Source organism: Pseudomonas sp. IT-P176 (genome assembly GCF_949767245.1).
Taxonomy (GTDB): Bacteria; Pseudomonadota; Gammaproteobacteria; order Pseudomonadales; family Pseudomonadaceae; genus Aquipseudomonas.
Genome location: NZ_CATKPN010000068.1, coordinates 111,114 through 166,191 on the forward strand (window position 1 = coordinate 111,114; position 55,078 = coordinate 166,191).

Below are 55,078 nucleotides of genomic sequence, written 5' to 3' on the forward strand. Positions count from 1 at the left end.
GCCGTCAACCCGACGGTGCGTGACAGCGAGCTGGTTGCCCTGCGCCACCAGCGCGAACAAGGCCTGGCCATGCTCGACAAAGCGGCCCTGCGCCTGGAGGCGATCCGGGTGCTGGTGGCGGGTTAACCCCCCGCCTTGCACCGCGATCAAAAAGGCCCGCAGCGATGCGGGCCTTTTGCTTTTCTGTGGGATCTGCCGAAGGCTGTGGTGCTTAACCCGCAGACACCGCACCAACTCCAGGCTCAACCACCGTCCCCATCCCCTCCTTCATGCGCTTGGCATCGCGGACAAAACAGCGCGCTGCCAGGAACAGGAAGACCATGGTGAGCAACAGCGCGACCGGAATCAGGTACATCGCATCGTGCAGGCCGACGGCCTTGAAGGCTTCGGTCATCTGCTCGGCACCCGCCGCTTGCATCGCCGTATGGGCGAAGTGATCGGACAGCCCGCCGACCACCACGGGCCCCAGACCGCCCCCCAACAGATACAACCCGGCGAAGAACAGCGCCATGGCCGTCGCCCGCAAGCGCGGTTCAACCACGTCCTGGATCGCCGTGTATACGCAGGTATAGAAGTTGTAGGCAAACAACCAGCCCAGGCTGAACACCGCCACGAACACCCCGATTTCAATTCGCCCGGCATGCAGCGCCCACGCCGTACACAGGGTCGAGATAATCAGGCTGAAGCCCGCGAACAACAGCCGACCACTGGCCACCCGCTGATGAATCTTGTCGGCCACCCAGCCGCCCAGCGTCAAGCCAAACAACCCGGTAACCCCGACAATCACCCCGGTGGCCACGGCTGCATCCTGCAGCGGCAGCAGGAAATAACGCTGCAGCATCGGCACCAGGAACGAGTTGCAGGCATAGGTGGCGAAGTTGAAGCACAGGCCGGCCATCACCAGCCAGAGAAAGGTCGGAATCGCCAGGACCCGACGAATCGGCCGGTCGACCCGTTCCTGGGATATCTGCACGGTTTCCGCCGCACCGCGCTTGGGCTCTTTGATGAAGAACATGAAGACCGCCAGGATCAACCCCGGCACTGCCGCGATGAAAAAGGGTGCACGCCAGCTATCGAAGGCCTTGACCATGGCGCCGATGGTGAAGAACGCCAGCAACAGGCCCAGGGGCAGTCCGAGCATGAAAATGCCCATCGCCCGCGCCCGGCGATGGGCAGGAAACAGGTCGCCGATCAGCGAGTTGGCGGCTGGGGCGTAACTGGCCTCACCGATGCCCACGCCCATGCGCACGATCAGGAAACTCCAGAAACTGCCCACCAGCCCATTGACCGCCGTCAGCCCGCTCCACACCGCCAGCCCCCAGCCCATCAGCTTGCTGCGCGAACCGGTGTCGGCCATCCGCCCCAGTGGCAGTCCGGCAATCGCATAGACGATGGTGAATGCAGTTCCGATGATCCCCAGCTGAAAGTCGCTCAGGTGCCACTCCATGCGGATCGGCTCGATGATGATGGCCGGAATGGTGCGGTCGAAGAAGTTGAACAGATTGGCCAGGAACAGCAGGAACAGAATGCGCCAGGCATTCGCCGCTTGGGTCGAGTTCTGCATGGGTCCGTCTCTTTTTATTTATTGTTATGGGCGCGCTACTGCCAACCCGGAACCTGCAATCTAGTCAGGCGCCTGCGCGCTGTCTGTAATTATTCGTAAGGCTGATGTCGGCTTATCGAAGGCCGCGACTCGCATTCCCCAGCTATATTTCTAAACGCTATATAGCTAAGTTCAAAATAATAAGAGGCAATGCGCCATCACCACTTTCACTGCGCTGCCGGCTTCTATACTCCAGCCATTCGCCAGCGTTCATGGCGCCTGCGAGACGTTTCAACGACGGGGCATGCGATGGCCTGGCTAGGATGGCATTTCAGCAGCGAACTGCCCGCAAGCGGCGGCCAGGTCATACTCAACTGCAGCCACGACCCGGCGTTGGTGCTGCTGGCCTATCTGGTCGCCTGCGCAGCCAGTTTTGCCACTCTGGACATGGCGGAGCGGGTTGGCCATGCCGAAGATCCACGCTCGCAAAGGCGCTGGCGCTGGGTCGGAGCCGGCTGTCTGGCGGGTGGCATCTGGGCCATGCACTTCATCGGCATGCTGGCGTTCCAGGCGCCGATCACCATCCACTATGACCTGTCGATTACCCTGCTTTCGCTGCTGATTGCCTTTCTTGCCGCCTTCCTGGCCATGGACACCCTGAGCCATCCAGAGCCGCGTCCCTGGCAGTACGTCAGCGCCTCGATCGGTGTCGGAGTGGGGATTGCCGCCATGCATTACGTGGGCATGGCAGCCATGCGTTCCAGCGCCCAGATCTACTTCGCGCCAGGATTGTTCGTCGTATCGATCATCATCGCCATTCTCGCCAGCGCCGTCGCCTTGCTGCTCTCGCACTGCCTGCGCACTGGCAGCGGGGTGCTGCACCAACTGCTCAAGTACGCGACCAGCCTGTTGCTGGGGGGCGGCATTGTCAGCATGCACTTCACTGGCATGTGGGCCATGATGCTGGTGCTACCGGAGGGCGTGCCGGCCCCACTCGCGGTGCCCCACAACCCGCTGCAACTGGGTGTGACGATCACCGTGATCACCTTGCTGGTGATCGGCAGCAGCGTCAGCGCAGCACTGGCGGACCGCAAACTGCAACACAAGGAGCGTGACCTGTGCCGGGTCAATGCCCTGCTCTGCCAACTGGACCAAGCCCGGCAGTCGTTGCAGCAAGTGGCGCATTACGACCCCCTGACCAACCTGATCAACCGTCGCGGCTTCAACCAGATCTTTGCCGAGAAGCTTGCGGAGAAAACCGCACAGGGTGGCAAGCTGGCGATCATGTTCCTTGATATCGATCACTTCAAGCGCATCAACGATAGCCTTGGCCATGATGCCGGGGACAGCCTATTGAAGGTAATTGCCGGGCATATCAAAAGCTCGGTCCGCAGCCATGACGACGTGGTCGCACGGTTTGGCGGCGATGAGTTCTGCGTGCTGGTCAATCTTCTGGATCGCGAGGAGGCCCAGCAAGTGGCTGAGCGCATCATGCAGAAAATGAAAGCGCCGATCGAGCTGGCCGGACGGCGCATGGTCATGACCACGAGCATTGGCATCAGCGTGTTCCCCGACGATGGCCAGCACTGCGAGGAACTGCTCAAACACGCCGACCTGGCGCTGTACCAAGCCAAGGCCAATGGGCGTAACGGTGTGCATTTTTTCAACGAGCAGTTGAAAACCCGGGCAACGGTGGCCCTGCAACTCGAAGAAGAACTGCGCAACGCCCTGCGCGACGACAGCGGGCTGCTGCTGTATTACCAGCCGATCTACGACCTGCGGACCGGCCAGGTGACCAAGCTGGAGGCCCTGATCCGCTGGCAGCATCCGCTCCACGGCGTGCTGGCACCCGACCGTTTCATCGCCATTGCCGAGGCCAACGGGCTGATTGCCGAACTCGACAACTGGGTGCTGCGCAAAGCCTGTGCAGACCTCGGCGAACTGTCCCGACACGGCTGCGACTCGCTGAAAATCGCGGTCAACTGCTCCCCGCTCAACCTGGCGCGCACGGAGCTGGCCGACGAAATCGAGCAGGCCCTGCACTCGGCCGGGGTAGCGGCTGACAGGCTGGAGTTGGAGGTCACCGAGAACGCGTTGATGGGCAACATCACCAACACCCTGGTGCTGCTCAAGCAAATCCGTGCCCTTGGGGTTTCCCTGTCCATTGATGACTTCGGCACCGGCTACTCGTCCCTCGCCTACCTCAAGCGCCTGCCCTTGAACACGCTGAAAATCGACCGTTCATTCATCCAGGACATCCCGGATTCAACGCAAGACATGGAAATCGTCCAGGCCATTATTGTCATGGCCCATACCCTGCAGTTGCAGGTAGTCACCGAGGGCGTCGAAACCTTCGAGCAGTACCGCTTCCTCGAACGTTTTGGCTGCGATTTCATCCAGGGTTACCTGATGAGCTGCCCAGTGCCGCTGGCTGAGCTGCGGCCGATTCTCAATGAGCTCAACCAGCGTAATCCCTTACAGCCGGTCAGCACTTTGTCGCTGGTGCGCGATACAGATGAATCAAGGTTGCCGGGTCCTTTTCCAGGAAGCCCTGGCCACCGTGCAAGCGCATCAGCTGTGCGGCCAGGCCACTGATTGGCGTCGCCGAACCCTGCTCGCGAGAAAACTGCACGGCGCCATCCAGGTCCTTGAGCAGGGTCCGCACGTGCCACTTCACCGGTTCAAAGCGGCTTTCGGCCATCTGCGGAGCCAGTATCTGCAGCGGTTTGGAGTCGGCAAAACCGCCGCTCAAGGCGTCCGCCAACCGGCTTGCATCGACACCTGAACGCTCGGCCAGCGCCACCACTTCGGCAATCACCAGGGCATTGCAGGCCACGATCATCTGGTTGCAAGCCTTGGTCACCTGCCCCGCCCCCACCGCGCCCATGTGCGTGACTCGCTGGCCGAGGTTGAGCAGCACGGCGCGAACCCGCTCCAGATCAGCCGCTTCCCCTCCAACCATGATCGCCAGGCTCCCAGCCTCGGCACCGGGCACGCCACCGGACACCGGTGCATCGAGCCAGCCCATGGCGCAGTCGCTGGCCAGTTGCGCGGCCATGCCCCGGGTGGCGGTCGGTTCCAGGCTGGAGAAATCCACCAGCAACTGTCCAGCCTTCGCGCCACTGGCCACGCCCGCCGGACCAAACACCACCTCGCGCACCACCTCGGTATTGGCCAGGCACAACATCACCAGGTCGGCGTGATCACAGAGTTCGGCCGGGCTCGCCACCTGCCGGGCACCCGCCTCGACCAGGGCAGCGCACTTTTGCGGATGACGATTCCACACCGTCAGCGGATAACCCGCAGCCAGCAGGCGACGACACATCGGCAAGCCCATCAAGCCGATGCCGGCGAACGCAAGTGAAGGTAACGATGCCATTGATATGCCTCTGCGCGATAGAAAGTCTGCGAATAGTCGCTGATTCACCGAGACTTGGGAAAGCCGCGTGCGCCACCAGCCGGAATGGTCAAACAAAGGTCAGCAAGGTACATCCAGAAACAATTAAGCAGCCATTCGGCTGCTCAATAAACTGTTCCCATTACGCGAACGTCACCCTCGATCAGGCCTGGCTGTGGCCTTTCTCTACGGCAACGTGCCATCACGCTACTCCGCTACACACTTTACTCGGAGGAGCCTTCGCACCAAACGGGTGCGCTGCGTTAAACCGGCGCCCTTTCCTGGATCAGAATCCACGGTGAAACCACCACAGCCCACAGTTCTGGATCGCGCTCGAAAAGATCCAGCGCCCGCGTTTCAGACAGCTTCGCGAGCTGGTCGGCGGCCAGCCAGGCAGCCACTTTCTCGCCTTCGTCCTGCGCCACCGCCTCGGCAGCGGCGATCAAATCCAGGCCAGGATCGACCCACAATAGGGCGCCCTTGGCAAAGAACGGTTCCAGTTCCTTCCAGGTAATAGATGCAGTTTCACCAAGCAGCTTGGCATAGAGGGTGCTAGGTTCTTGAGTCATGGGTCCTGTCCGCAAATGAAATCGACGCAATCATAACGTTGGTGCTCTGGCAGAAAAACCCGGATTCAAATGCGTCATCGAACTAAAAGTACCGGAACGCCCAGGCAATGCTGCTGATTCAGCTATAAGCCGGCCAAAGCCATGGCGTTATTCTGTCTTTTTCTTTCAATAAAGCGACACCACCAGGTTTTGCCCCCAGCAGCCAGCTTTTCAAGCGAACAACCGGCGCTCTACACTGTACCGGTACAGTTGCCAGGGGCATTTCCGCGAGAGACTTAGGTCATCTACCGGTTCTGCGCCTCAGGCCGCCAGAACTATAAAAATTACAACAGTAAGAGTGGAGCACTATGAATAAGGCTACTAAGCAGATTTCCAAACTGTTTGCCGCTATGGTTCTGGCCGGGGTTGCCAGCCATTCGTTCGCAGCTGACACCATCAAGATCGGCATTGCCGGCCCTAAAACCGGCCCTGTAGCCCAATACGGCGACATGCAGTTCAGTGGCGCCAAAATGGCCATCGAACAAATCAACGCCAAAGGCGGCGTCAACGGCAAGAAACTCGAAGCCGTTGAATACGATGACGCCTGCGATCCAAAACAAGCCGTGGCCGTTGCCAACAAAGTCGTCAACGATGGCGTCAAGTTCGTGGTCGGTCACCTGTGCTCCAGCTCCACTCAACCGGCTTCGGACATCTACGAAGACGAAGGCGTGATCATGATCACCCCGGCTGCCACCAGCCCGGACATCACCGCCCGTGGTTACAAAATGGTCTTCCGTACCATCGGCCTGGACAGCGCCCAAGGCCCTGCCGCCGGTAACTACATTGCCGATCACGTCAAACCGAAAATCGTTGCCGTCCTGCACGACAAACAGCAATACGGTGAAGGCATCGCCACCGCCGTCAAGCAAACCCTCGAGAAGAAAGGCGTCAAGGTTGCCGTGTTCGAAGGCATCAACGCCGGCGACAAAGACTTCTCCTCGATGATCGCCAAGCTCAAGCAAGCCAACGTCGACTTCGTCTACTACGGCGGCTACCACCCGGAGCTGGGCCTGATCCTGCGTCAATCCCAGGAAAAAGGCCTGAAAGCCAAGTTCATGGGTCCGGAAGGCGTGGGTAACGACTCCATCTCGCAGATCGCCAAGGACGCTTCCGAAGGCCTGCTGGTAACCCTGCCGAAGTCCTTCGACCAGGACCCGGCCAACGTTGCCCTGGCTGATGCATTCAAGGCCAAGAAAGAAGACCCGAGCGGCCCGTTCGTGTTCCCGGCGTACTCGGCTGTTGAAGTCATCGCCGGCGGCATCACTGCAGCCAAGAGCGAAGACGCGGCCAAGGTGGCAGAAGCCATCCACGCCGGTACTTTCAAAACCCCGACTGGCGACCTGAGCTTCGACGCCAAGGGCGACCTGAAAGACTTCAAGTTCGTGGTCTACCAGTGGCACTTCGGTAAACCTAAAACCGAAGTTTCGCCTCAGTAAGGCCTTGCCTGACTGACTGCCAACAAAGCCCACGGCGTGCCGTGGGCTTTGTTTTACGAATGTATGGGCCGCGCCTGCGTGATCCGCAAGCCTCCCCACCTGAAAATCTCAAAACCGTCATCAGCGGTTCGCTGGCAAACCTCATGCCCGAAGAGGATGCAGATCCTCGGGGCTCGAGCGGGAAAATGACTCCACCAGTGAAATGCGTATCAGGTTTTTAGGAGCGTTGTAATGCCTGACCTCTATCACTTTTTCCAACAGCTGGTTAACGGTCTGACCGTTGGCAGCACGTATGCCCTGATCGCCATCGGCTATACGATGGTTTACGGCATCATTGGAATGATCAACTTCGCCCACGGCGAGGTCTACATGATCGGTTCCTACGTGGCGTTCATCGCCATCGCCGGGCTGGCCATGATGGGACTCGACAGCGTCCCGTTGTTGATGACCGCAGCCTTCATCGCGAGCATCGTCGTTACCAGTGCCTACGGCTACAGCATCGAACGGATCGCCTACCGCCCATTGCGTGGCAGTAACCGTCTGATTCCGCTGATCTCCGCCATCGGCATGTCGATTTTCCTGCAGAACACGGTTCTGCTGGCGCAAGACTCCAAGGACAAGTCCATTCCCAACCTGATCCCGGGCAACTTCTCCATTGGGCCAGGCGGTGCATCGGAAGTAATGATTTCCTACATGCAGATCGTGGTGTTCGTGGTGACGCTGGTGGCCATGCTTGGCCTGACGATGTTCATCTCCCGTTCGCGCCTGGGTCGTGCCTGCCGCGCCTGCGCCGAAGACATCAAGATGGCCAACCTGCTGGGTATCAACACCAACAACATCATTGCCCTGACCTTCATCATCGGTGCTGCACTGGCGGCGATCGCGGCCGTTCTGCTGAGCATGCAATACGGTGTGATCAACCCGAACGCCGGCTTCCTGGTCGGGCTCAAGGCCTTCACCGCCGCGGTACTGGGCGGCATCGGCAGTATTCCGGGCGCCATGCTTGGCGGTCTGGTGCTGGGTGTGGCTGAAGCATTCGGTGCTGACATCTTCGGCGACCAGTACAAGGACGTCGTGGCATTCGGCTTGTTGGTTCTGGTGCTGTTGTTCCGTCCGACCGGCATTCTGGGCCGTCCGGAGGTTGAGAAAGTATGACTAGGAATCTTAAATCGGCGCTGTTCAGCGCCTTGCTGGTGTGGGCCGTGGCCTACCCGGTACTGGGTCTGAAACTGACCATCGTCGGCATCAACCTGGAAGTCCACAACACCAGCCCGGCCATCCTGGCGACCATCGCCCTGTGTTCGGTCCTGATGTTTTTGCGGGTCCTGTTCAGCCACCAGATCAGCGCGGCGTGGAAATCCTCGCCAAACATGCCGCTGATCCCGGCCAAGGCCAGCAACTTCCTGACCCTGCCCACCACTCAGCGCTGGATCATCCTGGCCCTGATCGTCGGCGCCCTGGTCTGGCCGTTCTTCGGCTCGCGTGGGGCGGTGGATATCGCCACCCTGATCCTGATCTATGTGATGCTCGGCCTGGGCCTGAACATCGTGGTCGGCCTGGCTGGCCTGCTCGACCTGGGTTACGTCGGCTTCTACGCCGTCGGCGCCTACAGTTATGCGCTGCTGTCGCATTACTACGGCCTGAGCTTCTGGATCTGCCTGCCTATCGCCGGGTTGATGGCGGCCACTTTCGGCTTCCTGCTCGGCTTCCCGGTACTGCGCTTGCGCGGCGACTACCTGGCGATCGTGACCCTGGGTTTTGGCGAGATCATCCGCCTGTTCCTGCGTAACCTGACCGACCTCACCGGCGGCCCGAACGGCATCAGCAACATCGAGAAGCCTACGTTCTTCGGTCTGACTTTCGAACGTAAGGCCGCCGAAGGGCTGCAGACGTTCCACGAGTACTTCGGCCTGCCGTACAACTCGATCAACAAGGTGATCTTCCTCTACCTGGTTGCCCTGTTGCTGGCCCTCGGTGCGTTGTTCGTGATCAACCGCTTGCTGCGCATGCCGATCGGCCGTGCCTGGGAAGCCCTGCGTGAAGACGAAATCGCCTGCCGTGCCCTGGGTCTCAACCCCACGGTCATCAAGCTGTCGGCCTTCACCCTGGGTGCCAGCTTTGCCGGTTTTGCCGGGAGCTTCTTTGCTGCCCGTCAGGGCCTGGTCACACCGGAGTCCTTCACCTTCATCGAGTCGGCGATCATTCTCGCCATCGTCGTATTGGGTGGCATGGGCTCGCAACTGGGGGTGATTCTTGCCGCCGTGGTGATGATCCTGCTGCCGGAAATGATGCGTGAGTTCAGCGAGTACCGCATGTTGATGTTTGGCGCCTTGATGGTGCTGATGATGATCTGGCGTCCTCAAGGCCTGCTGCCCATGCAACGTCCTCACATGGAGCTGCGAAAATGAGCCGTGAGATCCTCAAAGTCGAAAATCTGAGCATGCGCTTCGGCGGCCTGCTGGCGGTCAACGGCGTGGCCCTGACCGTCAAGGAAAAACAGGTCGTGGCCCTGATCGGTCCCAACGGCGCTGGCAAGACCACCGTGTTCAACTGCCTCACCGGTTTCTACAAGCCGAGCGGCGGCAGCATCCTGCTGGACGGCGAGCCGATCGAAGGCCTGCCCGGCCACAAGATTGCCCTCAAAGGTGTGGTGCGTACGTTCCAGAACGTGCGGTTGTTCAAGGACATGACCGCGGTCGAGAACCTCTTGATCGCGCAACACCGTCACCTGAACACCAACTTCCTGGCCGGCCTGTTCAAGACCCCGTCGTTCCGCAAAAGCGAACGCGAGGCCATGGAGTTTGCCGAGTACTGGCTGGAGAAGGTCAACCTCAAGGAGTTCGCCAACCGTACCGCCGGCACCCTGGCCTACGGTCAGCAACGGCGCCTGGAAATCGCCCGCTGCATGATGACCCGTCCGCGGATCCTCATGCTCGACGAACCGGCCGCCGGCCTGAACCCCAAGGAAACCGAAGACCTCAAGGCGCTGATCAGCGTCCTGCGTGAAGAACACAACGTCACCGTGTTGCTGATCGAGCACGACATGAAACTGGTCATGAGCATTTCCGACCACATCGTCGTGATCAACCAGGGCACACCGCTGGCCGACGGCACGCCGGAACAGATCCGTGACAATCCTGAAGTGATCAAAGCCTACCTGGGGGAAGCGTAAATGCTGCAATTCGATAACGTTTCCACCTTCTACGGCAAGATCCAGGCCCTGCACAGCGTCAACGTGGAAATCCGCCAGGGCGAAATCGTCACCCTGATCGGTGCCAACGGCGCCGGCAAGTCGACCCTGCTGATGACCCTCTGCGGCTCGCCGCAGGCTCACAGTGGCAGCATCCGCTACCTGGGTGAAGAACTCGTGGGGCAGACCTCGGCGCAGATCATGCGCAAGAGCATTGCCGTGGTGCCGGAAGGTCGTCGGGTGTTTTCCCGCCTGACGGTGGAGGAGAACCTCGCCATGGGCGGATTCTTCACCGACAAGGGCGATTACCAGGAGCAAATGGACAAAGTCCTGGGGCTTTTCCCACGTCTGAAGGAACGCTTTGCCCAACGCGGCGGCACCATGTCTGGCGGCGAGCAGCAAATGCTCGCCATCGGCCGGGCGCTGATGAGCAAACCCAAGCTGCTGCTGCTCGACGAGCCGTCGCTGGGTCTGGCCCCGATCATCATCCAGCAGATCTTCGATATCATCGAACAACTGCGTAAGGACGGTGTGACGGTGTTCCTGGTGGAGCAGAACGCCAACCAGGCATTAAAGATCGCCGACCGCGCCTACGTTCTGGAGAACGGCCGGGTGGTCATGCAAGGCACTGGTGAAGCCCTGCTGACCGACCCCAAGGTGCGCGAAGCGTATCTGGGCGGCTAAGCCCTGGCAGTCAAGAGAAAACGGCCTTCGGGCCGTTTTTTTATGCGCCAGACAACTGATTACAGGCGGTCCAGCGCCTCCCCACTGCGCTTGAACCAACCGATCAGGTGATCGGCCAGGACCTGGGTACGCCTGGGCAAGCCACCTTGATACGGGTGCACCAGATACATCGGCATGCTGCGGGTCTGGTAGTCACGCAGCAGCCAGCGCAAACGGCCGTCAGCCAATTCCGCCTGCAACAGGTAGGACGGCAGGCGCGCAATCCCGGCGCCAGCCAAGGCGGCTTTTTTCAACAGGTTGTAGTGGTTGCTGGCGAACGGCCCGGATACCCGTACCCGCAGCAATTCGTGCTGCTGGTGATACAGCCATTCTTCGCGGCCGCTGTAGTGGCTGTTGAGCAGACAGCGGTGGTCGGCCAACGCTTGGGGGGCCTGGGGCTCACCGAACTGCTCGAGGTAGGCCGGGCTGGCACAGGTCATTTCGTGCCAGGCCAGCAGCGGCTTGGCCACCAGTCGCTCGTCATTGGCGACCTCGGAGCGGATCGCCAGGTCGAAGCCGTCGCGAGACAGGTCGCGGTAACTGTTGTTCAGCTCCAGCTCGATCTGCACCTGCGGGTACTGGCGAGAAAACTCCAGCAACAAGCCATCAAAAAACGTCTCCCCCAATGAAACTGGCACGGTGATCCGCACTGGGCCGACCATGTCGTCCTTCAGGCGCGCTAACGCCTGGCGTGCGCGCTCCACCTGCACCACCAGTGCCTGGGCCTGGGGCAGCAACGCCGCACCGGCCGCGGTCAGACTCAGCCGGCGCGTGGTGCGCTGCAGCAATACCACACTGAATCGCGCTTCCAACTGGCTGATGCGCTTGGACAGTTGGCCCTTGCTGCAGCCCAGGCGCTGCGCCGCCAACGTGAAACTACCGGCTTCGATCAGCACGGCGAATGCCGCCAGGTCATCCATTTCACTCATGGATTGTTTCCATTTGAAAACCAAAGGTTGCCTATTAGCACGCTTATCCGAGCAAAAAACCACTCTAGACTGAAACCTCGTTCACCCCTTGAGGAAACAGCACGATGAAAATTCTATTGATTGGCGCCAGCGGCACCGTGGGTTCGGCAGTCGACAAAGAGCTGTCGGCACGTCACGAGATCATTCGCATCGGCCGCAGCAGTGGCGATTTCCAGGTCGACATCAGCGACAGCGCCTCGATTCGCGAGCTGTTCGGCAAGACCGGAAAGTTCGATGCCCTGGTCTGCGCCGCTGGCAACGTGACCTTCGCGCCCCTGGCCGAGATGGACGCGCAAAGTTTCGCCCTGGGCCTGCAAGACAAGTTGATGGGCCAGGTCAATCTGCTGCTGATCGGCCGTGAGTTTGCCAACGATGGCGCTTCGTTCACCTTCACCAGCGGCGTCCTCAGCCACGACCCGATTCGCAGCGGCGCATCGGCGGCACTGGTCAACGGTGCACTGGACAGTTTCGTGCGGGCCGCCGCCATCGAACTACCCCGTGGCTTGCGCGTCAACTCGGTCAGCCCTACGGTGCTGGTAGAGGCCATGGGCAGCTATGCGCCCTACTTCCGCGGCTACAAACCGGTGGCCGGCGCCGATGTCGGGCTGGCCTATGCCAAGAGCGTGGAAGGTTTGCAGACCGGACAGACCTTCCACGTCGGTTGATCGTGACTGTTTCATTCCAGGAGGCTAGGTACCAGCTCCCTGGCAATGGCGCGCGATATCGAGACCCGGAACAGCGCACCCACCACTGAATGTACGGTGGCCGTGTTTACCGCCCGGCCATTGATCAACAGGGTCAATGGCTGTCCGATCGACTCCGCAGTGACCTTGCGCATGCGTTCAGCAGCCTGGGGGGTAAGTGTGACACTCAAATCCACGGTCTCGGTGCTGGATCTGTCGATGTCCTTTAACAACAGTTCCATCCTGGTGAAGTCCAGGGCCGATGAGAAACCGATCTCGGCAGCCTGACTGGAGGTGCATACCACCATTGCCAACAACACCGTCCAAACCTTGCAGTGCATGTGCACCCTCCTGATTCAATGGGAAAACCTGCTCGCAGGGTAGCCTATGCCCGGCGGCGTCCGCCCACAGGAACATCGCACACAATGTTGCAGAGGGCGCACCTGTATAGGCTCTGGCAACACTGGCCTTGTGATCGCTGGCCTGCCTGCGTAACGTGTCGGCACCTGCCTGGAGACCCAACGATGCGTGCTGCCCGTTCCCTGATGTTTGTCGCCCTGCTCCCGCTGTTTGCCGGTTGCCAGTTGCTCGAGAGTCCGCCCCAGGCGCCCTCCACCGCTGGCCTGACCCGCATGCAGGGCGAGCTCGGCATGGCCAACGGCAAGCTGGTGTTCAAGCCCTGCCAGGGCAACACCCTGTATGCCGTGCATGACGGCGCCAGCACCAGCGTCATGCAAGAGGCCGCCACACTGGCCGGGACCCAGCACCAGGTATTCGCCGATCTGCGTGGCCGGGTACCCTCGGCAAAAGTTACGGACGGCCAGGCGCAACTGGATGTCCAGCAACTCTATCGCCTGGAACGCTCGACGAGTGCCTGCAACAGTCCAGACTTCCAGAAACTGATCCTGCAGGCCGGCGGCAATACGCCCAACTGGAGCGTCAAGATCAGTGGCAAGGGCATGCTGGTCGAGCGCGCTGGACAACCGGCCCTGGTCCTGCCCTATCTGGAAGAACAATTGGGTGACGGGCGCTTTCACCTCAGCAGCGAAGCCAATAACCAACGCGTCGAACTGTGGATCGCTCCCCAACGCTGCGTCGACCCGAGCCGCCCCAGCGTCCAGTTCATGAGCGCCGAGTTGCGGGTTAACGATCAGGTACAACGTGGCTGCGCCTATTTTGGCGGCTCACGCAGCGACTGATGCGACGAGCTGTTGTTTTAGCCTCACTGGAAATCCCGGTTGAGGCTTATAATCTGCGGTTTGCAACGCCTTGGCGCATTGGTGCGCCCGCGAACCGGATACCGACATGTTACGAATCACCGAACTCAAGCTGCCAATCGACCATCCCGAAGAAGACCTGCGCCCTGCCATCGTGCAGCGCCTGGGCATCGCCAGTGATGACCTGCTCGATTTCACCTTGTTCAAGCGCAGCTACGATGCGCGCAAAAAGTCCTCCGAACTGTGCTTCATCTACACCATTGACCTGAGCCTGCGGGACGAGGCCAAGGTGCTGCAGGCGTTCGCCGATGACCGTAACGTCAATCCCGCCCCGGATGTCAGCTACAAGGTCGTGGGCCACGCCCCACAAGACCTGAGCGAGCGCCCGGTGGTAGTCGGTTTTGGTCCCTGCGGGATTTTCGCCGGGCTGTTGCTGGCCCAGATGGGCTTCAAGCCGATCATCCTCGAACGTGGCACCGAAGTCCGCCAGCGCACCAAGGACACCTGGGGCCTGTGGCGCAAAAGCGTGCTCAACCCCGAGTCGAACGTGCAGTTCGGCGAAGGCGGTGCCGGTACGTTTTCCGACGGCAAGCTGTACAGCCAGATCAAGGATCCCAAGCACCACGGCCGCAAAGTCCTGCACGAGTTCGTCAAGGCCGGCGCGCCGGATGAAATCCTCTACGTCAGCAAGCCGCACATCGGTACGTTCCGCCTGACGGGTGTCGTGGAAAACATGCGTGAGCAGATTCGTGCCCTGGGTGGCGAAGTGCGCTTCCAGCAACGGGTCACTGACGTGCTGATCGAAGACGGCCAACTGACCGGCGTCGAACTGGCCAGCGGCGAGCAGATCCACTCCCGCCACGTGATCCTGGCGCTGGGCCACAGTGCCCGCGACACCTTCCGCATGCTCCACGGCCGCGGCGTGTACATGGAGGCCAAGCCGTTCTCCGTGGGTTTTCGCATCGAGCACCCACAATCGCTGATCGACAGTGCGCGCCTGGGCAAGTACGCCGGTCACCCGAAACTCGGCGCCGCCGACTACAAACTGGTGCACCACGCCAAGAACGGTCGCTCGGTCTACAGCTTCTGCATGTGCCCAGGCGGTACGGTGGTAGCAGCTACCTCCGAGCCCAATCGTGTAGTCACCAACGGCATGAGCCAGTACTCGCGTAACGAGCGCAACGCCAACTCCGGGATTGTCGTGGGTATTACCCCGGAAGTGGACTACCCGGGTGGCCCGCTGGCTGGTATCGAGTTGCAGGAGCAACTGGAGTCCCACGCCTTTGTGCTCGGCGGCAGCAACTACGAGGCACCGGCGCAACTGGTCGGCGACTTCATTGCCGGCAAGCCGTCGACCGCGCTGGGCAGCGTCGAACCTTCCTACAAACCTGGGGTGGCCCTGGGTGACCTGGCGCTGGCATTGCCGGCCTTTGCCATCGAAGCCATCCGCGAAGCCCTGCCGGCATTCGAGAAGCAGATTCGCGGCTACTCGCTGCATGACGCGGTGCTGACCGGGATCGAAACCCGCACCTCGTCGCCCCTGCGCATCACCCGTAACGAGTCGATGCAGAGCCTGAACGTCAAGGGCCTGTTCCCGGCCGGTGAAGGCGCTGGCTACGCGGGTGGGATTCTCTCGGCGGGCGTCGATGGGATTCGCATTGCTGAAGCCGTGGCTCGGGATATCCTGGGCATCGAAGCTTAAACACCTGGTGGGAGCGGGATTACTCGCTCCCACCAAGTCGTTGTGTCAGATGTTTGCGCGCAACACACTGGCCGGCAGTGCCTCACCCCGCTCGACGCTGGCCGCAACGGCCGCGATCAAGCCACTCAACTCGTAACCCTGGGCCTTCAGCCAGTCCTGATCGTAGTAGGTGGTTGCATAACGCTCGCCGCCGTCACACAGAATGGCCACAATCGACCCACTCTCCCCCGCCGCGACCATCTGCTGGGCCGCCATCAACGCGCCAATCAGGTTAGTCCCACTGGAACCGCCGACGTTGCGACCCAAGCGTTGCGCCAGGTAATGCATGGCCGCCAGTGACAAGGCGTCCGGCACCTTGACCATCGCATCGATCACCTTCGGCAGGAACGACGCCTCGACCCGCGGCCGACCGATGCCTTCGATACGCGAACCACACTCCAGGCGCAGGCTCGCATCGCCACTCAGGTAATAGTCAAAGAACACCGAACGCTCGGCATCGGCACAGAGCACCCGGGTGGCGTGCTGCCGGTAACGCACGTAGCGCCCCAGGGTCGCGGTGGTGCCGCCGGTGCCGGGGCTGGAAATCAGCCAACTGGGTTCCGGATGCCGCTCGAAACGCATCTGCTGAAAGATCGACTCGGCGATGTTGTTGTTGGCCCGCCAATCGGTGGCGCGCTCGGCGTAGGTGAACTGATCGATGAAGTGCCCATCGTGCTCACGGGCCAGGCGCTCGGACTCGGCATAGATCTGCGTCGGGTCCTGCACCAGGTGGCTCTTGCCGCCGTAGAACTCGATTTGCGCGATCTTTTCCCGGGAAGTGCTGGCCGGCATCACCGCAATGAACGGCAGTCCCAGCAGTCGAGCGAAGTAGGCCTCGGAGATCGCCGTCGAACCGCTGGACGCCTCGATCACCGGGGCGCCCGGCTTGAGCCAGCCATTACACAGCGCATATAGAAACAGCGAGCGGGCCAACCGATGCTTGAGGCTGCCGGTGGGATGGCTGGATTCATCCTTGAAGTACAGTTCGATGCCCGGCAACCCCGCCAACGGCAACGGGATCAGGTGGGTATCGGCACTGCGCTGGAAGTCGGCTTCGATGATGCGGATGGCTTCGCGGGCCCATTGGCGGCTGTCGCTCATGGTGGGTTACTCGTGGAATCAATGACGGCGGAAGGAAACCTGAGGGTGACAACAGGCCAATTCTTAAGCTTAGGAAAAAACCTACATAACGCACAGGTACAGCTGGGGTTCAATACGCCAGCCAACTGCTAGGCTGTGTGCAGCTTGGGTTGTAACGGCATATAACAAAAAAGAATATAACTTTTGTTTTAACAACTAACCGCACAGGTTAGGGTGTGCCACCTTTTGAATCTATAGATGGAGAGCGACCTTGCCTCTGCGTAGCACTTTCACTCGTTTCTTTCAGTTGGAAGCTGCCAGCGGTCTGTTATTGATTGCCGCTGCAGTCCTGGCCCTGATCATCAACAACTCACCGCTGTCCTGGCTCTACACCGGCTTGCTGGACACCCCCGTGGTGGCCCAGATCGGCGCCTTGAAAATCGCCAAGCCGCTGTTGCTGTGGATCAACGACGGCCTGATGGCCCTGTTCTTCCTGCTGATAGGCCTTGAGGTCAAGCGTGAAGTCCTCGATGGTCACCTGTCCAAACCTTCGCAGATCGTCCTCCCAGGTGCCGCCGCCGTCGGTGGCATGCTGGTGCCAGCGCTGATCTACTGGTTCCTCAACCGCGACAACCCACCGGCCCTGAATGGTTGGGCGATTCCGACCGCCACCGACATTGCCTTCGCCCTGGGCGTACTGGCCTTGCTGGGCAAGCGTGTACCGGTGTCGCTGAAGCTGTTCCTGATGACCCTGGCCATCATCGATGACCTGGGCGCGATCATCATCATTGCGATCTTCTACTCGGGCGCGCTCTCGACCCTGTCGTTGATGCTGGCGGGCGCATGTATTGCCGCGCTGGTGGCGATGAATCGCCTGGGGGTGGTCAAGCTGGGCCCGTACATGATCATCGGCCTGATCCTCTGGGTCTGCGTGCTCAAGAGTGGTGTCCACGCCACGCTGGCCGGGGTGACACTGGCGTTCTGCATCCCGTTGCGCACCAAAAATGCCGAGCCCTCGCCCTCTCTGAGCCTGGAACATGCACTGCATCCGTGGGTCGCCTACGGCATCCTGCCGCTGTTCGCGTTTGCCAACGCCGGCCTGTCGCTGAGCGGCGTCACCGTCGAGAGCTTCACCCACATGGTGCCGATGGGCATCGCCATCGGCCTGCTGCTGGGGAAAACCGTCGGTGTGTTCGGCCTGACCTGGCTGGCGGTTAAATCCGGTATTGCTGCCCTACCCGCCGGCGCCAACTGGGGCCAGGTCCTGGGTGTGGCGATTCTCTGCGGGATCGGCTTCACCATGAGCCTGTTCGTCGGCTCCCTGGCCTTTGTGGCGGACAGCAGCGAATACGCCGGCATGGACCGCATGGGTATCCTCACCGGTTCGCTGTTCGCCGCCCTGATCGGCTATGCCGTGATGGTGGTAGCGAGCCGCAAGAACCCGGCACAGGCTGCCTAGCCAGCCGATTAAAAGCCAGAAAAACAAAACCCCGATCAGTTGCCTGATCGGGGTTTTGTTTTAACGGTTGGAACTTAGTGCGATACGCGGCTGGTGCCGTCGACGGTGGAGATGCGTACACGCTCACCCACACGGAACACTTCGTTTTCCTGAACCTGCTGCACATAGGCACGCATGCTGCCGTCGTCTTCACGCACGGTGATTTCCACGCCCTGGGTACGGGTCAGGCCTTCTTCAGTGGCCGAACCGATCAAGCCACCCGCTACCGCACCAATGACCGCGGCAACGATACTGCCTTTGCCGCCACCAATCGCGCTGCCACCGACACCACCCACCGCCGCGCCAGCCAGGCCGCCGATAGGGGTCTTGGTGCCTTCGATTTTCACCGGACGCAGGGACTCGATGGTGCCCATGCGCACGGTCTGCACGCGACGCGCTTCGTCACGGGAGTAGGAGTCACCGGTCAGGCTGGACTGGCAACCCGTGAGCAACATCGCCATCGTGGAAAAGGTAGCAACCAGCAGAACAGACTTACGCATAACATCAACTCCAAAGGACAGGTATTCATTAAACTCCGCAGCTTGACGCCTGTCACGGCGCCGCCCGGATAAAATTGGTTTCATTCAGGCGCGGTACAGCGGCGTCTGCGAGGTCATCACACAGTAGCGGCCATTCTGAAAAATTGCGTCATCCCTAAAGGATTTCCATGGATTACTTCATCATTATCGTCACCACGGTCGCCGGCCTGTACTTCCACTGGTGGCTGTACGTGCGAATCAAGCGCTGGATGGACCGCGACCTGGCGCTGTCATTGGCGGGTAATGACGAACAGAAAAAGCAGTTCATGCTGCAGCAACTGGACCGTGCCCGGCAGCAACGCATCAAACGCCGCGACCTGGCGCAGTGGCTGGAGGCGGCCGCATCCACCTATCCTGCCCGGTAGACTGCTCAGGGCGCTAGACGTTCACGGCTCCAACTACCGTCTTGCAGACGGTAGTTCAAGCGATCGTGAAGACGACTGGCACGCCCCTGCCAGAACTCGATGCGCTCGGGCAACAGGCGATAGCCGCCCCAATGCTCCGGGCAATCAGGCTGGCTATCGCGAAAGCGCTGCTCGGTAGCCTTGAGCAATCCTTCAAGCTCAGCACGATCGGCGATCACTCGACTCTGCGGGGAAGCCCACGCCCCCAGGCGACTGCCCAATGGCCGCACCTGGTAATAGGCATCGGACTCCTGCGGCGTGACCTTGACCACCCGCCCCTCGATGCGCACCTGGCGCTCCAGGGCCGGCCAGAAGAAGGTCATGGCGGCATAGGGGTTGGCCGCCAACTGCTGGCCCTTGGCACTCTGGTAGTTGGTGAAGAAGGTAAAACCTTGCTCATCCAGGCCCTTGAGCAACAGGATCCGGCAATGCGGACGACCCTGCGCATCAACAGTGGCCACGGTCATGGCATTGGCCTCGACCGGAGGCTGTTCGGTTTTCACCGCCTCGGCAAACCACTGATGAAACAGGGCGAAGGGTTCGGCCGGGGCCTGGGCCTCGGTCAAACCATCGCGGGTGTAGTCGCGGCGCATATCAGCCAGAGCCTGGGTCACGGCGTTTTCCTTGTGCTGGGTCGATCAGTTTGCAGCAGCTTTGGCCGGCACCGGTTTTTTCGCCGGGGTCGGGGTCTTTGCTGGCTGCTTTTTAGCCGGTGCGGCTTTCTTGGCGGTGGTCTTTTTCGCCGGTACAGCTTTTTTCGCTGCCGTAGCTTTTTTATCGGCCAGGGCAACGCTGGCAGGTTTGGCGTCCTGGATCGCAACCATCTCGGCCACCGGCGGGGTCGGCGAGCTGTACTTGCTCAGCAGGGCCAGCATAGTGGTGCGCTGGGTCAGCACGATCTCGACACGTCGGTTCAAGGCGCGTCCCTGGGTACTGTCATTGGCTGCACGCGGCATCAGGTCACCCATGCCACGCAACATCAGGCGATCACGCTTCATGCCGCCGAGGCTGAAGATCGAGGCCACCGAGGTCGCACGCTCCTTGCTCAGGGTCTGGGTCGCCGGGGCTGCGCCCGAAGAGTCGCCGTGGCCGAGCACCAGGACCGAAGTCTTGGTGTCGGATTCCACCAGCTTGGCAATCCGAGTGAACGGGCCGAGGGTCGAAGGCAACAGCATGGCCGGGCGTTTCGGGTTGAATGCTTCATCCACCGGAACGATCACTACCAGGATGTTCTCGCGACGCTCTACCTGCAGGCGCTTGTCCTGAATAGCACTGCGCAGGCGCGGCTCGTAGTCGTCCAGCCAGGCCTGGGTGATTTTCGGGTCAGGCATCGGTACATCCTTGATGTCCGCCTTGGTCACAGCCTTGGTCTGGTCGCTGAACGGCCACCACCATTTGCTCTCGGAGTCGGCCTTGGCCGCTGCGGCGGCAGCGCTGGTCGCCGTGAGCGGCACCACAGGCGCGGTGGTTTTGCTATCGACGGCGGCTTTGGTGGTGCTCTCCTTGGAGGAGAACGGCCACCAACTGCTGCCACTGTCCTGGGCCTTGGCCACAGGAGCCGGGGTTGTCGGGGCGGTAGCGGTAGTCTTGTCGGCAGGTGCTGCCGGCGCCGCTTTGGCATCGACCTTGGCGTCCGGCTTGGCGCTGCCTTTGTCCGCAACCTTGTCGGAACCGGAACCGAATGACCACCAAGGGCCACCGTCTGCGTCACTTTGTGGGGTTTGTGCACAACCGGTGATGCTGAGACACAGGGCCAAGGCTAAAAATTTGTTCGGTGACATGGGATATCCACAAAATGAGATAAAAAGCTGTGGGTCTGCGACCCGTATAAACAGATGCTGTGCAACATGAAAAGCCACAGGGTTCCATTCCATGACTTGGTGGCATCTTTTATCAGAAAAATGCCTGGCAACCACCTTTTTACAGACAATCGCCGAGAACCCGCACCAGCCTCTGCGCACGCGGGTCCATCAACACGTAAGGGCCCAGGGTATTGGTGACAAAACCGAAGGCCACATCGTGCTCGGGATCAGCAAACCCGACGGATCCCCCCGCCCCAGGATGACCAAAAGCCCGAGGGCCGAGGCCGAAGGTGGCGTTGGGTACGTCCGGCTGATCCAGCATACAACCCAGGCCAAAACGCGTCCGGGTCAGTAGTGTCTTGTCCTCGCCCAGGCTGTGCTCGCGCGTCAGTTCCTGGAGCATGTCACTTTCCAGCAGGCTGCCATCCAGCAGTCCACTGTAGAAGCCGGCCAGGCTGCGGGCATTGCCGTGGCCATTGGCCGCCGGCTGTTGCATTCGTCGCCACTCTGGCTTGTTGGTGCTGGTCATGATCGAGGGCGGATTGGTAAACGCCCGGGTGCTCATGGCTGTTGGCTCGCGCAAAGTGACCTGCAACAGGCGCTGGGCGACCGCATCGCCGACGTTGCCTTTGCCCCGTGCGATGTGCGCCACCCGATGGAACTCTGCATCGGCCAGGCCGACATGGAAATCCAGCCCCAAGGGGCGTGCCACCCGCGCGACGATCGATTCGCCCGGACCGCGGCCATCGGCCCGACGCAACAGTTCACCCACCAGCCAGCCATAGGTGATTGCCGCATAACCATGGCCTTCACCCGGCGTCCACCAAGGAGCTTCGGCCGCCAGGGCCTCCACCATGGTCTGCCAGTCATAGAGTGCTTCGGGTGCCAGCAACTCACGCAGTGCCGGCAGGCCTGCCTGGTGGCACAACAACTGGCGCAAGGTCACCGCTTCCTTGCCGGCGGCGGCGAACTCGGGCCAGTAGCGTGCGACCGGCGCATCGAGTTGCAGCTTGCCCTCGGCAACCAGTTGCAGGGCGGTCACGGCGGTAAAGGTCTTGGTGCAGGAAAACAGGTTGGCGATGGTATCGCTGTGCCATGCCTGACTGCCGTCCTTGTCGGCCGTGCCCGCCCACAGGTCGAGGACGGTTTCGCCACCGATCTGGATGCACAATGCCGCGCCGCGTTCCTGGGAGTTATCGAACAGTGCCGCGAAGGCTTCGCGTACTGCTTCGAATTGAAGCTCGTAATGACCCTGAATCTGCACCAACCACTCCCCGGAGAAACATCTCGAATCGTTAGCGCATTGTTCCAGCCCTTGAGGGTTTTGGGAACCCGCTCGGGCTGGGCGGTCGCTGGTTTAAAGGGGTTGCTTCAGCGATTAATGGCCATTACCCGAATGCCCACCGGTGTGGCCGCCCTGCCCCGCGCCCTGCGGCTCGTGAGCAGGCTTTTCGCCCTCGGGTTTGTCACCCGCATTGGCGGCTTTCTCGGCGGCCAGTCGGGCTTGTTCGCCCGCCTTGGCGAGCTGATCGACGGCCTGCAGATTGGCCTTGCGCACACTGTCGACAAAACCTTGAAACGGAATATCGGTGATCCCCACCAGGCCAAAATGTCCGTTCTCGCCATCCAGCAAACGCCCGGTCACCGGTTGATCGAGGTACTGGAACCAGTGCACCCCGACAATCGACGGCTCGCTGAGCGCCTGTTTGACGAAGTTGGCATACGCCGGTCCCCGCTCCTCCTCCCTCGCTAGCTCCGTTACCCCACCCCAGAATGGGCCGCGATCCCGTGAACCGAAGTTGAACTCAGTGATCAGCACCGGCTTATCCAGCGCCTGCAACTGGCTGAAGTCATAGCCGTCCTGGGGCTTGAGCGTGTACAGGTTGAAGCTCAGCACATCGCAATACTGTGCACAGGACGCCACCGCTTCGGGCGTACTGACGGCAAACCGGCCGCCGAGCAGCAGGTGGTTCGGCGCATGCCATTTCAACGAATCGGAAATGGTCTTGAAGTAGGTGTCGGCAAAGACCTTCTGGAAGTATTTGAAGTCGGCTTCGATTTCCGGATGCTCGGGATTGGGTACCGGCGGCACAAACCCTGGGTCTTCCATCAATTCCCAGGCTGGCAGATCAATGCCCCAGGCCTTCGACAGGCCGGCCTGATTGCGGTACTTGTCGCGCAACTGCTTGAGGAAGGCGCGCTTGGCCGGCACGTCGGTGGTCATTTTCAACGTGCCATACGCCAGGGCATAACGCGCCTTGGGATCGTCACCGGGACCGGCCCAGGCCAGCTCGTTGTCCGCAAAGTAGCCGATCAACCAGGGATCATCCCGATGATCGCGTGCGGCAATGGCCACTGCACGTTCGGTGGCCATGGCAAAACGCGGGTCGAACGGGTCGGGCATGCCGCCCCACCAGTCGTTCCCGGTACTGATGCTGGTGTAATCGCCGACGATCGACAACGGCAAGGTGTAGGGCATTCGTGCGCTGTGGCCCAGAGCCGGCTCGCTCCAGTTGCCCAGGGTGTTGAAGCCCCACGCCTGCAGGCGATCCAGGGTGTGCCCGGCCCAGCGTTTTTCATCGAAGGCATAAGGTGCGCACGGCGCGACGGGCGCTTCGGCGCCGGTCTCGGCAACCTTCGCCGGGGTGCCGGCGACACAAGGCTGACCGTAGGTGCGTTGCAGGTTGGCGCCATAAAAGTCATACCAGCGACCGCCATTGAAGGCACGCCCGCGATCGACGCCATTGCCGCCGCGGTTATCGCCTTCACCGTAATGCACGGCCAGCGGCTGGTCGTTGCCCGGCAATACTTCGAACATGCCCTCGCGACCGGCGACGTAAGTCTGGTTGGCGTCTGCAGTGACCGTGTTGACCCCCAGGGAGTAGAACGGGTGACCTTGTGGTGTCACCAGGTACCAGCGCCCGTCGCGTTTCTCGGTGCGAAAAAAGCCGCTGGCCTTGAAGGCCGGGCCCTTGTTCAAGCCGCCGAAGGGGTCCAGGGCCGAGCGCTCGCGCTGGGCCAGCCAGCCACTCAATTGCTGCTGTTCCTTGGCGGCGGCCGCCTTGAGCTGCTCGTCAGTGGCGATCTTTTCCGGCCATTTCGCCCGGCTCGACTGTCCATAGGCATCCACCAGGGAACCGTAGACCGCCTGGGTGACCGCCGCGCCGTCCTGCACGCCAAAGCGCTCGATCAGGATGCTCTGGGCCACTTTCGGCTGATCCATCGACAGAGTGACGGACACCACCTGGGCAGGGTCCAACTCACCCTCGCTGCTGGCCAGCAGGATCCGCTGACCATCAACGGTCATCGGCATCGGCGGGCCGGCCTTCATGCCTTGGCTCAGGGGTGAACTTGGCTTAAGCGGCACCAACAGGGTTTGCGCCGGTCCGGCAGGCAAGTCGACGCGGCTGACCAGGGTTTTACCGTCGTTGCTCTGGATCTTGACGTAAAGCGTCACAGCCCAGTTCATCGCGCTCTGCAGGCGCAGGCTCATGACCCCCGATTGCGACCAGTCCCAGGCCCCGGTTTGCGGGGTCAGGCGCAGGCTTGGTTGCGCCGTCGGGTTGAACGTCACACGCCGCAGCACTTCGCCCTCGGCCGTTTGCTCCGCGTTGGATTGCGGCAGACTGGCATCCTGTGTCGTCACCTGGACCACATCGGCAGGCCGGACAAAGTTGAACAGCGTCTGCTGCCCGGCGGGTGCCGCCAGCAGAGGCGCAGCGAACATCAGGGCAAAAACAGCGGGTAACGAGCGGCGAATCATATGAACCAGGTTCTCCCTAGGGCCAGTGTGAAATCGGTGATAGGAGATAGACAACGAAGTGGGCGTTTCCGCCCACCCTGTCTCAAGATATTTCGCGACGGAACGGTGGCAAGGCGTTGAGGATCGCCTTTCCGTAACGCTGCGTGACCAGGCGCCGGTCAAGCAAGGTGATGGTGCCGCGGTCTTCTTCGGTGCGCAGCAGGCGACCGCAAGCCTGGACCAGCTTGAGCGAGGCGTCCGGCACAGAGATTTCCATGAACGGATTGCCGCCCCGCGCTTCGATCCATTCGGCCAGTGCGGCTTCCACCGGGTCATCGGGAACCGAGAACGGGATCTTGGCGATCACCACGTGCTCGCAATAGGCCCCCGGCAAGTCGACACCTTCGGCAAAACTGGCCAGGCCGAACAGCACGCTGGAGTCGCCACCATCGACCCGCGCCTTGTGCTTGTTCAGGGTTTCCTGCTTCGACAGGTTGCCTTGAATGAACACTTGCTTGCGCCAGTCGCGGTCGAGGCCGTCGAACACGTCCTGCATCTGTTTGCGCGAGGAAAACAGCACCAGGGTGCCACGCGAGCCTTCCACCAGTTCCGGCAGGTCGCGGATGATCGCCGCAGTGTGCGCCGGGGCGTCACGCGGGTCGGCACGCAGGTCGGGAACCCGCAGCACACCGGCATCGGCATGGTGAAACGGGCTCGGCACGACCGCCGTCACGGCTTTTTTCGGCAGGCCGGCACGCATACGGAAGCGGTCGAAGGTGCCGAGGGCGGTCAGGGTGGCCGAGGTCACCAAGGCACCGTAGGCGATATTCCAGAGGTTGCGCCGGAGCATTTCCGCAGCCAGGATCGGGCTGGCATTGACCTCGATATCGAACAGCGAACCGCTTTCGGCCAGGGTCAGCCAGCGCGCCATGGGCGGGTTGTCTTCCGGGTCTTCGGCGGTAAAGGCGGTCCACAATTCCCAGTTGCCCTGGGAGCGAGACAGCAGGCTGCCAAACAGCGGGTACCATTCTTCCGCCTGGTTGCTGGCGATACCAATGTTGACCTCGCCGTCCATACCTTCCTTGAGCAGCTCCGTGAGCCGGGTGAAGACATCGGTCAGGCGGGCAAAGCCCTTCTTCAGTTCGATGCCCATCTCGCGCATGTGCTCGGGAATCACCCCACCGACAAACCGATGACGCGGGCGCTCACGGCCTTCGACGTCTTCGCCGGGCTTGAAGTCGGCTACTTGCTCGCAGGCACTGAACATGAACTGCTGCTGGGTCTTGATCTCACGCGCCAGCTCCGGCACTTGCTCGATCAGCTTGCCCAAGTCGCCGGGCAACGGGTGCTGGGCGAGCAACTTGGTGAGATTCTTGGCGGTGGTTTCCAGCCAGTCGGCGGTGGAGCGCAGGCGCGTGTAATGGGCGAAGTGGCCGATGGCCTTGTCCGGCAGGTGGTGGCCTTCGTCAAACACATAGATGGTGTCACGCGGGTCCGGCAGCACGGCACCGCCACCCAGGGCCAGGTCGGCGAGGACCATGTCGTGGTTAGTGACAATCACATCGACCTTGCCCATGCCTTCGCGCGCCTTGTAAAAGGCGCACTGACCAAAATTGGGGCAATGGCGGTTGGTGCACTGGCTGTGGTCGGTGGTCAGGCGCGCCCAGTCGGCATCTTCCAGGGCGGTGGACCAACTGTCGCGGTCGCCGTCCCACTTATTGCCGGCGAGTTTCTCGATCATGCTGGTGAACAGCTTCTGACTGGCCTCATCGACCTCGATCTTGAAGCCTTCTTCCTCGAACAGCTGGGCCGTGGCGGTTTGCGCGTGGCCTTCTTGCAGCAGCATGTCGAGCTTGGACAGGCACATGTAGCGACCCCGGCCCTTGGCCAGGGCAAAGCTGAAATTCAGCCCGCTGTTGCGCATCAGGTCCGGCAGGTCCTTGTAGACGATCTGCTCTTGCAGGGCGACGGTGGCGGTGGCAATCACCAGGCGCTTGCCGGCGGCCTTGGCAGTGGGAATCGCCGCCAGGCTGTAGGCCACGGTCTTGCCGGTACCGGTACCGGCTTCCACCGCGACAATCGCGGGGTCGCCACTGCGCCGGCCTTCGTCGTCGGTGTCGATGTCACCCAGAACTTTGGCAATTTCGGCGATCATCAGGCGCTGGCCGTAGCGCGGCTTAAGGCTCTTGGCTTCGAGAAAACGCGAATAAGCGCCCTGGATCGTGGTTTTGAGTTCAGTGCTGATCATGGATTGTCGGGCGCAAAAAACGCTGGATAAATTTTCAGTGGTTCGGATCGGCCGCTATCATACCCCGCTAATTAATCCCGCGCAGAACGGAGTACCCCAATGACACTTTTCGCCTTCATTTATAGCCTGCACACACTGGCAGCCCTGGTGTGGGTCGGCGGCATGTTTTTCGCCTGGATGGTCCTGCGCCCCGCCGCCGTAAAGGCCCTCGAGGGCCCGGCCCGCCTTAAATTGTGGGTGGAAGTGTTCCCGCGCTTTTTTCTCTGGGTCTGGATTGCCGTGCTGATCCTGCCGATCAGCGGCGTCGGCCTGATCCACCTGCGCTTCAACGGCTTCGAAACCGCCCCACGCTACGTGCAGATCATGATGGGCCTGTACCTGGTGATGACTGCATTGTTCATTCGTATTCAAGCACTGCAACTGCCCGAGCTACGCAAGGCCGTCCTGGCCGAAGACTGGCCGACCGGCGCCGCCACCTTGGGCGGGATACGGCGCCTGGTGGGAATCAATTTGATTGTAGGATTGGTGCTGGTCGCAATTGCGGCGGCGCGCCCGACATTTTAAAGACACAGAGCCCGCCGCCCCCAGCGACCACCGCGCAACCGGCCGAGCGTTAGCTCGTCTGAAGCTTTTAATCTCGAGGCCGCTGGGGCGAGGACTGCGTCCTCGAACGCAGCCTCGCGGGCTCGGCAGCTGCTACAGGGGATTGCCGAGATTGATCATGTGGCGCAGGTCGTCATCGCGGGCAAGCCCGCTCCTACAGTAATTTGCGGTACTTGCAGATCCCGCATCCCCCGACAAAACCCCAATCACTCCCTACAGCCGCTGCAAACTAACAGCCCCAGCCGCTCCCTCTACCCCTGGCTGCCCCGCCACCCCAGGCCGCCCGCTCTTACCACCATCGGCACGATAAACCAGACACCCCTTGGCCTTGCCCCCCGCACCAGGCTTACCTCCTGCCCCCGGCACCCCTCCGGCGCCACCCTCAACCTGCACCTTGATCTGCTGCTCTGGATAATCACGTGGCAACTCCAGACGCACCAAAGCCCCTGGCGCACCAGCACGACCATCCCCCCCGTTATCCCCATCGGCACCACGTCCAGCCTCGCCCCAAGTGCAACCGGGTTCCTGACCGTTGGCCCCATCGAGCCCCACATAACCCGGGGCGCCAGCGCCACCGCGCGCATCCACCGACAACTCGGGCGCGCTCAACGACGCAATCCGCAAATTCAGGTTACGCCCGCCGCGAGCGGCCTTGAGGTAAGTACCCGGCGCACCACGGGAAGTAATCTGGCTACCACTGGCAAGCTGGGCATGCCCGACCTTCAACTGCAGGACCTGTTCACTGGGAACAATCGCAATCCGCGCCTCGCGCCCCAGGCGTAACTGACCCACGTCCAACTCAGTGACGTTCGAGGGGATCAGCAAGGTGCCATAGTCCGCAACGTCCAGACGCTCCAGCTGCAGGGTGCTGGTGGTATTGGGCAGACGCATCAGCGAATGACTTTCCACACTGACCACCTGCGCCGTGGCCAGTGGGCTTACCAGTGCGGCAAGCAAGCAGAGTTTACGCATGGCGAGGCTCCCCAGAGGTAGGGGCAGACAGGGTCCGCAGGTGAAAAATGCCAAACAGGAGGATTTGCAGGCGATCACGCCACGGGTGAGGGCGGCCCTTGAGGTTGCGGTGCACCAGCAGCACTTCCAACAGGTGGGTCAGCAGCAACAGGCTGGCCGCCAGATTGACCAGCAGATCAATCGGGTTGATTAGCGGTTCCACAAGATTGACCAGCACCACCAGCCAGAACATCAGGGTCAAACACTTGCCCAGCCCCCAAAACACTTTCATACGCTCCCCCGTGCTTCATTATTCTTTGCGCGCACAGTAACGACTTCCACGAGGGATGCGCCAGAGGTCCGTGAAAATTCTTGCGCGCCGGGCTGTTTAGCTGCCGGATCGACGAGGATCGACCATCCGGCAGCCGTCGATCAGCGACCGATCACCAGTTCAACCCGACGGTTTTTCGCCCGCCCTTCTTCGCTGGCGTTGTCGGCCACAGGCTGGCTTTCGCCCATGCCCTGGCTGGTGAGTTTGTCCGGCGTCAGCCCCTGCTCCAGCAGGAAGGCCGCGACACTGCTGGCGCGCCGTTCGGAGAGCGCCTGGTTGTAGGCGTCTGTTCCCTGGCTATCGGTATGCCCGACCACCTTGATACTCAGTACGTCGGCGTTTTTCAGTTTATCCATCAACCCCACCAATTGTTCCTGGGCCGCTGGAGTCAATTGCGCGGAATCGAAGGCGAACAACACCTCTCCCTGGTCACTCAGGGTGATCACTTCACTTTGCGGTTCGACCGGCTTGACGGTGGCCGGGTACTGGGGAATCGGACAACCCCTGTTGTCGACCGGGGTATTGGCCGGGGTATCCGGGCAATGATCGCGACGATCGAAGACCCCGTCTTCGTCCTCATCGCCATCCTGCGCGTAACAGATCAAGCCTCCCGTCAACAAACCGAGTGCCGCGCCACCAGCCGCCCAACCACCACTTTCAATTGCGCCCAGGCCTGCGCCCGCCAAGCCGCCGATAAGGCTGCAGATCGGCCAGGTACGTTGATTGAGGGGGGCAGTGCCGTCGCTGTGGGTGGCGCAACCTGTCAACAGGCTGCCGAACAGTAGTACCGGTATCACGGTCCGCGCACGAAGACTCATGGTGAATGCTCCTGTGTTACCGGCCCATACCGGTCACTCAGGAGTAAAGACCCGCATCCGCGACTGCACAAGCCGCGGATGCGAGAGGGACTAGCGGTTGATTTTGATTTCGGTACGACGGTTCATGGCACGCCCGTCAGCGGTTTTGTTGTCGGCCACTGGCTGGCTTTCACCGGCACCTTGTACCGACACGAAGCTGGCACGTGGCACACCTTCTTCAATCAGGTACTCGACCACCGAATGCGCACGTTTATCCGAGAGCTTCTCGTTATAGGCATCGCTGCCCACGCTGTCGGTATGCCCGGTGACGGTCAGTTGCGCTGTAGCTGCTTCCTGTTTCAGTCGGGAGGCAATGGTTTCCAGCTTGGTTTTGTCGGCTTCGGTCAACTTCGCTGAGTCGAACTGGAAGTGCACATCACGAATGACGATGGTTTCCTCTTTGACCACCACCACTTCTTCAACCACCGGCTCAGGTGGTGGGCAGCCATTGGCATCGACCTGCACGCCTTTTGGTGTGCCTGGGCACTTGTCACGACTGTCCAGCACGCCGTCGCCATCTTCATCACCGTCGCCATGCACCCAGCAATAAGCGGCTGCCAATCCACCTACGAACAGCGCGCCACCGCCGGCCCATGCCGAACTTTTCGTCGCGCCGAGACCCGCACCGACCACGCCGCCCACCGCCGCACAGGTCGGCCAGTCGGTTTTCTGCAAACCTGCGCAACCAGTCAACACACTGGTTAGCAGAACCAAGGGTAATGCTGTCCGAACTATGCTCATCGAGTTTTCTCCTGAGGGATCGGCGTACGACCGATTCAAGCAGTAAAGACCCGAGTTTTAATATCCGCCAGCAATAGGCCATCCTGGCTTCATCGCGTATTTACGGGCGATCGCAACATCCAGTGCAAACCCGCTCTAGGCCCGAGCGTTCGGGCAGGCTAGTCTTGGCAGTTCTGATTGAGGATCCTTGATGACCGCCGCTATTTCTTTGCGTACTCCCCAGCAGGCGCTCGCCGCCTTGCTCGATCGTTATGCGCCCAAGCGGCTGCTGCTGATCGGTGCCAGTGACTTTCCGGCACTGCAGGCGTTCAAGCTGGCGCACCCCGACACCATCGTTGCCCAGGTCGCACCTGGCCCACTGCCGCCGGACCTGGCTGCGCAGCGCTTCGACCTGGCCCTGGCCCTCGACTGCCTGGAGCATTTGCCCAAGCGCGACGGCCTGAACCTGCTCGGCGGGATCCGCAACCTCAACGCCAGTCGCATCGTGGTCCTCGCCGACCTGGGTGCCTGCGGCTGGCAGGACACCGACTTCTTCTCCCTGGCCCTGCAAGCCAGCGAACGTTTCCAGCGCGACGAACAAGTATTGACCCTGTTCACCTATGATCTGCTTGACTACAAACAAGTACCTGACTGGCTCAACTCACGGTTCTGGGCCAATCCAGAGAATTTCGGAAAATACTGGTGGTAACACAATGAGTACATCCATCTGCCCTTGCGGCAGCAGCACGCCACTCGATGCCTGTTGCGGGCATTACCATGCCGGGCACCCCGCGCCATGCGCCGAAGCCTTGATGCGCTCGCGCTACAGCGCCTACGTGCTAGGCCTGATCGACTACCTGGTGGCAACCACCCTACCTGCCCAGCAATCAGGCCTGGACCGCCAGTCGATCAGCGCCTGGAGCGCCCAGAGCACCTGGCTAGGCCTGGAAGTGGAAAGCTCGGAAGTATTCGGCGGCCAACCTGAACACGCCTTCGTCACCTTTACTGCGCGCTGGCATGACAGCGACGGCGAACACAGTCACCGTGAACGTTCTTCTTTCGTACAGAACGCCGGGCACTGGTACTTCATTGACCCGACCGTACCGCTCAAGGCCGGACGCAATGACGCCTGCCCGTGTGCCAGCGGGCAGAAGTTCAAGAAGTGCTGTGCCGGGTACTTCGCCTAGGGGACTGAACCTGTACAGCGGGTAAAGGGAGCCAGACCATGCTCAACCAGCGCCGCGCCCTGCACTGCATCAGCCTGCTTTTGCTGCTGAGTCTCAGTGGTTGCGTGTCCTGGTTCAGCGACGATGAGCTTGAGCCTCAGGTCCACCTGCTCAAGGTCGAGGTGGTCCGGGCCCGGCTGCTTGACCAGAAGTTCATGCTGTACTTTCGCGTCGACAATCCCAATGACTCCAGCCTGACGATCCGTGGCCTGGAATACCGCATTCACTTGAGCCAGTTTCTGCTGACCGAGGGCGAGAGTGATCAGTGGTTCAGCGTCGACCCCAAGAGCAGTGGGTATTTCCAAGTGCCGATCCGCACGAACCTGTGGCAGCACCTGCGAGAAGTGGTCAAGTTGCTGAAAAAACCCGAGCAGCCCATCCCTTACCGCCTGGAGGGAACCCTGCAAACCGGATTATTGTTCGGCAAAGACGTGCACCTTTCACGTTATGGCGAGATAATTCCCGGCGATTTTATTCCGGAGTAACCCTGATGACCCAGCAACCCCACGTCCATGGCCCTGACTGCAACCACGATCATGACCATCACGAACACCATGATCACGACCATGGCCACGTGCACGGCCCAAACTGCGGCCACGCTCACCAGGAACCGGTGCGTAACGCCTTGAAAGATGTTGGCCGCAACGACCCTTGCCCATGCGGCAACGGCAAGAAATTCAAGAAGTGCCACGGCGCCTGATGCGCTAGCCCCAAGGCGTGTGGGAGCAAGCCGGACGGCGCTCCCACAATTACCCGATGCGGCTCGCCATCAGGATGTCGCGGGCAGTCACCACCGTTGCGTACTCGCCCTGCAAATTACCCAGCGACATGGCATGCACCTGCTGCGCGCAATGCCACTGGCCAAAATAGTCCTGCTTGTCGAAGGTGTAGCAGGCGTCCTCCACCACCCAGGTTTCATACCCCAGGTTGCCGGCAGTTCGTGCAGTGGCCTCCACCGAGTTATTCGTCGCCACGCCAACGATAATCAACTGGCTGACTCCCCCTCGCTGTAAATCCTCTGCCAGCCCGGTTGCGCAGAACGCATCTGGCACCTGCTTCTGGATCACCGGTTCACCCGCCAAGGGCATGAACCGCTGCTGAAATTCCACGCCCGACTGTTGCGGCCAGAACACCGATTCCGGCGAGCGGGACAGGTGCTGCACGTGGATCACTGGCCACGACCTGGCGCGCCACTGCTCGAGCAACTCGGCAATGCGTTCCTCGGCCTGAGGGTTGTTGCGCGGTCCGAGCCGGGGCTGATGGATTCCTTTTTGCTGATCGATCAGGATCAAGGTGGCATTTATCTGCAGTTGCATGGCGCTATTTCCCTCTGCCAATTACCCAATACCCCCCTTCAATACCGTCATTTACGGCAGCCAAACAGGCCTATGGTCGAAAAATCCGTGATTTATCCGACAAACCCTCAAATAAGCTCGGCCCCTGCTTGCGCGGCCCTCGGTCGCTCACTAACGTAGCGCCTTTCTTGGTACGGAGCTTTGCCATGGCCTCGCCAGCCTTTACATCTTTTCTTCCCCGGTTCGGCGTTGCCGCAGCAGTCACCAGTGTGCTCAGTCTTGGCGGATGCCAGACCTGGAATGCCCAGGACACGCTACCGCCGACCTCCGGTGTGCAACCGCTCAAAGGGCTGGCGCAAAACGTCTCCGTGCGACGCAATGCCATGGGTATGCCGCTGATCGAAAGCAGCACCTTCCACGATGCCTTGTTCACCCTCGGCTATGTGCACGCCACTGATCGCATTTACCAGATGGTCAGCATGCGGTTGCTGGCCCAGGGCCGCCTGGCGCAAATGTCGGGCCCACAGATGCTCGACGCCGACCGTTACATGCGCGCCGTGAACCTGAAGAAAAGCGCCGACGAACTCTATAAAGCCTCCTCGCCTCGCCTCAAGCGCTTCTTTGAAGTCTATGCGCGCGGGGTCAACGCTTACCTGTTCCGCTATCGCGACAAGCTGCCAGCAGACCTGGCTGCCACCGGTTACCAACCGGAGTACTGGAAACCGGAAGACTCGGCGCTGATTTTCTGCCTGCTGAACTTCAGCCAGTCAGCCAACCTGCCGCAGGAAATTTCCGCGCTGGTCATGGCGCAAACCGTCACCCAGGACAAGCTGGCATGGCTGTCGCCGTCCTATCCGGACGAAAAACTGCCGTTGGCGGAAACCGACAAACTCCAGGGCATCAAGCTCAACGGTACGATCCCAGGCCTTGCCGAGGTGGCTAACGCTGGCGAGCAACTGGGCACGTTGAACATGCTCGGCGGCACGGCATCGAACAACTGGGCGATCGCCCCACAACGCAGCCGCAGCGGTAAAAGCCTGCTGGCCAGCGACAGCCAATTGCCGCTCGGGGTGCCGTCGCTGTGGAGCTTCGTGCAGATTCGTGCCCCGAAATACCAGGCAGCCGGCGTTTCCATCGCCGGCTTGCCAATGGTCCTGGCCGGTTTCAACGGCCAAGTGGCTTGGAGCATGACGGCGGTGCTGGGCGACAACCAGGACCTGTTCCTGGAAAAACTCAAGCGCCAGGGCAACGGCCTGAGCTACGAAGTTGCGGGTAAATGGCAGCCAGTGATGGTGCGCAACGAAACCTACTTCATCAAAGGCCAGCGACCGATTCGCGAAGCCGTGTACGAAACCCGCCACGGCGCCTTGCTCAACAGCGCCCAAGGCACTGCGCTGGGTAACGGGTTCGGCTTGGCCTTGCAGCAACCCAATTTGACCGACGACAAGAGCCTGGACGCGTTCTTCGACCTGACCCGCGCGCAGAATGTGGAAAAAGCCTCGGACGCCAGCCGCGAAATCCGCGCGATTGCCCTGAACATGGTGTTTGCCGACGCTCGCAACATCGGCTGGCAGGTTACCGGCCGCTTCCCCAACCGTCGCGAAGGCGAAGGCTTGCTGCCATCCCCCGGCTGGGAAGGCCGCTACGACTGGGACGGCTACGCCGACCCGATGCTCCATCCGTATGATCAGGACCCGGTGCAAGGCTGGCTCGGCACCGCCAACCAGCGGGTGATTCCTCACGGTTACGGCATGCAGCTGTCCAATTCATGGGCCGCACCCGAGCGCGGCGAGCGCATCGCCGAACTGGCAGGGAGCGGTAAGCACGACAATCGCAGCATGATCGCCATGCAATACGACCAGACCAGCCTGTTTGCCAGCAAACTGAAAAAAATGTTCGAGTCGCCCGGCATGTCGGCACCGCTCAAAACAGCCATCGCCGCCCTGCCCGCCGCCGAGGCTGGCAAGGCACGCGAGGCCTACAGCCGCCTGATGGCCTTTGACGGCAAGCTCAGTGCGACCTCGACTGACGCGGCGATCTACGAGTTGTTCCTGCAGGCCAGCATGCAGCAGATCTTCCTCGACGAATTGGGGCCGCAGAACAGCCCGGCCTGGAAAGCTTTTGTTGCCAGCGGCAAGTTGTCCTACTCGGCCCAGGCTGACCATTTGCTCGGCCGCGAAGACAGCCCGTTCTGGGATGACGCCCGCACCCCGCAAAAGGAAGACAAGCCGGCGATCCTTGCCCGTAGCCTGGCCGCCGCCATTTCTGCTGGCGAAAGCCAGATGGGCGGTGACCGCAAAGCCTGGCAATGGGGAAAACTGCACCACTACGAATGGAAGGACGTGCGCGGCCAGACTGTGCGCGCGCCTATGTCCGCCGGTGGCGATCACACCACCCTGAACATGTCCGCCTACACCTGGGGCCAGGACTTCAACGTCACGCTGGCACCGGCGATGCGCTTTATCGTCGACTTCGCTCAGGCAGAACCGCTGCAGGCGCAGAACGGCAGTGGTCAGTCCGGTAATCCGGCCAGTCCCAGCTACCTGAACGGTATCGAACCGTGGCTCAAGGGCCAATACCAGAGCCTGCCGATGCAGCCGCAGAACTTCGACAAGGTCTATGGCAAGACGCGCCTGACCCTGGTGCCCGGAAAGTAAACTCGCGGGGACCGGTGCCTGGGGCACACCGGCTCAGTCAGCCCAGGCTCCATGCTGGTGCAGTCAATCCTTCGCGCCCATTTTTGGGCGCGAATCTGCCCAGGACTTTTGTTGAATCATCTTTTAAAACGCTTGTTCGGGACTCTGGTTCGGAAATTGCTACTTTCATAAGGTCTTACGCTTTCCAGTAACAATAATTCTGCGCCACAAGCGCTCATATTGGTTCTTAGGGATTGAATAATGAAAAAAGCATTGCTGACCCTTTCTGCACTGGCGTTGTGCATGGCCGCGGGTTCCGCGCTGGCCAAAGAATACAAAGAGTTGCGATTTGGTGTTGACCCCTCCTACGCGCCGTTCGAATCCAAAGCAGCGGACGGCAGCCTGGTTGGCTTCGATATCGATCTGGGCAATGCGATCTGCGCCGAGCTGAAGGTCAAATGCAAATGGGTCGAAAGCGATTTCGACGGCATGATCCCTGGCCTCAAGGCCAATAAATTTGACGGTGTAATCTCTTCGATGACCGTTACCGAGGCCCGCGAGAAGGTTATCGACTTCTCCAGCGAGCTGTTCTCCGGCCCCACTTCCTTCGTGTTCAAAAAAGGTTCTGGGCTGACCGCCGATACCGCATCGCTCAAGGACAAGGCTGTCGGCTACGAGCAAGGCACCATCCAGGAAGCGTATGCCAAGGCCGTGCTGGACAAGGCCGGGGTCAAGACCAAGGCTTACGCCAACCAGGACCAGGTCTACGCCGACCTGATTTCCGGGCGTCTCGACGCGTCGATCCAGGACATGCTGCAAGCCGAACTGGGCTTCTTGAAGTCGCCACAAGGCGCCGACTATGAAGTCAGCAAACCCGTTGACAGCCCACTGTTGCCAGCCAAGACCGCTGTCGGTATCTCGAAAGGTAACAAAGAGCTGAAGGCCCTTCTCGATAAAGGTATCAAAGCGTTACACGATGATGGCACCTACGCCACCATTCAAAAGAAACACTTTGGTGATCTGAATCTGTACAGCGGCAAATAATGCCCGGCGCCCATCCTCGTGATGGGCGCCTTTTTTTCGCTATCAGGTTGCTGACTTCATGTTTGAACAACTCCTACAAAACCTGGGGCTCTCAGCCTTCAGCTTGAAAGGCTTCGGCCCCCTGCTGATGCAAGGCACCTGGATGACCATCCAATTATCGGTACTGTCGCTGCTGGTGGCCGTGTTACTCGGCCTCCTGGGCGCCAGCGCCAAACTCTCAGCTTCCAGACTGCTGCGCATACCCGCGCAGTGCTACACCACGTTGATTCGTGGGGTGCCGGACCTGGTGCTGATGCTGCTGATTTTCTACAGCCTGCAAACCTGGCTGACGTCCCTGACCGATCTGTTGGAATGGGAATACATCGAGATCAACCCGTTCAGCGCCGGGGTCATCACCCTGGGCTTTATCTACGGTGCCTATTTCACCGAAACCTTCCGTGGCGCGATCCTCGCCGTGCCCCGCGGCCAGGTTGAAGCCGCCACCGCTTACGGCCTCAAGCGCGGCCAGCGTTTTCGCTACGTGGTCTTCCCGCAGATGATGCGCTTCGCCTTGCCGGGTATCGGTAACAACTGGATGGTGATGCTCAAGGCGACTGCACTGGTGTCGATCATCGGCCTGGCCGACCTGGTCAAGGCCGCCCAGGATGCCGGTAAAAGTACCTACCAGCTGTTTTACTTCCTGGTGCTGGCGGCGCTGATCTACCTGCTGATCACCAGCGCGTCGAACGTTGTCCTGCGCTGGCTGGAACGGCGTTATGCCGCCGGTGCCCGGGAGGCCGTACGATGATCGAACTTCTGCAAGAGTACTGGCGCCCGTTCCTGTACAGCGACGGCTACCACATCACCGGCCTGGCGATGACGATGTGGCTGCTCAGCGCCTCGATCTGCATCGGTTTCCTGGTGTCGATCCCGCTGTCGATTGCCCGGGTTTCACCGCATTTCTACATCCGCTGGCCGGTGCAGTTCTACACCTACCTGTTCCGTGGCACGCCGCTGTATATCCAGTTGCTGATCTGCTACACGGGGATCTACAGCCTCGCCGCGATCCGCGCGCAACCGGTGCTCGATGCGTTCTTTCGCGACGCGATGAACTGCACGATCCTGGCCTTCGCCCTGAACACCTGCGCCTACACCACGGAGATTTTCGCCGGGGCGATTCGCAGCATGAACCACGGCGAAGTCGAGGCTGCCAAGGCCTATGGTCTGACGGGCTGGAAGCTGTATGCCTACGTAATCATGCCTTCGGCCCTGCGCCGTTCGTTGCCCTACTACAGCAACGAAGTGATCCTGATGCTGCACTCCACCACTGTGGCCTTCACCGCGACCATCCCGGACATCCTGAAAGTCGCGCGGGACGCCAACTCGGCGACCTTCCTGACGTTCCAGTCGTTCGGCATCGCCGCGTTGATCTACCTGGCCGTAACCTTTGCCCTGGTCGGTCTGTTCCGGGTTGCCGAACGCCGCTGGCTGGCATTTCTCGGTCCAACTCACTAGCTCTCACGTTGCAGGACACTCACGCACATGCGCCACCAGATTCATGACTTGCTTGCCCCGCTGCCGGGCACCGCACGCCAGATCCACAGTTTCCACTTTGGCCCGACACAGGCCCAGGGCAAGGTCTACATCCAGTCCTCACTGCATGCCGACGAACTGCCGGGCATGCTGGTGGCCTGGCACCTCAAGCAACGCCTGGCCCAACTCGAAGCCGAGGGCCGCCTGCTCAGCGAGATCGTGCTGGTACCGGTGGCCAACCCGATTGGCCTCGAACAGGTGTTGATGGACGTGCCCCTGGGTCGCTACGAACTGGAAAGCGGGCAGAATTTCAACCGTTGGTTTGTCGACCTCGGCGAAACGATCGGTCACGAAATCGAAGGCCAGCTCAACCAGGATCCGCAGCACAACCTGGCACTGGTGCGCCGGACTTTGCGTCAGGCATTGCTGCGCCAGAGTGCCGCCACGCAACTGCAGTCCCAGCGCCTGGTGCTGCAGACCCTGGCCTGCGATGCCGACATGGTGCTGGACCTGCACTGTGACTTCGAAGCCGTCACCCACCTGTACACCACGCCCCAGGCCTGGCCCCAGGTCGAACCGCTGGCGCGCTACATCGGCGCCGAGGCCAGCCTGCTGGCCACTGACTCCGGCGGCCAGTCATTCGATGAGTGCTTCACCCTGGTGTGGTGGCAGTTGCAAGAGCGCTTCGGCGAACACTTCCCGATACCCTCTGGCAGCTTCTCGGTGACCCTGGAATTGCGTGGCCAGGGCGACGTCAACCACCCACTGGCCAGCCTCGATTGCCAGGCCTTGATCGACTACCTGACGCACTTTGGCGCCATCGACGGCCGAATCCAACCCCTGCCGGACCTGCCCTACCCGGCCACGCCACTGGCGGCGGTGGAGCCGGTCGCGACTCCGGTCGGTGGCTTGCTGGTGTACTGCGTGCTACCGGGAGAGTACCTGCAGGCCGGGCAATTGATCGCCGAAATCATCGATCCGATCAGCGACCGGGTCACGCCGGTCCATTGCACCAACGAGGGCCTGCTGTATGCCCGCTCGACCCGCCGCATGGCCACCGCTGGCATGGTGATCGCCCACGTGGCGGGCCTTGAGGCCTATCGAACCGGCTACCTACTTTCGCCTTGAGGATGTTCACTCCATGTACAAATTGACCATCGAAGGCCTGCACAAAAGCTACGGCAGCCATGAAGTCCTCAAGGGTGTGTCGCTCAAGGCCAGGACGGGCGACGTGATCAGCTTGATCGGCGCCAGCGGCTCGGGCAAGAGTACCTTTTTGCGCTGCATCAACTTTCTCGAAACCCCCAACGACGGCGCCATGAGCCTCGATGGCCAGGCAATCCGCATGATCAAGGACCACCACGGCATGCGGGTCGCCGACGAAGCCGAGCTGCAACGCATCCGTACCCGCCTGGCCATGGTTTTCCAGCACTTCAACCTGTGGAGCCACATGACTGTGCTGGAAAACATCAGCATGGCTCCGCGCCGGGTGCTGGGGGTGAGTAAAAAAGACGCTGAGGACCGCGCGCGCCGCTACCTCGACAAGGTCGGCCTGGCTGCCCGTGTGGCGGACCAGTACCCGGCATTCCTCTCCGGCGGCCAGCAGCAGCGGGTGGCCATTGCCCGTGCACTGGCGATGGAGCCGGAAGTCATGCTGTTCGATGAACCGACCTCCGCCCTGGACCCGGAGTTGGTGGGTGAAGTGCTCAGGGTGATCCAGGGGCTGGCCGAAGAAGGCCGGACCATGATCATGGTCACCCATGAAATGAGCTTTGCGCGCAAGGTGTCCAACCAGGTGTTGTTCCTGCACCAGGGCCTGGTGGAAGAACAAGGCACGCCCGAGGATGTACTGGGCAATCCCCGAAGTGAACGGCTCAAGCAGTTCCTCAGTGGCAACCTGAAGTAGCGGTCAGTGGGAGCGCTGGCTCCCACTGCGCTCCTTTGCCCCGGCTTAAGCCTGGTACTCCAGCCTGAAGCTGCCATTTTCGATGCGGATGCCATCGGCATCCGTGCCGCTGAAGGTACCGGCAAACTGCCCATCCCCGTCAACCGTCAACGTCAGGCTGCCCAAGGGGTACAACTCCGCTTCGCCGCCGCCCGTCACATGGATGATCGAGGGTAACCCGACCTGGAGCTGGTACGTGCCAGTCTGGATATCGTCTGGCAGATACAGGTAGAAGCCTTCCCCCGCAGCGTTGACCGCCTCGAGGCTATGCACGCCTTGACGCAGGTAGTACCGCAGGCCCTCGGTCATCCGAAACGCCTGCAGGCCGTTGGCGGTATGGATGTCAGCGCTGAAATGACCCGATCGAACTGAACTCATTGGAAATTCCTTTTTCACGACTATGGCTAACCGCTCGCCTCAAGCGTTGTTCAAGCCACGCAGGGGAGCACCGCCGCGATAAAAACACGGCAGACCTGACCATAGGTTTCAAAGGTGAACACAGTTGTTTCGAGGCATGAACGTCCAGTGAACAGCGGTCAACCCTCACCACAGTTCACTGGTGATGCACCAAGAGCCGGACCAATCAGGCCACTGGTGCGGGAGGTGGCTCGTCCGGCAGGGTCGGTTCGCCGGGCTCGGTGGGTTGTTCGTTGGGGGTGTCCGGGTCGGGCTGACCGGGGATGCCGCCAGCCTGGGCGACGGACGGATGGGCTAACAACGACCAGGCCAGTACACCCACCTGATTGGGCTCAAGCCTTGCCAGTTCGGCACTTACGCGTGGATCGATCTTCATTGGGCACTCCTGGGCGATGGCCCGATCCGCCTTGCGCGGATCCGGGCAGTACACTCCATAGAGTCTACGCTCGCCGAGGAATTCCCACGTTCTGTCCGGACGACTGACTCAGGTGCGCGGCAGGGTCACGCCACGTTGGCCCTGATACTTGCCACCACGGTCTTTGTAGGATACTTCGCACTCTTCGTCGGATTCGAAGAACAACATCTGCGCCACGCCTTCGTTGGCGTAGATCTTCGCCGGCAGCGTGGTGGTGTTGGAGAATTCCAGGGTCACGTGGCCTTCCCACTCCGGTTCCAGCGGCGTGACGTTGACGATGATGCCGCAGCGCGCGTAGGTGCTCTTGCCCAGGCAGATGGTCAGGACATTGCGCGGAATGCGGAAGAACTCAACGGTACGGGCCAGGGCGAAGGAGTTCGGCGGGATGATGCAGACATCGCTCTTGACGTCGACGAAGCTCTTCTCATCAAAGTTTTTCGGATCGACGGTGGCCGAGTTGATGTTGGTGAACACCTTGAACTCATCGGCGCAGCGCACATCGTAGCCATAGCTCGACACCCCGAAGGAAATCAGTCGTTCGGCGCCTTCGCCACGCATCTGGCGCTCGACGAAGGGCTCGATCATGCCGTGCTCTTGCGCCATGCGGCGAATCCACTTGTCCGATTTGATGCTCATGGCGGGTGTCCTGAATAGCGAGGTGGAAAAATTCTGTCCGGCATCTTACCGGGGCGCGCCGCCGGGTTCAAAGTCCGGTACGCATTAATCGCCGATCGCCTTTAATATCGGATACCGCGCGTCGATCACGCGCACCGTCAGTCACGAAAACAGATAAACCTTCGCAAAGACCATTGGCACGTTCCGGAAAAAGGGTTAAGGTGGCGCCACTGTGCTGCTTGTGTCACTGAGAATCTCTACACGATATGTTGAATTTCGATCCAACCATCTACAAGAATTTTTCCTGCTCTTTGCACTCAGTCTCGGCCAGGGTTCTTCCTGAGTCGCAGTTATCTTTGTTCAAGGAGTTACACCATGTCTAATCGCCAAACCGGTACCGTTAAGTGGTTCAACGATGAAAAAGGCTTCGGCTTCATCACTCCACAATCCGGTGACGACCTGTTCGTTCACTTCAAAGCTATCCAATCCGACGGCTTCAAAAGCCTGAAAGAAGGCCAACAGGTTTCTTTCATCGCTACCCGCGGTCAGAAAGGCATGCAAGCTGAAGAAGTTCAAGTTATCTAACTTGTACTGATTTAGTAAAAAAGCCCCGCCCTCAAAAGCGGGGCTTTTTTGTGCCCGTAGATTTTGTGCCTGCTTGTGGCGCCCACTTGCGGCGCCCAGCCAGGTGACCGGCGCTACCAGGTCACCCCAAAGCCTGCGGTGTAACGGGTCTTGCTGAAGTCAGCATCATCGGAACCGCTGATGATATCGCGCTCGGCCTTGAGGTTGAGCGATGCCCAGTCCGTGACCTTGTAACGCAAGCCCAGCTCGGCATCGAGGGCAAAGTCGGCGACGCCCGACAGCGGCTTGCCGACTTCACCATTGGTGAAGAACTCCACCGACTTGCCGATCAGGTAACGGTTGTAATCCCACTTCATCGCCAGCGAATAGAAGTTGTCTTTGCCGCCATCCGAATATTCGTAGTCGGTGCGGTTCAGCAGTGAGCCGAGGGAGAACGCACCCAGTTCGTCATCCCAGAACTGGTAGCCAGGACCGGTACCGACCGTGCGCTGGCGGGAGAGGTCCTCGACCTTGTCGCGCTTGTAGGTCAAACGCCCCTGCCAGAACCATTGATCGGTAATGAAGCGGTCAAGGGAGTACTCGGCCCGCCAGTTGTCGGTAGTCACTACCTCATCCTGGAACTCGCGGTTGTATTCACCTTCTGCGGTATGACGCCATTTGCCATGTCGGGCGGAAGTCTTGAAATCCACGTCATAGTCGTCGGTGTCATTTTCCGCCCGCTGATAATCCAGGGCGACATCGACATTGCCCTTCCACACCAGATCCTCGACCACCGGCTTAGGCTTGAGAATCTGCTGGATACTCGCCAACTCGACGGTCTTGGGGGTTTCGCCATTGGCCAAGGTGACCTTGCCCTCATCGGCCGCCTGCAGGGACTTGGCTTTTTCACCAGTGTAGGCATCCTGTTTGACCAGCAACTCCTGGTCACTTTCCAGGGTCTTGACCTGCTTCCAGTCGATCGGGATGGCTCCGGCGTATTCGGTCTGGATCAGCAGTTTGCCGCCGTCAAAGAGCTTGATCTTGCCACTCAGGCGATCGCCATTCTTTAACCAGACGGTGTCGCCGAGTGCAGGAGCGCAGGCACTGATAGCGGCGAGGCAGAGCAGAATTCTGGACGGCATAAATAAGGACAAGCCTCAGGTTCGCGAAAAAAAGGCGGCATTATCCCTATAGAGAAAGCCTGAGCAAGGACTGACCGGGGTATTTGTGATGAGTTCATTTATCATTGCGTGATCGGCGCTTTACTCTACCAGCGGTGCAGCGCCTGCCCGTCAAGGAACCCAACACGTGAGCGACTGCGAGAACCAACCTCAGGACCCGGCACAAATCCGCCGAACGGCACTCTACCTCACCCTGGCCCAAGTGCCCGAAGGCAAGGTAGTGAGTTACGGCCAACTCGCCGAACTGGCTGGCCTGGGTCGGGCTGCGCGCTGGGTCGGGCGCACCCTGAGCCAATTGCCCGACGACAGTAAACTGCCCTGGCACCGCGTGCTCGGCGCAGGCGGACGTATCAGCCTGGCCGTTGGCACCCCCTCGGGCGACGAACAACGCGCGCGCTTGCGAGCCGAGGGCATCAGTATCCAGAACAATCGTGTTGATATTCAGCGCCATGGCTGGCGTCCGGTAGAGCACAGCGGTTAGAGTGCGCGCTTTGTTTCCGCAATTTTGAGGCAGACTCCAGCCCATGCCCCGTAAAACCTGGCGCGCCGCGCTCGCCGCTTATGCCAGCCCCTCGACGCTCGTGCTGTTGCTGCTGGGTTTCGCCGCCGGCCTGCCCTACATGCTGGTATTTTCGACGCTTTCCGTCTGGCTGCGCGAGGCCGGCGTGGCTCGCGAAACCATTGGCTATGCCAGCCTGATCGGCTTGGCCTACGCCTTCAAATGGGTGTGGTCGCCGCTGCTCGACCAATGGCGCCTGCCCTTGCTCGGCAAGCTCGGCCGTCGTCGCTCCTGGTTGGTGCTGTCCCAAGCTTTGGTGATTCTCGGCCTGATCGGCATGGGCTTCTGCGACCCGCAAAAACACCTGTCCTGGCTGATCGCGATCGCGGTGGTGGTGGCTTTCGCCTCGGCCACCCAGGATATTGCCGTCGACGCCTACCGCCTGGAAATCGCCGACGACACGCGCCAGGCTGCCCTCGCTGCCAGCTATATGTCCGGCTATCGGGTGGCCGCCCTGCTGGCAACTGCCGGCGCACTGTTCTTTGCCGAAGGTTTTGGCTCCACCGGCTTCAATTACCAGCACTCGGCCTGGACCGGCACCTACGTGCTGTTTGGCCTGTTGATGGTCCCGGCGTTGCTGACCAGCCTGTTCATGCGCGAACCGCCCGTACCCTTGCGCACCCAGCTGTCCGCCGGACGCTACAGTTTTGTCCACCAACTGGCATCGGTGTTCGTGCTGATTGTGTTGCTGGTCTCGGTACCGGCGATGTGCACCCAGCTCTACAACACTGACTTTGCCAGCGTGCTGTTCGGCGACACCAGCCTGCTCGACTTGCTGCTCGAAGACCGCGCCTTCCTGCGCGCCATCCTCTACATCACCCTCACCGGCATGTGCCTGTCGACCATGGGCCGCCGGGGCCTGGCGCCAGTTCTGACGCCAATCAACGACTTCGTCATGCGCTATCGCTGGCAGGCATTCCTGCTGCTGGGGCTGATTGCTACCTATCGGATGTCCGATACGGTGATGGGCGTCATGGCCAACGTGTTCTACATCGACCTGGGCTTCACCAAGGACCAGATCGCCGGTGTCAGCAAGATATTCGGCCTGATCATGACCCTGGTGGGTGCCGGCATGGGCGGCCTGCTGATCGTGCGCTTCGGCATCCTGCCCATACTGTTCATCGGCGGCGCGGCGTCGGCCGGCACCAATATCCTGTTCGTGATGCTCGCCGACATGGGCGCCAACCTGCAGATGCTGATTGCCACCATTTCGCTCGACAACTTCAGCTCGGGCCTCGCGACGTCGGCCTTCGTGGCCTATCTGTCGAGCCTTACCAACCTGAAGTTCTCCGCCACCCAATACGCCCTGCTGAGCTCGATCATGCTCCTGCTGCCGCGCCTGATCGGCGGTTATACCGGGGTCATGGTGGAAAAATTCGGCTATCACGACTTCTTCATCATCACCGCCCTGCTCGGCGTGCCGACGCTGATCCTGATCGCCATACACTGGTTCCAGGAAAGCCGGCGCGAAGGTCCGACCCCGACACCTGGGCCCGTGACGAACACCAGCACCCTCGAAGAATCCTGACAAACGCCCGGGGTGCGGGGCTTTCCCCGCCTCTGGGCGACACCACGGACCGCACGCCTGTACGCCAGCACATCTCGCCCGTACAATGCTCCGTCATTTCTAGTCTTCAGCAACCGACAACGGCCTACCATGCGCACCAGTCAATTTTTGCTCGCCACACAGAAAGAAACGCCTTCCGATGCGGTCGTCATCAGCCATCAGCTGATGCTGCGCGCCGGCATGATCCGCAAACTCGCCTCGGGCCTGTACACCTGGCTCCCCATGGGCCTGCGGGTAATGCGCAAGGTAGAAGCGGTCGTTCGCGAAGAAATGAACGCCGCCGGCTCTCTTGAAGTGTTGATGCCGAGCACTCAACCGGCTGAGCTGTGGCAGGAATCCGGACGCTGGGAAGAATACGGCCCTGAGCTGCTGCGCTTCAAGGATCGCCATGGCCGCGATTTCTGCGCCGGTCCGACCCACGAAGAAGTGATCACCGATCTGATGCGCAACGAGTTGAGCAGCTATAAACAGCTGCCAATCAACCTGTTCCAGATCCAGACCAAATTCCGCGATGAAATCCGCCCACGCTTCGGTTTGATGCGCGGCCGCGAATTCATCATGAAGGACGCCTACTCCTTCCACGCCGACCAGCCTTCGCTGCAGGTCACCTATGACCGCATGCACCAGGCTTACTGCAACGTGTTCACGCGCCTGGGCCTGAAATTCCGTCCAGTCGAGGCGGACAACGGCTCGATCGGTGGCGCCGGTTCCCACGAGTTCCACGTTCTGGCCGAATCCGGCGAAGACGACATCGTCTTCAGCAACGGCTCCGACTACGCAGCCAATATCGAAAAAGCCGAAGCCGTGCCACGGGAAACCTCCCGTCCTGCGCCAAGCGAAGAGCTGCGCCTGGTGGATACACCAGAGACCAAGACCATCGCGGCACTGGTGGAAAAATTCAATCTGCCGATTGAAAAGACCATCAAGACCCTGATCGTGCACGCCGAAGAAGCCGGCAAGCTGGTTGCCCTGGTCATCCGTGGCGACCACGAACTCAACGAGATCAAGGCCGCTAACCAGCCTGGCGTTGCCAGCCCGCTGGTCATGGCCGGCGACGCCGAACTGCGTGACGCCATCGGCGCCGGCGCTGGCTCCCTGGGCCCATTGAACCTGCCGCTGCCGATCATCATCGACCGCTCGGTGGAGCTGATGAGCGACTTCGGTATCGGTGCCAACATCGACGACAAGCACTACTTCGGCGTCAACTGGGAGCGCGACCTGCCGGTTCCAACCGTGGCCGACCTGCGCAACGTCGTGGCCGGCGATCCAAGCCCGGACGGCAAAGGCACCCTGGAAATCAAGCGCGGCATCGAAGTCGGGCACATCTTCCAGCTGGGCAACAAGTACAGCAAAGCGATGAAGTGCGAAGTGCTGGGCGAGAACGGCAAGCCGGTGACCCTGGAAATGGGTTGCTACGGCATTGGCGTGTCCCGCGTGGTCGCAGCTGCCATCGAGCAGGGCAACGACGAAAAAGGCATCATCTGGAGCGACACCCTTGCGCCATTCCAGATTGCCCTGGTACCGCTGCGCTACGAAACCGAACTGGTACGCGAAGCCACCGACAAGCTCTACGCAGAACTGACTGCGGCCGGCTTCGAAGTGCTGCTGGACGATCGCGACAAGAAAACCAGCCCGGGCATCAAGTTCGCGGACATGGAGCTGATCGGCATTCCTCACCGGATCGTGGTCAGTGATCGTGGCCTCGCCGAAGGCAACCTGGAATACAAGAGCCGTACCGAGGCCGAGCCGCAAGCGCTGCCGGTCGCTGACGTACTGTCGTTCCTTCAGGCTCGCATCCGCCGCTGACACCAGATAGAGAAGTCATGTTCAAGCGAAACACCTTAAGCCTCGGTGGTGCTGCCCTGTGCAGCACCCTGCTGCTCAGCGGCTGTGCCAATCAAATGTCACAGCGCAGCGAGCACGAGGAACGTATCGAGCGCAAACTGCTCGATCACAGCCTGCAGATCGATGTCGGTGAGCCTAAGGTGCTTGAGCTGCCGCAACGCCGAGTGCGGATTCATGAACAGAAGACCTTCGAAGTCACCGAGTTCGAAGTCACCCGGCGCTACGACCGCTACACACCTTACCAACCCTGGCGGGAGGTCTATGAGATTCCGCTGGGCGCGGTCGCAGTGGTGGCAGGCGTCGGCGCCAACGTGGTCAACGTGTTTGCCCTCGGCAACCTGCCGGACAGCGTCACCAAGGACTGGATCAGCTACGGTTTTGCCGGGCTCAACCCGTTCATGAACGTGCAGTCCCACGGTCGGGCGCAACAGAACCTGGCGGGCATTGATGAAGTCGAGCGGGAAAAACGCACGGAATACTCAAGCCTGCCCTGGAGCGAACGCCCGGTAGAGGTCAAGACCGGCAAGCAGACCTTCGAGCTCACCACCGACCGCAATGGCGTGCTGCGCTTGAACCTGCTGGACAGTCCGTTCTCCGAACATGACCTGAGCCGCATCAGCAAGCTGCAGATCTCTGTCGCAGACGCCCAGGATGACGTGCACAGCGATTCCTCGCTGGCCATCAGCGGCAATTTGCGCGGCAAGCTGCTGGAAGCCCACGAACTGATTTACGACGACCTCGAAGATGACGAAGTGAGCCAGTGGGTGCACCGGGTCAAGCGCCTGTCGGAACTGGGCCTGGAAGAAGAGGCCAGCGAATTGGAGCAGAGCCTGATCGAACTGACCCGCAACGATCCCGAGTTGCAGAGTGAGTTCCTCAAGTCACTGACCAAGGATGCCGGGCGCCTGGTGGCGGATCCGGGCGTCAATTAGTACCGCAAATGTTCGCGGGCAAGCCCTGCCCGCGACTACTTTCTAGCGCCCGAACAGGTCCAACTGCTCGAACCCACCGCGCAAATCCTGCAATCGCACGCCAATCCCCAACAACCGCACCGGCTTGCCACCCCGATTGAACGCCTGAGTCAGCAACAGCTGATAACTGCCCAGGTCACGCCCTGCCCCAGCCTGTTCCAGGGTGGTCTGGGTAAAGTCATGGAACTTGACCTTCACGAACGGCTTGCCCGGACGGTAACTGCTGTCGATGCGCGCCATGCGTCCATTCAGGCTTTCCAGCAGCTCGGGCAGCTTGTCCAGGCAACTGACCAGGTCGGGCAGGTCGACATCGTAGGTATTCTCCACGCTCACCGATTGCCGGCGACTGTCGTTTTGCACCGCCCGCTCATCAATCCCACGAGCCAGACTCCATAAGCGCTCGCCAAAACTGCCAAATTCGCGCACCAGCGCCAGCTTGTTCCACTCGCGCAGTTGCAGGCAATCGACGATACCCAGGCGCGCCAGCTTGTCCGCCGTGACCTTACCGACGCCATGCAACTTGCTCACTGGTAACTGTGAGACAAAATCTTCGACCTGATCCGGCGTGATCACGAACAGTCCGTTGGGCTTTTTCCAGTCGCTGGCGATTTTTGCTAAAAACTTGTTTGGCGCCACCCCGGCCGACACCGTGATGTGCAACTGATTGGAGACGCGCCGGCGGATGTCCTGGGCAATCCGCGTGGCGCTGCCGGCAAAATGCCCACAGTCGGACACATCCAGGTAAGCCTCATCCAGCGACAACGGCTCGATCAGGTCGGTGTAATCGCGAAAGATCGCCTGGATCTCCTTGGATGCCTCGCGGTAAGCGTCCATGCGCGGCTTGACGATGACCAGGTCCGGACACAGCTTCAACGCATGGCGCGAAGACATTGCCGACCGTACGCCATAGGCCCGGGCTTCATAGTTGCAGGTCGCAATCACCCCCCGCCGATCCGCGGAACCACCCACCGCCAGCGGTTTACTGGCCAGCGTTGGGTCGTCACGCATCTCGATGGCTGCATAAAAGCAGTCACAGTCGACGTGAATGATTTTGCGTTGAGTCATAAAAGGCGGTGTTCGCTGAAGGAAAAAGGACAAATATCAGTCAGATCATCAGTATCTCACTGACACCTGTATATAGCACCAGTGCTTTTAATCTTCTGTTACAGCAGGCAATAGCGCCAGGATGGATTTATTTTATTAATCGAAATCAGACCATCAATAGAGCTGAGAGCCTTACGGGGCAAGCCCTGCAGCCCTCCAGGCATCTCCCGCATAAGCGCTAAGCGCTTGAACAGGAACAGATTTTTCTCAGTTAGCGGTTGACACCCCAGCGATCCTCTGTAGAATGCCGACACACAGACGCGGGATGGAGCAGTCTGGTAGCTCGTCGGGCTCATAACCCGAAGGTCGTCGGTTCAAATCCGGCTCCCGCAACCAAACATCAAAAAAGGCTACTCGAAAGAGTGGCCTTTTTTGTGCGTGGGTGTTTTTGCCCACAGCCTTTGAAGACATAACCGAGACGCGACAAATTCTCGTTATGCTTCTGACACTTAAGTGCAGCCCCCGCGTCTTTCCAGGGCAATTTACGTTTATTTGACCCAATCCACGATTAACGGTTGACACCCCTGCGTTCCTCTGTAGAATGCCGCCACACAGACGCGGGATGGAGCAGTCTGGTAGCTCGTCGGGCTCATAACCCGAAGGTCGTCGGTTCAAATCCGGCTCCCGCAACCAAACATCAAAAAAGGCTACTCGAAAGAGTGGCCTTTTTTGTATCTGCAGAAAAAGCCCTTTCGCAACAATGGTCTGGCAAGGTACTGCGAACCTTTGCCGCCCTCCCAGATCCATCAAGCTATGCTCAATCGCAGGCGACCCTTCCAGCATTGAATCGCGCCCACGCGCCAAGGCTCAATGACAGGCGTCAGTATTTGTAACTTTTTTTTACAACAGGGATTGGTAACTTGGCTGGATACCCCCATCCTGTCGCGCACAATCCAAGAGGTGATTGATGCGCGCCAACTCGTCTGATTCACAAGACACCGTCACTGCGACCCAACCGATCAAAGCCACACGCCTGCATTGGCTGGATCTGCTCAGCAAGTACCGCCAGCCCATCGGCCTGGCCGTGACCTTGTTGCTGTTCGCGATTGCCTTGATTGCCTGTCGCCATCTATTAAGCGAACTGGATCTCTACGCCCTGCATGACTCCATCCTGCAAGTGCCACAACCGGCCTTGCTCGGCGCCCTAGGTGCAACGATCGTCGGCTTCATCATCTTGCTCGGCTATGAGTGGTCGGCATCGCGCTATGCCGGTGTAAGCCTACCGGCCCGCAGCCTGATGTTCGGCGGCTTCAGCGCATTTGCCATTGGCAACGCCATAGGCCTGTCATTGCTCTCGGGCGGCTCGGTGCGTTACCGGCTCTACGCGCGTCACGGCCTCGGGGCTTCGGAAGTCGCCCACATGACCCTGTTTGCCAGCCTGTCCCTGGGCTGCGCCCTGCCCCCGCTGGCAGCCCTGGCGACCCTGAGCAACCTGCCGGCCGCCTCTGCCGCCCTGCACTTGTCCGAGGCCCTGCTGGGCGGCATCGCGATTGCCGTGCTGCTGCTCTGTGCGGTCCTGGCGATTGGCATCTACCGGCGGCGCCTGCCCGAGCAACCCTACCCGGACAACCTGCTGGTGCGTGCCGGGCGCCGTACCCTGCGCCTGCCGGGCCGGCGCCTGACCTTCCTGCAACTGATCATCACCGCGCTCGACGTCGCCGCGGCTGCCACAGTGTTGTATCTGCTGCTGCCGGAAACCCCGCCATTCGGTGCATTCCTGCTGGTCTACCTGCTGGCCCTGGCCGCGGGCGTGCTCAGCCACGTGCCCGGTGGCGTCGGCGTGTTCGAGGCCATTCTGCTGGCAGCCTTTGCCGACAAGCTGGGCGCCGCGCCGCTGGCCGCCGCCCTGCTGCTGTATCGCCTGATCTATGTGATCCTGCCAATGCTGGTGGCCTGCCTGCTGCTGTTGATCAATGAGGCCCAACGCCTGTTCAACAGCCGTGAGGCGCTGCGCACCGCTTCCGGCCTCGCCGCGCCGGTGCTCGCGGTACTGGTGTTCCTGTCTGGCGTGGTCCTGCTGTTTTCCGGCGCCACACCGGAGATCGACACCCGCCTGGAACACATCGGTTTTCTGATCCCCCATCGCCTGATCGACGCCTCGCACTTCGGCGCCAGCCTGATCGGCGTACTGTGCCTGTTGCTGGCCCAGGGCCTGCGCCGGCGCCTGTCGGCCGCCTGGATGCTCACCACCGTGCTGCTGCTGGCCGGTGCCTTGCTGTCGCTGCTCAAGGGCTTCGACTGGGAAGAAGCCAGCCTGCTGATCCTGACGGCCAGCCTGCTGGCGATCTTCCGCCGCTCGTTCTATCGCCCCAGTCGCCTGACCGAACTGCCCTTCTCGCCGCTGTACCTGGTGGCCAGCGTGTGCGTGTTGGCTGCGTCGATCTGGCTGCTGCTATTCGCCTACCAGGATGTGCCCTACAGCCACCAACTATGGTGGCAGTTCACCCTGGATTCCGATGCACCGCGCGGCTTGCGTTCGCTGCTCGGTGCCGCGGTGCTGCTGGTGGTGGTGTCGCTGACCTGGCTGCTGCGCACTGCCCGCCCGGCCATTGACCTGCCCGACGCCACTGACCTGGCAAAAGCGCAGAAGATCCTGATGGCCTCGGCCCAACCGGACGGCGGCCTGGCCCTGACCGGGGACAAAGCGTTGCTGTTCCACCCCAACGGCGACGCCTTTTTGATGTATGCCCGGCGCGGCCGCAGCCTGGTTGCCCTGTACGACCCGATCGGCCAGCCGCAGCAGCGTGCCGAGATGATCTGGCAGTTCCGCGACCTCTGCGACCTGCATCACGCCCGCCCGGTGTTTTATCAGGTGCGCGCAGAAAACCTGCCCTACTACATGGACATCGGCCTGACCGCCATCAAGCTCGGCGAAGAGGCGCGGGTCGACCTGCTGCGCTTTGACCTGGAAGCCAAGGGCAAGGAGATGAAGGACCTGCGCTACACCTGGAACCGCGGCACCCGTGATGGCCTGTCGTTGGAAATCCACGAGCCCGGCCAGGCGCCGATGGACGAGCTGAAAGTGATTTCCGATGCCTGGCTCACCGGCAAGAACGTGCGCGAGAAAGGCTTCTCCCTGGGCCGCTTCAGCGATGACTACCTGAAGCACTTTCGCATTGCGATCATTCGTTTTGAGGGGCGCCCGGTGGCATTTGCCAACCTGCTCGAGACCTACAGCCACGACCTGGCCAGCCTCGACCTGATGCGCGCGCACCCGGACGCCCCCAAGTTGACCATGGAATTCATGATGGTCGGCCTGATTCAGCATTATAAGAACCACGGCTATGCACGCTTCAGCCTGGGCATGGTGCCATTGTCGGGCTTGCAACCCCGGCGTGGCGCGCCACTGACCCAGCGCCTCGGCTCGATGGTGTTTCGCCGGGGCGAGCAGCTCTACAATTTCCAGGGGCTGCGCCGCTTCAAAGACAAGTTCCAGCCTGACTGGGAACCTCGTTACATGGCTGTGCCCGCCGGACTCGATCCGCTGGTGGCACTGGCCGATACCGCCGCCCTGATTGCGGGCGGCTTGACTGGATTGGTGAAACGCTGATGATTCAACGCTCCTGGCGGTATGTATTGGCCACTCTGGTGGCTCTGGCTGTGATCCTTGGCGGTGGTTACTGGTACTGGAACCGTCCAGCCCCACAACCCACCGTGGAACTGTTGACGCCGGCTGACGGCGCGCCCATGACCCGGGTCATTCCGGGCACCCAGGCGCGCGCCCAGGTGATCGTCGCGGTCAATGCAGAGCAGAAGCTCAGCGACACCCAGTTGATCACCCTCAGCCGTGGCGGCGCAGCAGAAATCGTCCAGGTGATCCTGCCCAAGGACTGCATGTTGCAAGGACGTGCCCTGCAGTCGGCGCTCAAGCAGCTCAACGGCCCAGCCACCCTGGTCAGCGGTATCGGCCCCGGCGCGGTGCTGGCGTGGCGCTGGCTGGCCGAGCAGAAGGACGACAAGTCCCAGGCGGTCTCGGTCGACCTGGCCCTGGAGAAACCCGGTTGCACCCACCTGCTGCCAAAAAGCGCCGCCCACGGCCACTGGCTGGTAGCGTGGAACGATAACCCCGACGACACCAGTGCCGGTTTCGTACGGGACCAGGCCAATGCGCAAACCAGCATCAGCGACTACGACATCAACCTGCCACAGGTGCTGAACAACGAACTGCGCAAGCTGCTGATCGGTGCCGACAAGGGCAATGGCGGCCTGAACATTCCGGTGGTCGAAGTGCCCGCCGGCCAGGCCAAGGACACCGTCACCCTGTTCCTCTCCGGCGACGGCGGCTGGCGCGACCTGGACCGCGACGTGGCCGGTGAAATGGCCAAGATCGGCTACCCGGTGGTTGGCATCGACACCCTGCGCTACTACTGGCAGCACAAAAGCCCCGAGCAGAGCGCCATCGACCTCGCCGAGCTGATGCAGCACTACCGGCAGAAATGGGGCACCAAGCGCTTCATCCTCACCGGCTACTCATTTGGTGCCGACGTCCTGCCCGCCATCTACAACCGCCTGGCGGAATCGGAGCAGCAACGGGTCGACGCGATCATCCTGCTGGCCTTCGCCCGCACCGGCAGCTTCGAGATCGAAGTCGAAGGCTGGCTCGGCAACGCCGGCAAGGAAGCCGCCACCGGCCCGGAAATGGCCAAGTTGCCTGCCGCCAAAGTGGTGTGCATCTACGGCGAGGAAGAAGCCGACGAGAGCGGCTGCACCGATAAGACTGCCGTGGGCCAAGCCATGAAGCTGCCTGGCGGGCACCACTTCGACGAGAACTACCCGGCTCTGGCCCAGCGGTTGGTGGATATCATCGAGAAGCGCCAGGGCGCTGACAAGGTCGCTGAAGACTGAGTGCGCCCCCCAACAAAAAGCCCCCGCTGCCATTAGGCCGCGAGGGCTTTTTTACATGTACAAGCATGAAGCGCTACCAACTCGCCGAACTTCATGCGGATGCTCTGAACTTCCAAGGCTAAAACTGAACATCTATCCATGTCACGTCATCTTCAACAGCGATAAAGTCGCTATCCGGTGCTGCCAGCAAGCTGCGTTGCTGCTCCTGCGTTAACTCCGCCCAAAAGCCGTCGGTTACGAACACCAATCGCTCATCGACGGCCAATGGGTGAAAAACAAAGTCAGGGTTCGGGGGACGATCAACTTTCAGGCATCGGGTTATTCTGTTTCGAGCCGGATCTTGCGCCAGCTCAAGGTGCGAACGGTCGCGCCTCCAATTGGCCTTGCAATGGGGTGGTGTAATCCACTCGATCGTGCCTGCCGTTGTCACTACACCACACGAACAGTCACCTTCATACGCAAGCGTGAGCCTCCCATGAGCAGCGAAACCGATCAGGTAACAGGTGGCCCCAGTCTGGCCCGCAAATAGAGCAAGGTGAAGCTCAGCCAGCACTGAAGCAAGTACCCGCTCAACTGCTCCCTCCTCAGTGAGATCGCCCTCCCGATCCATATGTTTCGGGTAGGCCGCTAAAACACCTTTTACGAAGCCTTCAGCAAGATCACCACTGCCAGGCTTCGCCGTACCGTCCGTGATGACGAATAGCCCTCTGTCGCCATCGCAGAGAGCTCCAGCACAATCATGATTGGCTTTCCTGGTCCGCCCTATTACTGATCTGGTGCCGTATCTCATGCGTTGCCCAGGCCCTTCATACGCTCGTGAATGATTCGCCCCCTACCCGGATTAGCCTGCACCGAACCCGAGCTTTCAATCACGTAGTCGATACCACTGAGCACCGTGAGCTCTCGAATTCCAGTCGTGATGAACGCTTTGAGCTCAGACTCAGCGTGGCGAACTTCCTCCAAAAGCTCTGTACGACCATCAATCAAGATGATTATGTCTTCGACGTCTTTATGGTAGGGATCACCCTCGCCACGACCGCTAAAAGCCTCTAGTTT

54 protein-coding genes and 2 tRNA genes (2 of these 56 only partly in view) are annotated in these 55,078 nt (G+C 60.7%); 32 read left to right on the top strand and 24 right to left on the bottom strand.

The window, feature by feature from the left end; genetic code table 11:
- A protein-coding gene (gene rapA / locus ACM6IP_RS19685) for an RNA polymerase-associated protein RapA (protein ID WP_159994121.1) crosses the window boundary here: on the top strand, nt 1–126 show its 3' portion. It extends 2,721 nt beyond the left edge of the window; only the last 126 of its 2,847 coding nucleotides appear in the window; its start codon lies off the left edge, out of view; its stop codon occupies nt 124–126.
- Nucleotides 127–211: 85 nt separating this feature from the next.
- On the opposite strand, the gene ACM6IP_RS19690 is transcribed toward rapA, so the two are convergent.
- Complete coding sequence (locus ACM6IP_RS19690; RefSeq protein ID WP_159994119.1) at nt 212–1,564, bottom strand: spinster family MFS transporter; 1,353 nt, start codon at nt 1,562–1,564, stop codon at nt 212–214.
- 288 nt (nt 1,565–1,852) lie between these two features.
- Here ACM6IP_RS19690 and ACM6IP_RS19695 point away from each other — a divergent pair, with 288 nt between their 5' ends.
- Nucleotides 1,853–4,138, top strand: coding sequence for a putative bifunctional diguanylate cyclase/phosphodiesterase (locus tag ACM6IP_RS19695; protein WP_414862132.1), 2,286 nt, complete (start codon nt 1,853–1,855; stop codon nt 4,136–4,138).
- Here ACM6IP_RS19695 and ACM6IP_RS19700 read toward each other — a convergent pair.
- Nucleotides 4,029–4,922, bottom strand: a complete 894-nt coding sequence (locus ACM6IP_RS19700; protein ID WP_414862133.1) for an NAD(P)-dependent oxidoreductase — start codon at nt 4,920–4,922, stop codon at nt 4,029–4,031. The two genes, ACM6IP_RS19695 and ACM6IP_RS19700, sit on opposite strands and share 110 nt — an antisense overlap.
- A gap of 281 nt (nt 4,923–5,203) precedes the next feature.
- Nucleotides 5,204–5,509 carry a DUF2288 domain-containing protein gene (locus ACM6IP_RS19705; protein WP_095166992.1) on the bottom strand — a complete coding sequence of 102 codons (306 nt, stop codon included), beginning with the start codon at nt 5,507–5,509 and terminating at the stop codon, nt 5,204–5,206.
- Nucleotides 5,510–5,856: 347 nt separating this feature from the next.
- On the opposite strand from ACM6IP_RS19705, the gene ACM6IP_RS19710 reads away from it, so the two are divergent.
- The 5 genes from ACM6IP_RS19710 (at nt 5,857) to ACM6IP_RS19730 (ending at nt 10,858) form a co-directional block, all read left to right on the top strand.
- Nucleotides 5,857–6,984: a branched-chain amino acid ABC transporter substrate-binding protein gene (locus ACM6IP_RS19710; protein WP_095166990.1), complete on the top strand. Its 1,128-nt coding sequence runs from the start codon at nt 5,857–5,859 to the stop codon at nt 6,982–6,984.
- Nucleotides 6,985–7,215: 231 nt separating this feature from the next.
- A complete protein-coding gene (gene livH / locus ACM6IP_RS19715) occupies nt 7,216–8,139 on the top strand; it encodes a high-affinity branched-chain amino acid ABC transporter permease LivH (protein WP_095166988.1) in 924 nt (307 codons plus the stop codon).
- The gene (locus ACM6IP_RS19720) at nt 8,136–9,392 is read left to right on the top strand and encodes a high-affinity branched-chain amino acid ABC transporter permease LivM (RefSeq protein ID WP_095166986.1); all 1,257 of its coding nucleotides are present in this window, start codon (nt 8,136–8,138) and stop codon (nt 9,390–9,392) included. Before livH ends, ACM6IP_RS19720 begins: the two co-directional genes overlap by 4 nt.
- Entirely contained in the window at nt 9,389–10,156 is a 768-nt protein-coding gene (gene livG / locus ACM6IP_RS19725) for a high-affinity branched-chain amino acid ABC transporter ATP-binding protein LivG (RefSeq protein ID WP_095166984.1), read from the top strand. Before ACM6IP_RS19720 ends, livG begins: the two co-directional genes overlap by 4 nt.
- A complete protein-coding gene (locus ACM6IP_RS19730; protein ID WP_095166982.1) occupies nt 10,157–10,858 on the top strand; it encodes an ABC transporter ATP-binding protein in 702 nt (233 codons plus the stop codon).
- A gap of 59 nt (nt 10,859–10,917) precedes the next feature.
- Here ACM6IP_RS19730 and ACM6IP_RS19735 read toward each other — a convergent pair whose 3' ends face one another.
- Complete coding sequence (locus tag ACM6IP_RS19735; RefSeq protein ID WP_414862134.1) at nt 10,918–11,826, bottom strand: LysR family transcriptional regulator; 909 nt, start codon at nt 11,824–11,826, stop codon at nt 10,918–10,920.
- 104 nt (nt 11,827–11,930) lie between these two features.
- On the opposite strand from ACM6IP_RS19735, the gene ACM6IP_RS19740 reads away from it, so the two are divergent.
- Nucleotides 11,931–12,530, top strand: a complete 600-nt coding sequence (locus ACM6IP_RS19740; RefSeq protein ID WP_095166978.1) for a short chain dehydrogenase — start codon at nt 11,931–11,933, stop codon at nt 12,528–12,530.
- An 11-nt stretch (nt 12,531–12,541) separates the two neighbouring features.
- Here ACM6IP_RS19740 and ACM6IP_RS19745 read toward each other — a convergent pair whose 3' ends face one another.
- Nucleotides 12,542–12,889, bottom strand: coding sequence for a hypothetical protein (locus tag ACM6IP_RS19745; RefSeq protein WP_414862135.1), 348 nt, complete (start codon nt 12,887–12,889; stop codon nt 12,542–12,544).
- Nucleotides 12,890–13,072: 183 nt separating this feature from the next.
- On the opposite strand from ACM6IP_RS19745, the gene ACM6IP_RS19750 reads away from it, so the two are divergent.
- A complete protein-coding gene (locus tag ACM6IP_RS19750; RefSeq protein ID WP_414862136.1) occupies nt 13,073–13,747 on the top strand; it encodes a hypothetical protein in 675 nt (224 codons plus the stop codon).
- A 106-nt stretch (nt 13,748–13,853) separates the two neighbouring features.
- Complete coding sequence (locus ACM6IP_RS19755) at nt 13,854–15,467, top strand: NAD(P)/FAD-dependent oxidoreductase (RefSeq protein WP_414862137.1); 1,614 nt, start codon at nt 13,854–13,856, stop codon at nt 15,465–15,467.
- A 45-nt stretch (nt 15,468–15,512) separates the two neighbouring features.
- Here ACM6IP_RS19755 and ACM6IP_RS19760 read toward each other — a convergent pair whose 3' ends face one another.
- On the bottom strand, nt 15,513–16,607 hold the full coding sequence (locus tag ACM6IP_RS19760; protein WP_159994109.1) for a PLP-dependent cysteine synthase family protein: 1,095 nt from the start codon (nt 16,605–16,607) through the stop codon (nt 15,513–15,515).
- Nucleotides 16,608–16,857: 250 nt separating this feature from the next.
- Between ACM6IP_RS19760 and nhaA the strand changes: the two genes are divergently transcribed.
- Nucleotides 16,858–18,045, top strand: a complete 1,188-nt coding sequence (gene nhaA, locus ACM6IP_RS19765; protein ID WP_414862138.1) for a Na+/H+ antiporter NhaA — start codon at nt 16,858–16,860, stop codon at nt 18,043–18,045.
- Nucleotides 18,046–18,119: 74 nt separating this feature from the next.
- On the opposite strand, the gene ACM6IP_RS19770 is transcribed toward nhaA, so the two are convergent.
- Nucleotides 18,120–18,584 carry a glycine zipper 2TM domain-containing protein gene (locus ACM6IP_RS19770; protein WP_095166966.1) on the bottom strand — a complete coding sequence of 155 codons (465 nt, stop codon included), beginning with the start codon at nt 18,582–18,584 and terminating at the stop codon, nt 18,120–18,122.
- A 167-nt stretch (nt 18,585–18,751) separates the two neighbouring features.
- Between ACM6IP_RS19770 and ACM6IP_RS19775 the strand changes: the two genes are divergently transcribed.
- Nucleotides 18,752–18,988, top strand: a complete 237-nt coding sequence (locus tag ACM6IP_RS19775) for a hypothetical protein (protein WP_414862139.1) — start codon at nt 18,752–18,754, stop codon at nt 18,986–18,988.
- Between the two features lie 5 nt (nt 18,989–18,993).
- On the opposite strand, the gene pdxH is transcribed toward ACM6IP_RS19775, so the two are convergent.
- From pdxH to dinG, 5 genes are all read right to left on the bottom strand, one after another.
- Entirely contained in the window at nt 18,994–19,641 is a 648-nt protein-coding gene (gene pdxH, locus ACM6IP_RS19780; protein ID WP_095166962.1) for a pyridoxamine 5'-phosphate oxidase, read from the bottom strand.
- A gap of 24 nt (nt 19,642–19,665) precedes the next feature.
- Complete coding sequence (locus ACM6IP_RS19785) at nt 19,666–20,808, bottom strand: OmpA family protein (RefSeq protein ID WP_414862140.1); 1,143 nt, start codon at nt 20,806–20,808, stop codon at nt 19,666–19,668.
- A gap of 139 nt (nt 20,809–20,947) precedes the next feature.
- Complete coding sequence (locus ACM6IP_RS19790; RefSeq protein ID WP_414862141.1) at nt 20,948–22,093, bottom strand: serine hydrolase domain-containing protein; 1,146 nt, start codon at nt 22,091–22,093, stop codon at nt 20,948–20,950.
- Nucleotides 22,094–22,207: 114 nt separating this feature from the next.
- Nucleotides 22,208–24,592: a beta-agarase gene (locus ACM6IP_RS19795; protein WP_414862142.1), complete on the bottom strand. Its 2,385-nt coding sequence runs from the start codon at nt 24,590–24,592 to the stop codon at nt 22,208–22,210.
- An 82-nt stretch (nt 24,593–24,674) separates the two neighbouring features.
- Nucleotides 24,675–26,819 carry an ATP-dependent DNA helicase DinG gene (gene dinG, locus ACM6IP_RS19800; protein ID WP_095166957.1) on the bottom strand — a complete coding sequence of 715 codons (2,145 nt, stop codon included), beginning with the start codon at nt 26,817–26,819 and terminating at the stop codon, nt 24,675–24,677.
- A gap of 99 nt (nt 26,820–26,918) precedes the next feature.
- On the opposite strand from dinG, the gene ACM6IP_RS19805 reads away from it, so the two are divergent.
- A complete protein-coding gene (locus ACM6IP_RS19805) occupies nt 26,919–27,383 on the top strand; it encodes a CopD family protein (protein WP_095166955.1) in 465 nt (154 codons plus the stop codon).
- A gap of 252 nt (nt 27,384–27,635) precedes the next feature.
- Here ACM6IP_RS19805 and ACM6IP_RS19810 read toward each other — a convergent pair whose 3' ends face one another.
- The 4 genes from ACM6IP_RS19810 to ACM6IP_RS19825 all read right to left on the bottom strand — a co-directional run bounded on the left by ACM6IP_RS19810 (nt 27,636) and on the right by ACM6IP_RS19825 (nt 30,302).
- Nucleotides 27,636–28,394, bottom strand: a complete 759-nt coding sequence (locus tag ACM6IP_RS19810) for a hypothetical protein (RefSeq protein ID WP_095166953.1) — start codon at nt 28,392–28,394, stop codon at nt 27,636–27,638.
- Entirely contained in the window at nt 28,387–28,665 is a 279-nt protein-coding gene (locus ACM6IP_RS19815; protein WP_401127977.1) for a DUF1145 domain-containing protein, read from the bottom strand. Before ACM6IP_RS19815 ends, ACM6IP_RS19810 begins: the two co-directional genes overlap by 8 nt.
- A 140-nt stretch (nt 28,666–28,805) precedes the next feature.
- Entirely contained in the window at nt 28,806–29,522 is a 717-nt protein-coding gene (locus tag ACM6IP_RS19820; RefSeq protein WP_401127980.1) for an OmpA family protein, read from the bottom strand.
- A gap of 90 nt (nt 29,523–29,612) precedes the next feature.
- Complete coding sequence (locus ACM6IP_RS19825) at nt 29,613–30,302, bottom strand: OmpA family protein (RefSeq protein WP_095166947.1); 690 nt, start codon at nt 30,300–30,302, stop codon at nt 29,613–29,615.
- 190 nt (nt 30,303–30,492) lie between these two features.
- On the opposite strand from ACM6IP_RS19825, the gene ACM6IP_RS19830 reads away from it, so the two are divergent.
- Genes ACM6IP_RS19830 through ACM6IP_RS19845 form a run of 4 tightly spaced genes read left to right on the top strand, consistent with a single transcriptional unit; the run spans nt 30,493 to nt 32,207 of the window.
- Complete coding sequence (locus ACM6IP_RS19830; RefSeq protein WP_095166945.1) at nt 30,493–30,990, top strand: DUF6231 family protein; 498 nt, start codon at nt 30,493–30,495, stop codon at nt 30,988–30,990.
- A gap of 4 nt (nt 30,991–30,994) precedes the next feature.
- A complete protein-coding gene (locus ACM6IP_RS19835; protein ID WP_414862143.1) occupies nt 30,995–31,468 on the top strand; it encodes a YchJ family protein in 474 nt (157 codons plus the stop codon).
- Between the two features lie 38 nt (nt 31,469–31,506).
- Complete coding sequence (locus tag ACM6IP_RS19840) at nt 31,507–31,992, top strand: LEA type 2 family protein (protein WP_414862144.1); 486 nt, start codon at nt 31,507–31,509, stop codon at nt 31,990–31,992.
- Nucleotides 31,993–31,997: 5 nt separating this feature from the next.
- Entirely contained in the window at nt 31,998–32,207 is a 210-nt protein-coding gene (locus ACM6IP_RS19845; RefSeq protein ID WP_064676164.1) for an SEC-C metal-binding domain-containing protein, read from the top strand.
- A 49-nt stretch (nt 32,208–32,256) separates the two neighbouring features.
- Here the strand turns inward: ACM6IP_RS19845 and ACM6IP_RS19850 are convergent, their stop codons facing one another.
- Entirely contained in the window at nt 32,257–32,823 is a 567-nt protein-coding gene (locus ACM6IP_RS19850; RefSeq protein ID WP_095166939.1) for a cysteine hydrolase family protein, read from the bottom strand.
- A 185-nt stretch (nt 32,824–33,008) separates the two neighbouring features.
- Here ACM6IP_RS19850 and ACM6IP_RS19855 point away from each other — a divergent pair, with 185 nt between their 5' ends.
- From ACM6IP_RS19855 to ACM6IP_RS19880, 6 genes are all read left to right on the top strand, one after another.
- Complete coding sequence (locus ACM6IP_RS19855; RefSeq protein WP_095166937.1) at nt 33,009–35,459, top strand: penicillin acylase family protein; 2,451 nt, start codon at nt 33,009–33,011, stop codon at nt 35,457–35,459.
- Between the two features lie 240 nt (nt 35,460–35,699).
- A complete protein-coding gene (locus ACM6IP_RS19860) occupies nt 35,700–36,482 on the top strand; it encodes a transporter substrate-binding domain-containing protein (RefSeq protein WP_095166935.1) in 783 nt (260 codons plus the stop codon).
- 58 nt (nt 36,483–36,540) lie between these two features.
- Nucleotides 36,541–37,269 carry an ABC transporter permease gene (locus tag ACM6IP_RS19865; RefSeq protein WP_095166933.1) on the top strand — a complete coding sequence of 243 codons (729 nt, stop codon included), beginning with the start codon at nt 36,541–36,543 and terminating at the stop codon, nt 37,267–37,269.
- A complete protein-coding gene (locus ACM6IP_RS19870) occupies nt 37,266–37,976 on the top strand; it encodes an ABC transporter permease (protein ID WP_095166931.1) in 711 nt (236 codons plus the stop codon). Before ACM6IP_RS19865 ends, ACM6IP_RS19870 begins: the two co-directional genes overlap by 4 nt.
- A 27-nt stretch (nt 37,977–38,003) precedes the next feature.
- The gene (locus tag ACM6IP_RS19875; RefSeq protein WP_095166929.1) at nt 38,004–39,122 is read left to right on the top strand and encodes a succinylglutamate desuccinylase/aspartoacylase family protein; all 1,119 of its coding nucleotides are present in this window, start codon (nt 38,004–38,006) and stop codon (nt 39,120–39,122) included.
- Between the two features lie 13 nt (nt 39,123–39,135).
- Nucleotides 39,136–39,900, top strand: a complete 765-nt coding sequence (locus ACM6IP_RS19880) for an ABC transporter ATP-binding protein (protein ID WP_095166927.1) — start codon at nt 39,136–39,138, stop codon at nt 39,898–39,900.
- A gap of 45 nt (nt 39,901–39,945) precedes the next feature.
- On the opposite strand, the gene ACM6IP_RS19885 is transcribed toward ACM6IP_RS19880, so the two are convergent.
- The 3 genes from ACM6IP_RS19885 to dcd all read right to left on the bottom strand — a co-directional run bounded on the left by ACM6IP_RS19885 (nt 39,946) and on the right by dcd (nt 41,407).
- A complete protein-coding gene (locus ACM6IP_RS19885) occupies nt 39,946–40,317 on the bottom strand; it encodes a hypothetical protein (protein ID WP_414862145.1) in 372 nt (123 codons plus the stop codon).
- A gap of 205 nt (nt 40,318–40,522) precedes the next feature.
- Nucleotides 40,523–40,732 carry a hypothetical protein gene (locus tag ACM6IP_RS19890; RefSeq protein ID WP_095166923.1) on the bottom strand — a complete coding sequence of 70 codons (210 nt, stop codon included), beginning with the start codon at nt 40,730–40,732 and terminating at the stop codon, nt 40,523–40,525.
- A 108-nt stretch (nt 40,733–40,840) separates the two neighbouring features.
- On the bottom strand, nt 40,841–41,407 hold the full coding sequence (gene dcd, locus ACM6IP_RS19895; RefSeq protein WP_003219273.1) for a dCTP deaminase: 567 nt from the start codon (nt 41,405–41,407) through the stop codon (nt 40,841–40,843).
- A 354-nt stretch (nt 41,408–41,761) separates the two neighbouring features.
- Here dcd and ACM6IP_RS19900 point away from each other — a divergent pair, with 354 nt between their 5' ends.
- Nucleotides 41,762–41,971: a cold-shock protein gene (locus ACM6IP_RS19900; protein ID WP_002554837.1), complete on the top strand. Its 210-nt coding sequence runs from the start codon at nt 41,762–41,764 to the stop codon at nt 41,969–41,971.
- A 113-nt stretch (nt 41,972–42,084) separates the two neighbouring features.
- On the opposite strand, the gene ACM6IP_RS19905 is transcribed toward ACM6IP_RS19900, so the two are convergent.
- Nucleotides 42,085–43,092, bottom strand: a complete 1,008-nt coding sequence (locus tag ACM6IP_RS19905) for a DUF481 domain-containing protein (RefSeq protein ID WP_095166921.1) — start codon at nt 43,090–43,092, stop codon at nt 42,085–42,087.
- Between the two features lie 166 nt (nt 43,093–43,258).
- On the opposite strand from ACM6IP_RS19905, the gene ACM6IP_RS19910 reads away from it, so the two are divergent.
- The 4 genes from ACM6IP_RS19910 (at nt 43,259) to ACM6IP_RS19925 (ending at nt 48,034) form a co-directional block, all read left to right on the top strand.
- The gene (locus tag ACM6IP_RS19910; RefSeq protein WP_414862146.1) at nt 43,259–43,612 is read left to right on the top strand and encodes an MGMT family protein; all 354 of its coding nucleotides are present in this window, start codon (nt 43,259–43,261) and stop codon (nt 43,610–43,612) included.
- A gap of 43 nt (nt 43,613–43,655) precedes the next feature.
- Nucleotides 43,656–45,218 carry an AmpG family muropeptide MFS transporter gene (locus ACM6IP_RS19915; protein WP_095166917.1) on the top strand — a complete coding sequence of 521 codons (1,563 nt, stop codon included), beginning with the start codon at nt 43,656–43,658 and terminating at the stop codon, nt 45,216–45,218.
- A 129-nt stretch (nt 45,219–45,347) separates the two neighbouring features.
- Nucleotides 45,348–47,063, top strand: a complete 1,716-nt coding sequence (locus tag ACM6IP_RS19920; RefSeq protein ID WP_095166915.1) for a proline--tRNA ligase — start codon at nt 45,348–45,350, stop codon at nt 47,061–47,063.
- Nucleotides 47,064–47,080: 17 nt separating this feature from the next.
- Complete coding sequence (locus ACM6IP_RS19925; RefSeq protein ID WP_095166902.1) at nt 47,081–48,034, top strand: hypothetical protein; 954 nt, start codon at nt 47,081–47,083, stop codon at nt 48,032–48,034.
- Nucleotides 48,035–48,076: 42 nt separating this feature from the next.
- Here ACM6IP_RS19925 and dinB read toward each other — a convergent pair whose 3' ends face one another.
- A complete protein-coding gene (gene dinB, locus ACM6IP_RS19930; protein WP_095166900.1) occupies nt 48,077–49,138 on the bottom strand; it encodes a DNA polymerase IV in 1,062 nt (353 codons plus the stop codon).
- Nucleotides 49,139–49,436: 298 nt separating this feature from the next.
- Between dinB and ACM6IP_RS19935 the strand changes: the two genes are divergently transcribed.
- The 4 genes from ACM6IP_RS19935 (at nt 49,437) to ACM6IP_RS19950 (ending at nt 54,022) form a co-directional block, all read left to right on the top strand.
- Nucleotides 49,437–49,513, top strand: a tRNA-Met gene (locus tag ACM6IP_RS19935).
- Nucleotides 49,514–49,733: 220 nt separating this feature from the next.
- A tRNA-Met gene (locus tag ACM6IP_RS19940) sits at nt 49,734–49,810 on the top strand.
- Nucleotides 49,811–50,084: 274 nt separating this feature from the next.
- Entirely contained in the window at nt 50,085–52,727 is a 2,643-nt protein-coding gene (gene mprF, locus ACM6IP_RS19945; RefSeq protein WP_095166898.1) for a bifunctional lysylphosphatidylglycerol flippase/synthetase MprF, read from the top strand.
- On the top strand, nt 52,727–54,022 hold the full coding sequence (locus ACM6IP_RS19950; RefSeq protein WP_095166896.1) for a virulence factor family protein: 1,296 nt from the start codon (nt 52,727–52,729) through the stop codon (nt 54,020–54,022). Before mprF ends, ACM6IP_RS19950 begins: the two co-directional genes overlap by 1 nt.
- A 118-nt stretch (nt 54,023–54,140) precedes the next feature.
- Here the strand turns inward: ACM6IP_RS19950 and ACM6IP_RS19955 are convergent, their stop codons facing one another.
- Together ACM6IP_RS19955 and ACM6IP_RS19960 are read right to left on the bottom strand one after the other, a co-directional pair.
- Complete coding sequence (locus tag ACM6IP_RS19955; RefSeq protein WP_414862147.1) at nt 54,141–54,812, bottom strand: PP2C family protein-serine/threonine phosphatase; 672 nt, start codon at nt 54,810–54,812, stop codon at nt 54,141–54,143.
- A protein-coding gene (locus ACM6IP_RS19960) for a hypothetical protein (RefSeq protein ID WP_414862148.1) crosses the window boundary here: on the bottom strand, nt 54,809–55,078 show its final stretch. The gene runs 429 nt beyond the window's last position; only the last 270 of its 699 coding nucleotides appear in the window; its start codon lies beyond the right edge, outside the window; it ends in the stop codon at nt 54,809–54,811. The genes ACM6IP_RS19955 and ACM6IP_RS19960 overlap by 4 nt, the downstream gene beginning before the upstream one ends.

What these genes read in the sequence shown, in the direction of transcription:
- ACM6IP_RS19690 (WP_159994119.1), bottom strand. Translation starts at nt 1,564, where the DNA reads ATGCAGAACTCGACCCAAGCGGCGAATGCCTGGCGCATTCTGTTCCTG.
- ACM6IP_RS19695 (WP_414862132.1), top strand. Translation starts at nt 1,853, where the DNA reads ATGGCCTGGCTAGGATGGCATTTCAGCAGCGAACTGCCCGCAAGCGGC.
- ACM6IP_RS19700 (WP_414862133.1), bottom strand. Translation starts at nt 4,922, where the DNA reads ATGGCATCGTTACCTTCACTTGCGTTCGCCGGCATCGGCTTGATGGGC.
- ACM6IP_RS19705 (WP_095166992.1), bottom strand. Translation starts at nt 5,509, where the DNA reads ATGACTCAAGAACCTAGCACCCTCTATGCCAAGCTGCTTGGTGAAACT.
- ACM6IP_RS19710 (WP_095166990.1), top strand. Translation starts at nt 5,857, where the DNA reads ATGAATAAGGCTACTAAGCAGATTTCCAAACTGTTTGCCGCTATGGTT.
- livH (WP_095166988.1), top strand. Translation starts at nt 7,216, where the DNA reads ATGCCTGACCTCTATCACTTTTTCCAACAGCTGGTTAACGGTCTGACC.
- ACM6IP_RS19720 (WP_095166986.1), top strand. Translation starts at nt 8,136, where the DNA reads ATGACTAGGAATCTTAAATCGGCGCTGTTCAGCGCCTTGCTGGTGTGG.
- livG (WP_095166984.1), top strand. Translation starts at nt 9,389, where the DNA reads ATGAGCCGTGAGATCCTCAAAGTCGAAAATCTGAGCATGCGCTTCGGC.
- ACM6IP_RS19730 (WP_095166982.1), top strand. Translation starts at nt 10,157, where the DNA reads ATGCTGCAATTCGATAACGTTTCCACCTTCTACGGCAAGATCCAGGCC.
- ACM6IP_RS19735 (WP_414862134.1), bottom strand. Translation starts at nt 11,826, where the DNA reads ATGAGTGAAATGGATGACCTGGCGGCATTCGCCGTGCTGATCGAAGCC.
- ACM6IP_RS19740 (WP_095166978.1), top strand. Translation starts at nt 11,931, where the DNA reads ATGAAAATTCTATTGATTGGCGCCAGCGGCACCGTGGGTTCGGCAGTC.
- ACM6IP_RS19745 (WP_414862135.1), bottom strand. Translation starts at nt 12,889, where the DNA reads ATGCACTGCAAGGTTTGGACGGTGTTGTTGGCAATGGTGGTATGCACC.
- ACM6IP_RS19750 (WP_414862136.1), top strand. Translation starts at nt 13,073, where the DNA reads ATGCGTGCTGCCCGTTCCCTGATGTTTGTCGCCCTGCTCCCGCTGTTT.
- ACM6IP_RS19755 (WP_414862137.1), top strand. Translation starts at nt 13,854, where the DNA reads ATGTTACGAATCACCGAACTCAAGCTGCCAATCGACCATCCCGAAGAA.
- ACM6IP_RS19760 (WP_159994109.1), bottom strand. Translation starts at nt 16,607, where the DNA reads ATGAGCGACAGCCGCCAATGGGCCCGCGAAGCCATCCGCATCATCGAA.
- ACM6IP_RS19770 (WP_095166966.1), bottom strand. Translation starts at nt 18,584, where the DNA reads ATGCGTAAGTCTGTTCTGCTGGTTGCTACCTTTTCCACGATGGCGATG.
- ACM6IP_RS19775 (WP_414862139.1), top strand. Translation starts at nt 18,752, where the DNA reads ATGGATTACTTCATCATTATCGTCACCACGGTCGCCGGCCTGTACTTC.
- ACM6IP_RS19785 (WP_414862140.1), bottom strand. Translation starts at nt 20,808, where the DNA reads ATGTCACCGAACAAATTTTTAGCCTTGGCCCTGTGTCTCAGCATCACC.
- ACM6IP_RS19795 (WP_414862142.1), bottom strand. Translation starts at nt 24,592, where the DNA reads ATGATTCGCCGCTCGTTACCCGCTGTTTTTGCCCTGATGTTCGCTGCG.
- dinG (WP_095166957.1), bottom strand. Translation starts at nt 26,819, where the DNA reads ATGATCAGCACTGAACTCAAAACCACGATCCAGGGCGCTTATTCGCGT.
- ACM6IP_RS19805 (WP_095166955.1), top strand. Translation starts at nt 26,919, where the DNA reads ATGACACTTTTCGCCTTCATTTATAGCCTGCACACACTGGCAGCCCTG.
- ACM6IP_RS19810 (WP_095166953.1), bottom strand. Translation starts at nt 28,394, where the DNA reads ATGCGTAAACTCTGCTTGCTTGCCGCACTGGTAAGCCCACTGGCCACG.
- ACM6IP_RS19815 (WP_401127977.1), bottom strand. Translation starts at nt 28,665, where the DNA reads ATGAAAGTGTTTTGGGGGCTGGGCAAGTGTTTGACCCTGATGTTCTGG.
- ACM6IP_RS19820 (WP_401127980.1), bottom strand. Translation starts at nt 29,522, where the DNA reads ATGAGTCTTCGTGCGCGGACCGTGATACCGGTACTACTGTTCGGCAGC.
- ACM6IP_RS19825 (WP_095166947.1), bottom strand. Translation starts at nt 30,302, where the DNA reads ATGAGCATAGTTCGGACAGCATTACCCTTGGTTCTGCTAACCAGTGTG.
- ACM6IP_RS19830 (WP_095166945.1), top strand. Translation starts at nt 30,493, where the DNA reads ATGACCGCCGCTATTTCTTTGCGTACTCCCCAGCAGGCGCTCGCCGCC.
- ACM6IP_RS19835 (WP_414862143.1), top strand. Translation starts at nt 30,995, where the DNA reads ATGAGTACATCCATCTGCCCTTGCGGCAGCAGCACGCCACTCGATGCC.
- ACM6IP_RS19840 (WP_414862144.1), top strand. Translation starts at nt 31,507, where the DNA reads ATGCTCAACCAGCGCCGCGCCCTGCACTGCATCAGCCTGCTTTTGCTG.
- ACM6IP_RS19845 (WP_064676164.1), top strand. Translation starts at nt 31,998, where the DNA reads ATGACCCAGCAACCCCACGTCCATGGCCCTGACTGCAACCACGATCAT.
- ACM6IP_RS19850 (WP_095166939.1), bottom strand. Translation starts at nt 32,823, where the DNA reads ATGCAACTGCAGATAAATGCCACCTTGATCCTGATCGATCAGCAAAAA.
- ACM6IP_RS19855 (WP_095166937.1), top strand. Translation starts at nt 33,009, where the DNA reads ATGGCCTCGCCAGCCTTTACATCTTTTCTTCCCCGGTTCGGCGTTGCC.
- ACM6IP_RS19860 (WP_095166935.1), top strand. Translation starts at nt 35,700, where the DNA reads ATGAAAAAAGCATTGCTGACCCTTTCTGCACTGGCGTTGTGCATGGCC.
- ACM6IP_RS19865 (WP_095166933.1), top strand. Translation starts at nt 36,541, where the DNA reads ATGTTTGAACAACTCCTACAAAACCTGGGGCTCTCAGCCTTCAGCTTG.
- ACM6IP_RS19870 (WP_095166931.1), top strand. Translation starts at nt 37,266, where the DNA reads ATGATCGAACTTCTGCAAGAGTACTGGCGCCCGTTCCTGTACAGCGAC.
- ACM6IP_RS19875 (WP_095166929.1), top strand. Translation starts at nt 38,004, where the DNA reads ATGCGCCACCAGATTCATGACTTGCTTGCCCCGCTGCCGGGCACCGCA.
- ACM6IP_RS19880 (WP_095166927.1), top strand. Translation starts at nt 39,136, where the DNA reads ATGTACAAATTGACCATCGAAGGCCTGCACAAAAGCTACGGCAGCCAT.
- ACM6IP_RS19885 (WP_414862145.1), bottom strand. Translation starts at nt 40,317, where the DNA reads ATGAGTTCAGTTCGATCGGGTCATTTCAGCGCTGACATCCATACCGCC.
- ACM6IP_RS19890 (WP_095166923.1), bottom strand. Translation starts at nt 40,732, where the DNA reads ATGAAGATCGATCCACGCGTAAGTGCCGAACTGGCAAGGCTTGAGCCC.
- dcd (WP_003219273.1), bottom strand. Translation starts at nt 41,407, where the DNA reads ATGAGCATCAAATCGGACAAGTGGATTCGCCGCATGGCGCAAGAGCAC.
- ACM6IP_RS19900 (WP_002554837.1), top strand. Translation starts at nt 41,762, where the DNA reads ATGTCTAATCGCCAAACCGGTACCGTTAAGTGGTTCAACGATGAAAAA.
- ACM6IP_RS19905 (WP_095166921.1), bottom strand. Translation starts at nt 43,092, where the DNA reads ATGCCGTCCAGAATTCTGCTCTGCCTCGCCGCTATCAGTGCCTGCGCT.
- ACM6IP_RS19915 (WP_095166917.1), top strand. Translation starts at nt 43,656, where the DNA reads ATGCCCCGTAAAACCTGGCGCGCCGCGCTCGCCGCTTATGCCAGCCCC.
- ACM6IP_RS19920 (WP_095166915.1), top strand. Translation starts at nt 45,348, where the DNA reads ATGCGCACCAGTCAATTTTTGCTCGCCACACAGAAAGAAACGCCTTCC.
- ACM6IP_RS19925 (WP_095166902.1), top strand. Translation starts at nt 47,081, where the DNA reads ATGTTCAAGCGAAACACCTTAAGCCTCGGTGGTGCTGCCCTGTGCAGC.
- dinB (WP_095166900.1), bottom strand. Translation starts at nt 49,138, where the DNA reads ATGACTCAACGCAAAATCATTCACGTCGACTGTGACTGCTTTTATGCA.
- mprF (WP_095166898.1), top strand. Translation starts at nt 50,085, where the DNA reads ATGCGCGCCAACTCGTCTGATTCACAAGACACCGTCACTGCGACCCAA.
- ACM6IP_RS19950 (WP_095166896.1), top strand. Translation starts at nt 52,727, where the DNA reads ATGATTCAACGCTCCTGGCGGTATGTATTGGCCACTCTGGTGGCTCTG.
- ACM6IP_RS19955 (WP_414862147.1), bottom strand. Translation starts at nt 54,812, where the DNA reads ATGAGATACGGCACCAGATCAGTAATAGGGCGGACCAGGAAAGCCAAT.